Source organism: Bacillus cereus group sp. N12 (assembly GCF_016483575.1).
In the GTDB taxonomy this organism is placed as follows: domain Bacteria; phylum Bacillota; class Bacilli; order Bacillales; family Bacillaceae_G; genus Bacillus_A; species Bacillus_A toyonensis.
On the sequence record NZ_JAEHBO010000017.1, the window covers coordinates 1 to 57,671 of the forward strand.

Genomic DNA, 57,671 nt, shown 5'->3' on the forward strand with positions numbered 1-57,671 from the left:
TTTTTTATCAGTGTTGACACATAAAAAGAGGTTCAGACACATAAACAGGCTGTGGAGAAGACTTTCTCCACAGCCTGAGGACAATGCCTTCATGGCATTGTCCTTTTCTCTTATCTTAAAAAGTGTTTAAAACGATCTACTTCGTCATCATGACCAATTACAATTAATATATCCCCCGCTTGAATATTTTCCGTAGCTCGAGGAGAGACGATAACTTCTTTACCACGTTTAATTGCTACAATATTCAATCCAAACTTCGCACGAATATCTAATTCAATTAAAGAGTGCCCATCAATTTTTTTATTTGCAATAATCTCTACAATACTATGCTCATCTGAAAGCTCAAGATAGTCTAATACATTACTTGATGCAATATTATTAGCAATCCGTTTTCCCATATCACGCTCTGGATGTACAATGTGATCTGCACCTATCTTACTTAATACTTTTTCATGATAGTCATTTTGAGCTTTTACAGTAATATTTTTTACACCTAACTCTTTCAAAATTAACGTTGTTAAAATACTTGAATTTAAATTATCTCCAATAGCAACGACTACATGATCAAAATTACGAATGCCGAGACTTTTCAATACCATCTCATCTGTTGAATCTGCAATTACAGCATGTGAAGCTATATTTGCAAACTCATTAATTTTATCCTCATCTGAATCAATTGCCATTACTTCCATACCTAATTGAGCTAGTTCTCGGCAAATACTTCCACCGAAACGCCCAAGCCCGATGACAGCAAATTCTTTTTCTTTCTCACTCACAGGAATTCCTCCAATAACTTCAAGTACTATGTATTTTCATTGTAACATACTTTATATACGTCACAAAAACGTGTAAATCATACTTATTTTTGTTTCTGTATATAAAAATATTGTTGTAAATAAAAGGCGATACCAACAAGTAACATACCAAATACAAATATATTTCCAAACGAACTAAATGTTTCAAAAACGAACAATAACGTTTCTTGGCCGAAAAAAGCAAATAGAAGCTGCGTAAAAGCAAATACAAGCGCCCATATGTAATGATGTTGATGGAATAAATAATGCGTTGCGCCTAAAAAAGCAATAAATGAAACGATGAAAATCCACCAATTTTCTAACAACAGTTGCCAATTAGAAAATTGGTATCCATTCACTAATATCGCAATAATCCCGATAACCGCCATTGTTGGCACACTCCAGAATAGTGCTCGCCCTCTAAAGAAGCGGGTACCTTGAACATCTCCTTTTTCATATGCAATGTATGTTAGTACTACTGTACTTATATACAAAACAGAAAGAATCGTTAAAACGATAATAAGCCAAAAGTGTAATTGATAATATTCATGCTCTATATTTGTCACGATTGCAGCTAGCATACACGGGATTAACATTCCCGTCCAACCATCTACTTTTCTTTCATTCCAAAAGACCGTATTACCAATTCGTATACCTAGCAGCATAAAAATAATGATACCTAGTACAAATAATGTAGTTTTATTCCCTACTAAACTCGTTGAGAAAGCAATTAATCCAATAAATAAAAAGAGCACAAACCCATTCATAATTTCTAGTACAGGTGATAAATACCTCTTCACCCATTTGTATGTTTCGTCATATTCATTATTATCTACTAGACGATAGGCATAAAAACTTATTCCAAAATAAACCGCCGCAATAATAACATACGCATATAAGACAAAACATAAAATCGCACTGCTAATTTGCACGTAATTCCCCACCCTTTTTTCTATGTTTCACATTGATTTTACACACTTTTCATACTAAAAGTAAACATATATAAGTTAGTCAAATAATTAATAATGAGCAGTGGCTAAAACCCCCTGCTCATTATTAAAACAGTACAATTAACTTTAATTCTTTCATTTGTATGTAAATGTCTAAAATCAATCTATACGAGCGTTACTTACACCTCAGAACAAAAAGTTTTTTGGAACCTTCAAGAAAGCGGAAGTTTTATTTTCTATTTCCTTTCCACTTTACATATTGGCTTAAAAATGTAATTGCCTTTTCAATCACTTCTTCGTCTGGTTTTAATTTCGCATGATGTAAACCATATTCTGAATTTACTCCAAGCCAAAACATAAATCCAGGGATTTCTCGAAGCATATAACCAAAATCTTCACCTGTCATTGCCTCAGTACATGTAATAACATTCATATCAGTTTGTTTATGTACAAATTGCATAAACTCTCTCGTTAACTCTTCGTGGTTATATACTTGATGATACATTGCTCCGTAATCTATAATCGCCTCACACTGGAAAGAAGCTTCGATACCTGCAACAATTGCCTCAATTCTGCTTTTCACACGCTTCATTGATTCCACTGATAATGTTCGAATCGTTCCTTCTAAACGAGATTTTTCTGCGATAATATTTTGAACTGTACCACCTGTTATTTTTCCAATTGTAATTACCGCACTGTCAAGAGGATTCACATTACGACTAATAACGGATTGAAGTTGTGTAACAAGGTGGCTGGCTGCAACAATCATATCATTCGCAGTATGTGGATAAGCCGCATGTCCACCTTTTCCTTTTAAATCAACATATAATTCTGATGTATTCGCAAATAACAGACCTTCTTTTGTCGCAATTGTTCCTACAGCGTATTCTGGTGCAATATGAAGACCAAGAATTATATTAGGCTTCCATCCTTTTAGCTCTTCACTTTCTAACATAGGAAGAGCGCCACCTGGACCTTCTTCTGCCGGCTGGAATAGAAACACAAGGTCATCATCTATTCTTTCACTCACAGCTGCTGTTAGGAGGCCTAGACCAATTGTTGTATGCAAATCATGTCCACATGCATGCATCATTCCTTTATGTACAGAAGCAAATTCGTATCCGGTTTCCTCTGTTATTGGCAAACCATCTATATCTGCACGAAAACCTATTATTTTCTCTGGGCTTTTCCCATTTACTTTAACAATTACACCTGTTTTCCATGTTCTCACTTCCAAATATTCGTTAGGAAGTGTTTCTATATACTCTAAAATGTACTGTTGTGTTTTCCACTCTTTAAATCCAATTTCCGGGATTTTGTGTAAATCTCTACGAACTTGGACAAATTTGCTTACTGTCATTTTTGCACCTCTATCTATAAAAAGCGCAAGAGCCTATTTATGCTCTTACGCTTTTTGTTTTTTATTTCTCTGGGTTTAATTGACGAAGCTCTTGTTTGATTTCAGTTTTCGCTTTTGTCTTCTCATCAATTTCTTTAATTACACGTGCTGGAGTTCCCGCAACAACTGTATATGGAGGCACATCTTCTGTTACAACAGCTCCTGCTGCTACAACTGCACCTTTACCTACTGTAACGCCCTCTAAAACAACTACATTTGCACCAATTACAACATCGTCTTCAACGATAACTGGTTTTGCAGAAGGTGGCTCAATAACACCCGCAAGTACAGCACCTGCACCTACGTGACAGTTTTTCCCAACCGTTGCACGTCCACCAAGCACTGCGTTCATGTCGATCATAGTACCTTCGCCAATTACAGCACCGATGTTAATTGTTGCATTCATCATGATAACAGCGTTGTCACCAATTTCAACGTGGTCACGAATAATTGCGCCTGGCTCAATACGAGCTTTAATGCCTTTTAAATCAAGCATTGGGATTGCAGAATTACGACGATCGTTCTCAACTACATAGTCAACAATGTGCTTGCTATTTTCATCAAGAATTGTCTTAATTTCAGACCATTCTCCGAATACTACACCAGATTTTTTATTTACAAATGCTTGTACTGTTTCAGGGAACGTTACTTCTTTTAAATCCCCTTTTATGTATACCTTTACAGGAGTTTTCTTTTCACTTTTTTGAATAAACGAAATAATTTCGTTAGCGTCCATCATTTTCATTCTTGTTGCCTCCTAAATCCATTTATATTGTTACTCTACCAAACGATAGAGCGAGTAGCAAGACAATAATCTTATTTTTCCCTTTGAATTTCTTCTATAATTTCTAAAAACGCTTGTACTTGCTTCAATTGTCTTGCTGATTCACTCGTTAACAACCATGTTTCTCTCGTTAATTGAACAGGTGTTTTATACATATTTTCCTGCACTTCTTTTAATACTGTAGAAGGCAATAACGCATAACCTATACCATTTAGAACAAGTTGTTTGCACGTCTCAATTTGATCAACTACAATTGTTCGCTTAGGTGGGTTAGAAAATAACCCATACCACCAATTTTGTATTTGACCATAATAAGTCGAATCACTTTTAAATTGAATAAATGGTCTATTTGTTTCTTTTAACATCGAAATATCTTTTATTTCTTTATCGACTAAATATAATTCATCTTCAAATAATTGTTGCTTTTGTCCTTTATATTCCTGTGATCCCCTTAATATAGCTACATGAACATCGCCCTCATAAAATTGCTTTTGCACTTCACTACTCCAGCCAGTAAACAGCGATATCTTCACAGAAGGATACTTTTGTACAAACTTTTTCAACACAGGAGGGAGCCAATATTGACCAATAACCGATGCAACAGCTATTTTTAACGTTCCATATGTTTCCGTTCTAAAAACTGCCAGTTCGCTCTTAATATTCTCTTCTCTTTGTAACATTTCTTTTGCATAATTTGCGACTTTTTCCCCTTCAGGTGTAATTGTCAATCCTTTTTGTGAACGAATAAAAAATTTCATTCCCCATTGTTTCTCCATAGATTGTAATCGTTGACTAAGCGCAGGTTGGGAAACAAATAAACGTTCCGCCGCTTTTCTCATATTTGATTCCTGGGCTAACACAACCATCATTTGAAAATCATCAATTTGCAACTTTCTCCCTCTTTCCTTAGCTTCCATACACCTTATTTCAATAAGCTTTTCATCCTGAATTTAACTGAATACTTTTATACAAAAAATACAATTTTTCAGTTCGAACTTTCCTTATGTTTTATGTCTTTTTAAATATAATACATACACAACTGATATGCACGAAAAAAAGTGACTTCTCCGTTTCTATGAAGTCACTTTCCTCCTATTATCTATCGATTATGCTGCCGTACTTTTTTATTCAATAATTTTAAAATAGCTCTACGTGTTAAAATCCCCTCGAAATACCCTTCTTCATTTACAGCACAAATAAAAGGATGATCAATTGTCATTTCTAAAGCTTTTGCAAATGAATCTTCTAACTTAAGAACCGGAATATCTTCCTTCATCACTTGTTCTACTTTCATATCATCAAGTCTTTCAAACTCAATGCGCTCTAACCCTAACATACCATCTAAAATCATAGCAGTACTAATCAACCCATGTAATTTATACATTGGGTCTAAAACAGGTATTGCCGAATATCCAGATTTCACAAGAACGAGTAAAGCATGCTCTAATCCATTCCCAATTTGGACATGTGCTACTTTTTCTGATGAAATCATTAAATCTTTCACAAAAATTTGCTGAAACTCGTCTTTCGGAATACTAATCATGTTACATCCCCCATTTTCTCTTTTTCCTGCTTATATTCATCGACTCTATTCTTATTTTATGACAGCGTTTTCATATTATTATTTTGTCCTAACTTTATTTCAATAAAAATACAATTACACAGCTATTTTAGCATACAACATAAAAAAAAGACTACCATTACGGTAGCGCTTAATACCCTTTATTTTTTAATCTGTAAAATAACCTTGTGATTTTTTTATATTGCATCACATCTGTCTGTTTCAAACCATTCTCAATATCTGTAAGTTCTACAGCTAAAATTTCACTCGCATAATTTTGTTGAAATAGAATATCTAGTAACAAACTTTCTTCTTCTTTCGTTAAAACAAATTCCCTTTGCATATACCCCTCTCCTTATAATCCCATCGTTACTCTCATTATATAAAATTTCCAACTTATTTAGTAGATGTAATATTCAGTTTTTAATAAAAACATGTAACAATTGTAACCATATAAAAATTATTTCGTATATCGATTTGCATAACTAAATGCCGCATAAGCATCCGGCTTAATTTTTGCAGTTAATCCCATCGCTTGAATTTTCGCTGTCATATCTAAAATAAATTCTTTTGTTAAACCATCATTCCCTATGTCCAAATGAATTTCCATTATGAACCCAGCCCCATCTTGAGCATATGGATGCAATAAATCCCATATGGTTTGTATATGGTTAGGAGTAAATAGGCAAGCGATTTCTTGACTAAACTGTGTTTCTAAATATATTTTCTCCCGTAATGTTGCCGGCTTATCTTTTACTGACCTATGGTGTAAACATCCCCAAGCCCCTTTTCCAACACGGTGAATATGGATTGCCGTAATAAATCTCGTATCTTTTTGATGTGCCTGTGAGTCTGTCCCAATAGATAATCGATATAAATTTCGTGGATCCTTTTCAATGAAACTACAAATGCGGTTAAAGACCGTATCAAAATTCAAATGTCTCTCTGAAACATTATAGAATTTATGCCAACCGTCCACATAGTCACGTCCTTTCCATTAGACAGACTTTTCGTATTCTCATTGTATGGGACAAAAACAAAAATTATAACTTACTATCCTTTATTCGTCTCAATATTTCGCATTACAAAATGACAAACTTGGCAAGTATAAATTACATTTTGATTCGATTGAGCCGTTAATACATGAATAATCTCTGCAGAATTGTGGCAATTAGGACAGATCACAACTGGTAAACGTTCCACATAACACACCTCCTATTTATTTTTATCACGCTATTTTCGAGCAGTAAAACTCCTGATTGATGTAGGCCAATCATCAGTCGATAATAAGCACTTCCACTGATTAAAGTCTTACTTTATTACCATTGTAGGAAAAACGAAAAATTCCTATACATATATACTGGAAAGTAAAAGAACTAAAAAAGGTACTGCCATAGGCAGTACCTTTTTTATATGTATCAAGAAATGATATCGTAAATCTCAATTGCAACCATATCGATATTATCGAATTGATACACTTGAGGTTTTTCACCTTGTTGATACACTTCTAATTCATACATTTCACTTTTATCGAAAAATTTCACGCTACATTTGCGCTCACCGTTCACTTCAAAATAGCGTTGTGCTACTTCACCGCTTACAGCTTGTTCTTGTAGACTAACAAGTCGTGTTAAAATTCCTTGGAGTAGAGACATGAAATCTCTCCTTTCTCTAATCTTCCTACCAATAGGTTTTACAGCTATACTCATTCTATCCGTCATAACAGAAAAAATGTTCCACAGTCTAGGATAAAGGTTATTGGCCAGAAACTCAACTAAAAATTTGTCGAAATGCAAAGGAAAACACAGAAAGAACATCTTTTTCCTTCTTTATTGCGATTTCCATACTGGAATAATATAATAAAAAACAGAAAAAAGGAGGAATTACAATGAAAAAAATTGAGGTTTACACACAACCTGATTGTCCGCCATGTGTCATTGTGAAAGAATTTTTAAAGCATAATAACGTTGCATATGAAGAATTTGACGTAAAAAAAGACGCTGCTGCTCGCGATCGCCTTTTATACGACTATGATTCCTATTCAACTCCAACAGTTGTAATCGACGGTGAAGTGGTTGCAGGTTTTCAAATCGAAAAATTACAACAGCTACTCAATATAGAATAGGAATAGGTAAATACCTATTCCTATTTTTATCTCGTTATTTATGGGCAGTAAAACTCCCGATTGATGAAAGCTAATAATCAGTGGGATATAAAGCCCCCACTGATTAAAGTTGCACTTTATAATTGTTGTAACCTTTTTATTTCAGTTAAAAGTTCTTGGCTTTCATGATACCCTGCTAATTTCCATTTATCTTGATCCCTTTTCAATGTTACAATTTGATATTGTCCACTTTTCGCCCGCTCATATACATATAAATTTTTATGCTCTTCATCATACGCCATTTTCGTTTCCGAATTAAAAGAAAACGGTGCTTCTTTTGCTGGAAGTAAATATTCACCACTTTGTTTATCACTTCTACTATTTTCATCTGTAAATACTTGAAGGAAATTATCTGTAAAATACGGTGATAACGTCTCTATCATCTTATTCATCGGCAAATGCTTCCCGCGAATTGAAAATTGGGTTTCATAGCCTTTTTGTATCGTTGTAAACACGTCTTTCCGATCGACTTTCAATTCCTCTTTTCCTAACACAGTTGTAACACTATAACCAACTAGAAAGGCAACACATACAAATAGAACAAGCCATATTCCATATTTCCTCATTTTTTCACCTTCCTTTTAAAAGAACTTGTCTTTGTAGTATTCATTGTAACAATGATTATGCAAAGAAAGGGATGGTTTCGTTCGTAAAATCTTTACAACGATAGACAGCATTTTCATCACCATTTTCACTATTACCAATTTCTGATAAAAACAAACAAAAAAATGCACGAATCTCTTCGTGCATTAAAATAAAACATCTTCTTCATATAAATATTCATAAGATAAATCTATAAATAAAAAGTTTTCATCATCAATCGGGAAAGAAAATGTTCGTACCATTTCACCAGTTTCAATATCGGCATATAAATCTGAAAGTCTCGCCTTATTTTCAAAACGCATTTTCATAATATTCTCAAGAAAATACGGACGCCAACTCCAGTTCTTCATATAATACTCCGGCATCACAATCCATTCCCCATCTTTTTTCATAACATTACCTGATTGTTGAAAACCATCTTCATTGCAAATAAATATGCGAAAACTACATTGTGATATACTTTGGCTAAATTGTAATAACCAATCATTTATATCTTCATTCTTTTTTTGTTTTGACAGAACATCACCAATTCGATCACGTAACATCTCTGTTAAATGATAAATTTTTTGCAACTTCTTTTTCTCATGCTGAATAAATTGATGACATTCATTACCAAGTCTCTCTTTTAAAACATTCGTTTCAATAAAATCAGGTAAACATTCTTTTAAATAATTACCTTGATAGTATCTACCACCGTTTTTCCAAGCATATTGTAGTTGATAAAAAGCATCAATTTCTTCATATAACAACGTTGCACCAATTCTTCTTGCAAGTAAAGATAAGGAATATAAAATATCTTGATAAGATTGTATAAGTGCAGTTTGCCTTAAGTTTGTTAAATCTACTTTTAAAATATCAGGTGCTAACACGCTAATACGTTCTAAATTACTTGTACCCGTTCCAACTTTATTAATCGAAATCTGAATACCATATGTACGATAATACATAAGCAAATGATTAAATTGCTCAATATCTTCTTTACATTCATGCTCTGTTATCTCTAAAACAATGTGGTTCAAATTTAAACCTTGTTTTTCATACATCAATAAAAGTTGAAGTAAACTTTCATCTTCGTCATTCATTAATACGTTAGCATTTCGATGTATAAATAATAACAATTTTTGATTGCTTTCTAAATAACGGTTTAAAGCTTTTTCTACTATAATATTATCCGCTTCCAGTTGAAACTCACTTGGAATAGAATCATCATGAAAGAACGAAGCTAAACTTTGTATGCCCTCTTCTGTTTGAATACGTCCTACTACTTCATATCCAATTACTGTATGTTCATCAGCACTAAAAATAGCTTGATAATAAGGAAGGACTTTATCCAAGTTACTCATTACATCTAATGCATCTATCAACGTGCTTCCCTCCCTTTACTTTTCAAAAATTATAACACGATATTTACGGAAAAATAATAAAAAATCCCTTCAGTTTTCCTGAAGGGATTAGAGGGGTAAAATGCTAAGGGGAATTAGCAATTCTACTATGAAGAAAAAAGAGGTCTTAAATATACCGTATATATGACCTCTTGTAAATACCTTTCTTTCACATGTCACAATTCCGTCACATTTTACCACAAAAAAATGAATCAAACATTCATTTGGTCATCCCTCTTAAAATGGATATTGATGCAAGTGTTGTCCTCCATCCATTGTCATGCATGTTCCATTTATGTATGCAGCTTCATCTGAACATATATAATAAGCTAGACCCGCAATTTCTTCTGGCGTACCTAGTCTTCCAAGTGGCACACTTTGTAGTGTACGCTTAGCCATTTCTTCTGAAATCCATAATTTATCGGCACCGCCCGTACGTTCAATCGGCCCTGGTGCGATAGCGTTAACTCGTATTCCATATTTACGTCCCCACTCAACAGCAAGCGTTTTAGTCATTGCTAATACGCCAGCTTTTGCTGCAGCCGAATGAATAACTCCTGGACCTGCATCCCATGCATATGTCGCTACCATATTAATGATATTTCCTTTTATACCTTTCTCAATCCAATACTTCCCGACAGCTTGACTGCAATAAAATGTACCATTTAACACAATATTAATGACCGAATTCCAGCCATTCACAGATAAATCTTCTGCTGGACAAATAAAGTTGCCAGCTGCATTATTTATTAAAATATCAATTCGTCCGAACTTTTCATCAATATGTTCAATCATTTTCTGAATATCTTCAGTATTTCGTACATCCATTTGTACAGGCAATATTTGCCCTGGAAACTGTTCAATCTCTAACTTTGTTTCCTCCAGTTTTTCTTTTGTACGCCCTGTAATAACAACTCGTGCCCCTTCTTTTGCAAAACGAGTTGCCATTCCTTTTCCCATTCCACTCGATCCACCTGTTATAATTACTACCTTCTCTTTCATATATATCCCTCCCAAAAATGAATACACATTCATTTTATCATTTTATTTGATAGAAATCTTTATATTTTTAAACTTTTCTGATATTTTAACTTAAAGAGACTTCTTTTCATTCATTTTTCCGTAAGCTATACTACTTCTTTATTATTTTAAATATATTAAAAAAAACTGAAAGGAGATTTGAGTAGCCTGTATATGGAACGAAAACACATGATATAAATCAAATAGGTATACTCATACTTTTATGAAGCAAATTACACGAAGAAATTTTTTGAAAAATGGAATACGCACTTGTCTATATTCATTTATAACCACTAGTATCGGTTACTATTACGCTAAATACATAGAGCCGCATATGATCTCTTTTACAGAGCACACACTAAAATCACAGCTCATACCAAAAAGTTTTCATGGTATGAAGATTCTTCAATTTAGCGATTTACATCTCGGATACTATTTCTCGCTCCAACATTTATCTCAAATCATTTCTAAGATTAATGCTGCAAACCCAGATATTGTCCTTTTTACTGGTGATCTCATTGATAATTACCAAACATATACTGATACTCCTTTCGTTGCATCCATTTTAAAGAATATACAAGCACCCTTCGGTAAATTTGCTATTTATGGTAACCATGATCACGGCGGATATGGAACTGAATACTATGATCACATCATGCGTGAATCTGGATTTGAACTATTACTAAATAGCGAAAAACGAATTCGTCTACTGGATAATAGTGAAATTTCTATTTTCGGACTCGATGATATACTACTTGGCAAACCAAAAATAGCGGAAACACTACAACAAGCGCGGCAAAATACTTATAACATTGTTCTTGTTCACGAGCCAGATATTGCGCCACAAATTGCTACATATCCAATCAACTTGCAACTTTCTGGTCATAGCCACGGCGGACAAGTAAAAATCCCTTTTTTAGGTGCTATCGTTACCCCATCACTTGCCAAACACTACATTGAAGGCTTCTATTCCATTCAAGACTTATCTCTCTATGTCAATCGCGGACTTGGAAGAACACGTGTCCCATTCCGGTTTATGTCAAAACCTGAAATTACACTCTTCACCCTACAACATTCGTAATAATTCGCCTATTTTCTTACATATCCTTTCTTGTACGCGCTCATCCACGTTTCGTTTACCATATGATAAAAGTGAGTCCAATAAAGGAGGTTTGTTCATGTATCCATATTATCAACCAATCCCAATTCGTTCAGCACCTATTGGCCCAGTAGGCGACTCACGATTCTTTCCGTTTTTTGGCGTTCCATTTCTAGCTGGAATTGCTGGTGGATTGCTCGGCGGAGCATTAGCTTTCGGCCCTAGACCATTTTATCCACCTTATCCACCACCAGCACCTTATCCTTGTTATGGTGGACCTTGTCAACAACCATACTATTATTAATGTATGCCAACAATTCTACCAACGCTATTCTCTCTATTAGACAATCGATTAATATGCTTACAATAAAAACTATTCTCTCTACACATTCTTCTATTTTGAGAACGTATAATAAGTAGAGAACAAAGTAAAAAACCTCTTATTAATAAGAGGTTTTTTACTTTGTTCTTGCTATTCAGCATCTGTATTTTGATACGCCATCTTAAACAACTTCACTTGGCTATCAATCTCCTCTGCACCACTATTAATAACATAATAGTAGTCACCGTCTTTATTTTGTTCGCGTGTTTTCACATTATCTGCTAAAGTAAGCTGTAAAATCGCCTTTATTCTTGCTTTCATTTCAATATCTAGAATTGGGAAGGATATTTCTACTCGTTTCTCCATATTTCGCGTCATCCAATCAGCTGAAGATAAATATATTTTCTCCTCTCCATTATGATGGAAATAATAAATACGGCTATGTTCTAGATATCTTCCTACAACACTAACTACACGAATATTTTCACTTACATTTGGAATATCAGGTCTTAAACAACATGTTCCTCGAACGATGAGCTCTACCTTTACTCCCGCTTGTGATGCTTCATACATTTTTTTTATTAATGGTTTATCCGTTAGTGAATTCATCTTAGCGATAATATAGCCATTTCCATATTGCCTATGATAACGAATTTCTTCATCTATTAAATCCATAAATTGCTTTCTTATATCAAATGGTGCAACTGATAAATGGTGAAAATGCGGTTTCGTTGTATAACCACTTAAATAATTAAAGAAATTTGTTGCATCGACCCCAAAGTCTTTTCGTGATGTAATATAGCCAAAATCGGTATATAGCTTTGCTGTTGCATCATTATAATTTCCTGTTCCAAGATGTACGAATCTTTCGATTTTTCCGTTTTTTCTTCTTACAACTAGCGTAATTTTACTATGCGTTTTCAAGTGACTTACACCGTAAATAACGTGACACCCCGCCTGTTCTAATTCTTTAGCCCAATGAACATTATTCTCTTCATCAAACCTTGCTTTTAACTCCACCAACACTGTGACTTGTTTTCCTTTTTCAGCTGCTACTTTTAGTGCCTGAATAATCGGAGAATCACCACTTACTCGATATAATGTTTGTTTAATCGCAAGTACATTCGGATCGTCTGCCGCATCACGGACAAAATCAACTACTGGCTGAAACGATTCAAAAGGATGATGTAATAAAATATCATGCTCAATCGCCTTTTCAAATACATCTTCCTCATCACCTAAGTCTTGAGGTGGTTGCGGAATAAGGGCTGGATAAATGAGATGTTCATATAATGGTGCTAATTTTTTATATAAAGAGAATAAACATGTTAAATCTAACGGTCCATCCATTATATATACATCTTCATCTTTTACTTCCAACACCTCGTATAATAATGTTAATACTCTTTCATCAATGTGTTCTTTGCCAACTTCTAAACGTACAGCAGCTCCCCACTTACGCTTTTTCAACTCTTTTTCAATTACCTTTAATAAATCCCTCGCACCCTCTTCATGAATTGTTAAATCCGCATTACGTGTAATACGGAAACGAGTAACAGATGATACTTTATATCCTGTGAATAATTTATGAGTAAAACTACTAATTACGTCTTCTAACAAAATAAATTTATGCTTTTGCCCTTCACTCGGTAAAAATATGAAGCGTTCAAGTAATGAAGGAACTTGCACAATTCCTAACTTCGTACGGTTTTCTTCCTCCACTTGCTTCTCATCATATAAAAGAGTAGCTAAGTTCAAACTTTTATTTAATAACATCGGAAATGGACGGTATGCATCGATAGCTACAGGCGTTAAAACCGGAAAAATTTGCTCATCAAAATAATCTTCTATAAATTCTCTCTGTTCTTTCGTCAAATCATGGAATGTTAAACGCTCAATCCCCTCTAATTCAAGCGCTGGCAATACATAATTTTTAAACGTATCATATTGTACGGTCATTAATTCATGGGCTTTTATCGCAATTTTATTTAATTGTTTTTTTGGTGTTAAGCCAGCTTTATTTTCTGGTTGATTAAACCCAGCACTCACTTGATCTTTCAAACCCGCTACACGTACCATAAAGAATTCATCTAAATTCGAGCTAAAAATACTAATAAACTTTAATCTTTCCAAGAGTGGATTATTTTCATCTTGCGCTTCTTGTAGTACACGTTCATTAAATGCTAACCAACTTAGCTCTCGGTTATTATAATATGCTGTATCATTTAAATTTACGATGTTCCCCTTCAACAATTCCATTCTCTTCACACTTCCCCTTGAAACTTTTTTACTATAATTTAGTTACTTTTATTTTAGCAAATTACAATATTATAAAGTGTAAATTTTTTGTAAAGACATCCGTACAACCTAACATTTTCATTCAAATGACAAGTTAATATTCGTTTTTAACACTCTTTCTAGCTGCTTTTTTTGTTTTTCAGCTTGTACTTTTTCTGCTAATGCCGATTGCTCACATAAAATTCTAAACGTTAATCCTTCTTTATTTTCTGTTATGGATATCGTATCAACAAGCGATCTTTGTCTTACATTTAAAGCAGCTGAAAATTGTAAAACAGCCCCTAATAGGCGGATTTTTTTTTGTTCGCTTTTATCAAACCAACCTTCAAATGGAGATAAATGTTGTTTAAATAGCATTTTTGATTTATAAGATGCAATAAGCGCTAACCTCACTCGATCTTTATGCATCATGCCATCAATTGTTTTATTCGCCAATAAATAAAACGTGTGTAAACGACTCGCTTCTTCGTCTATATATTTTCCAATGTTAAATACTTTCGCTGCTTGATGGAATGCTTCCCAGTCTTTTATCGAAACAGAAATCAGTCCCATTTCTTCGAGTTGTTTACAAATCAATCTTCCATGTTTAATAAGTTGAATGACAAATTCCATATCCATTTCATATTCGTGTGATAACAAATGTAAGCTTTCTTCAACTACATTCGGATAATATGAAATCCCTAAATCTTTCGTCAACTCTTCATAGAAAACACCTTCTCTTAATCCTTTTTTGCTTAATACAAATGCCGTTGCTTCTATAATATTTACAAGTTTATGAAATACTTCAACCGCTGGAATAATTGTATCAGCTCGATCTTTTGCCAATCCTTCCATTTTCTGAAGTTCGATAAACGATTGTTTTTCTAATGTACCTTTTACATTTTCAATATCTTCTTCTTTCATTTTGTATAAATGTACTCCCGCTATAGGATAGTTTATTAAATTTTGGTGGATTTTTGCTAAGTTTCTCGCACTACCACCAATTGCAATAAGAGGCAATTTCTTATCAATTAACCATGGTAACGTTCGAAATTGACACTCTAAATACTCTCGAATTTCCTCTAATTCATCTTTAGTAGGAATATCACCTTTAATAAATAGATGTTTTAAAGAAAGCGCACCAAAAGGAAAACTATGGTACTCTAAAATCTCTCTATTTTTAATATATGTAACTTCCGTACTTCCGCCACCAATATCTACTGTTATTCCTTCCGAAAACGAAGTAGAATTCATAACTGCTAAATAGCCGTAACGTGCTTCCTCATATTCCGATAACACTCTAAGAGTAAAGTCTGTTTGTCCTTCAACAAGTTTTTTAATCTCCTCTTGATTCTCAGCCTGTCTAATTGTTGCCGTTGCAACACAAAGTACATGATGCAGCTGATGGAATTTTGTACTTTCTTGAAATTGAAATAATGTTTGTAACAATACTTCTTTACCTTCTTCATTCAAAACACCATCGATTAAATAATTTCTTAACCGAGCAACCACTTTCGTATTTTCAATTTCTTTATAAAAACCTCCATTTTGCTTTTCATAAATAACTAAACGCATTGTATTAGATCCAATATCTATAATGGCATATTGTTGTTTTAATAGTTCTTTCAAACTTCTCACTCTTTCATTATCAAATTTCAAAACACATTCTATTACTATTATACAAAATAGTTGTTTTTTGTAACAATATTGCTTTAATATTGAAAATGTATACAATCACTTTTTGCATATAATAAAAACCTCTTTTATTTATGTTATAATAATGAAAAATTGAAAGGAGATTCAATATGAAACCTTCACAACCACAATCTCAATTACAAAACCAACATCCTATTAATCGACTAGCTCAATCTATTTTCGTTGTGAATCGTCATGCCAAAGCTGCAACTAACCCTAAATATTTATACTGGTTAAAAAAGACAGCTTTAGAGCGTTTAATCGCCGAAAAAAAAGCAATTAAAGAAGGATTACATTTCTCTAGAAATCCACGTTTTAGCCAACAACAATCTGATGTTCTTATACGGTTAGGCGATTATTATTTCCACATCCCTCCTACGAAAGAAGATTTTCGAAACCTACCACATCTTGGTCATCTTGAATCCTCCTACCGAAACCCGAAAACAACCTTGTCTTTAACAGTTTCCAAAAAAACACTTCAAGATTATATTGGTCCTGAAGCACTGAAACAAGAAAAAAAATTAAGTGAACCTGTTCCATGGTATAGCCGCACTTATACAAAAAAATAAAACAGTTTGGCCTATGTTTGGCCAAACTGTTTTATTTTTTCTCTTCTTTAATTTTAATATTGGCTTGCTTGTAAAATGCAACTTTTTCTGTATTATAAGATTTCGTGAATTCATTAAACTTATCTTTTTCTGACTCAATATCCTTATACGATTGATTTACTACTTTAACTTTCTCACTAATATCTTTTAATTTTGTACCTTTATCTTGTAACATTGTATATAATTCTTTTTCTTGTTTTAACGATTTATTATAGCTGTCATACATTTTGTTAAATGAATCATGTCGTTTCTCATATGTGCTTTTCACTTTATCCGCTTGCTCTTTCAATTTCTTATCTTCAATTTTCTTCACATATTTATCTGCTGATTTCACTTCTTCTTGCGCCTTATTTAAAGATTCTTTTTCTTTTTTAAGCACTTTTTCTCGTTCATCTGTATTTTTCACTGCTTGGTTCAGTTTTTCCTTAACAGTTTGATTATTATCTTTTCCTTCTTGAACAATCTGGTTATATAATTCTTGTCCCTCTTTTTCTAAAGTTTCAAGTTTCTTTGCATCTTCAAACATTGTTTTTTCTTGCTTGGCAGCATTTTCAAATGCTACATATAATTCCTCTTCTGGTTTTGGCCCGAAACAACCCGCTAATAAAACCATTGATAATGTGGCTACAATTGCTAATTTACTATATTTCAACATCTTTTCCTCCTACTTATAAACGATCCTTGTGTAAAAAAGCTATAAAAATCATATAATCCTTCTATACACTTCACACTCGCATCTTTTTTACGAAGATCATCAGTATTGTTTATCATGCTTGTACACATTTATTACTTGAAATTATTTTTCACGTTATTCTCTTTGAATTATGTAGCAGTTTCATGTCCATCTACTAAGTATATTTCACTTTGCACTTTTCATTCTCTACTCACACTATGTATTACCTTAAAATACAATGGAATTCACCAGAGCCATAATAATTAGAAGAACAACTATAATAATTCACCTGATAAAAGATGATTGTCGATCTCTCACATCTATCATTCCCTTTCCGCTTTCTATCAAATAATCTCTTTGTTCATTTTACACAGTACAAATACTACCTCGCAACAACTTACAAATATTCTTTTCCTTTCCTAAAAAGGAAAAGTGTAGAGCATGTTTTCCTCTACACTTTTAAAATGAAACACATTGTGCAAATGCATTGACACATCCATCATAATTATATGCCTATTTCATATATTTTTAAAGACTTTTATTACAATAAAAGTTGTTTTTGTAATAAAAGTCAAAAAAATGTTACAATCCGAATTTCTTCATATCATATTTCTTCAACTCAAAGTTTTACTCATTGTCTTTCAAATTTCTATACTGGTACAATTGATTCTGTGCCTTTCTTAACAATTCTTCAAAAGTTTTCCCTTCTACTGGATAACTAGCAGCCCCAAGTAATAGCGTCACACTTAATAAACCACTTTCTATTTCACTTTCAATATTTTTCATTAATCGTCGTGTTATTGTTGATTTTTCATGACCATTATCAATCGCTACAATAACATATTTATTTTCATCCCATTTTGTAACGACATCACCTTTTCGAATCGTCTTTACAATAGTAGACTCCACTCTCTGTACTAACGCTTCCAACTTTTTTTCTTGCACTGTTTCCTTTAATCCCTCCCATTCTTTAACGGAAAGAATGTACACTGTAATATTGCGAGAATCTCGTTCAGATAAAGCAGCTACTTTTTCAAAAAAATCAACAACAAAATCATTACTTGCCATTCCCCCTACTTCCATATTCATACGTCCGTTTTCTCTTTTATCGTACCAATGGCCAAAGTAACAACTTAGCAACAGTTGCAAAATATAAATAATAAAGACAGTATAAAATGATCGCGAATCTAATTTTGCAATTACATCCTGAAGCGCAATCCATTCCGTAACAGCAACAGTATTCCCTAGTAATAATCCACTAATCTTCCCTTTATGTTTCATACTTCCTCTCCTTTCTATACCAATATATGTTTCTATAACAATAAAGTTTTTCTACCAAATAAAAAATGTACATATTCTATGTACATTTCCGCTAGAGCTTGTATTCCTTTTTTATTCTATTTCATATATATACTATATATCGTTTATAGAAAGGAGTGACCTATATGCTACAAAAAGAAAATCTATCAGATGCTATACGTTTACTAGCTGGTTTTTTGTTATCATTAAAGCTACTATTTACCTCTTTCGGAATAAACTTTATTACGAACGATCAAATCGACGCTATTGTAAATGTTATTTCATTTCTATTCATTCTATATTTTGGTTATAAAAATAACTATGTAGGAAAAAAAGGAATCGAACAAAAGAAAATACTCAAGAAGCACAACCTCCATTAAAAAAGGAACCTTTCGCACAGGTTCCTTTTTATCATTGCCGCACCACAACTTCATTTGTTTGCAAGGGGCCATATGAGACTGCTTTATGTTGAAATGTGTATGTAGCCTTAAACAATGCAGTTTTAACCGCTTTATCTTTATTTGCTTTTAATTTACAACTTAGTTCCACCTTCTCGTTCGGCAATAAATTATCGATTCTCCACCTTACAAGCTGGAATAAAAACTCGCTCATCCCCTTATTAACCTGCAGAGAATTCGGAATATACGAAAAGTAATCTCTAATCATATGACTTACAACGACTCGTGAAATCACTTCAATTCCTTTATTTTCAACTTCAATTCGCATAATAAGTATGTCGTTTACATCATAGATTAGTTCATATGAAAATTTTTCTTCATACATACTACGGATTTGTAATGTAACTGCTACATTAGGAAGTTCGCCTTCCTTTTTTGAGCCATCAATCCACAATACCGGCTGTAACGGTATTGTATCCCTTCCTTGATCCGAAATTCGCTTCCATATTTTCATAATATATATTCACCTCATTTCAGATGTACCATCCATACAATTCTATTCTTTCGCTTTACACAATAAACTACAAAAATGATGAACGCTTGTTACAAACGATATTTAATAGTTCCCTTCCTTTTATCCTATTCGACAATATAAAGAAAAAACCATTTTTCAACTGTTAACAGGAAGTATTCTTACTGAAATATTTTTTACAATTTACTTCATTGACTTTATAACAATATTCAGTATTGCTCACTCTTTTTCTTTCCATACAAAAGGATATTTTGGTGAAAGAAAAAGTTTGCCTTTTAGTCAAATTTGACTATAATATTCTTTATGGCATGTCAGTGCACTTATGTAAGAGAATTTAAGAGGAACTATGCTTTAGATTTTTATGCGTTGCATTTAAAACTTAATATAGTTTACTTATTATTAAAGGAGGGGCATATTTGGAAACTCAACTATCAAAAAAAGACTCCAACAATACAAAGTTTGTTGTTGCTGGTTTACTACTTGGTATTTTAATGGCAGCAATGGATAATACAATTGTTGCAACCGCAATGGCGACGATTGTCGGAGACTTAGGAGGATTTGACAAGTTTGTTTGGGTCACATCGGCATATATGGTAGCAACAATGGCAGGGATGCCTATTTTCGGAAAACTTTCTGATATGTACGGACGGAAACGTTTTTATATTGGTGGACTCATTCTTTTCTTATTCGGTTCTGCACTTTGCGGGACAGCATCTAGTATTGAACAATTAAGTATTTATAGAGCAATTCAAGGTATTGGTGGTGGCGCCCTTATGCCTATCGCCTTCACAATTATGTATGACATATTCCCGCCAGAAAAACGTGGGAAAATGACAGGGCTATTCGGTGCAGTTTTCGGGACATCAAGTGTATTTGGACCTTTATTAGGTGCCTATATTACGGACTATATAAGTTGGCATTGGGTCTTCTATATTAATATTCCATTAGGGCTTATCTCCTTCTTCTTCATTACTAAATACTACAGTGAATCTCTAGAATTTAGAAAACAAAAAATTGATTGGGCTGGTGCTATTACACTTGTCATTAGTATTATTTGCTTAATGTTCGCACTAGAACTTGGTGGTAAAACGTATGCATGGGACTCTAATGTAATTATCGGTTTATTTGCAACTGTTGTTATTATGCTTATTATTTTCTTCTTCGTAGAACGAAAAGCAACTGAGCCTATCATTTCTTTCCATCTATTTAAAAAACCTTTATTTGCAGCTAGCCAAGGCGTTGCCTTTTTCTATGGTGCTGCTTTTATCATCTGTACAGTTTATATCCCAATCTTCGTTCAAGGTGTTCTCGGAGGTTCAGCCTCAAATGCTGGATTAATTTTAACACCAATGATGGTCGGCTCTGTAATCGGAAGTCAAACAGGTGGACAGTTAGCTTCACGAACAAGCTATCGTAACATTATGATGGTATCTGGCGTTTTCTTCGTTCTTGGTATTTATTTACTAAGCACCTTAACAATGGACACACCTCGTATGCTCGTAACGCTATTTATGGTTCTCGCTGGACTTGGGGTTGGTTTCTCATTCTCAGTTTTAAGTATGTCTTCTATCCATAAATTAGAAATGAGAGACCGTGGTTCTGCTACATCAACAAACTCATTCTTCCGTTCACTCGGTATGACTCTTGGTGTAACGATTTTCGGTACAATTCAAAATCATATTTTTATTAATAAATTAAACACTGTGTTCCCTCCTGAACTTGCAAAATTAGCTCCAAAAGGTGGAGACACAAGTTTCTTATTATCACCAGGTGCTACCGAGAAGATTCCAGCAGAAATATTAACTGGTATTAAAGAAGCTCTCGCTACATCTATTGCCAACACATTCTTCTGGGCACTGATCCCAGCTGTACTAAGTATTATTTGTATTTTACTTATGGGAAATGAACGCCTATTTACAGGACCGAAAGCGAAACAAAAGCAAAAACAAGTAAGTTAGTATAAAAAAAGGAACGGCATATCCCTTTATGAAAAAGGATATGCCGTTTATAATATGTATAAAATCAAACTTTAATTAGTAGGGATACAGTTTTTATGTACAGGAGTTGAGACAGAATGAGCATGAAATTAGTCATTCTCGGCTTGCTACTCGAAGGAGATAAACATCCATATGAAGTGCAGCACATAATGAAAGACAGACAGATGGATTATTATATTAAATATGCAAAAGGATCACTTTATTACGCCTTCGAGCAATTAGAAAAGCAAGGTGCAATTCGCATTACAACTATTGTTCGTGATACGAATAGACCAGATAAAACAATCTTTCATATAACAGAGGAAGGTAAACAACTATTTCACACGTTACTCTTAAAACAGTTCGAAGCAAAAAACCAAATATATAAACCAATTTATTCAGCACTTTCTTTCACTCATTTTGGTGATGATCAAGAATTGGTTCCAATTTTAGAAAAAAAGAAACATGATACCGTTCAATATTTACATAAAATGCAAACTATATATGATTGCAGTAAAGGAAAAATTCCACGTGCACAACTATATATTTTACAAAGTGTTATTGAGCATATTACCGTTGAATTACAATGGTTAAGCACCCTCCTTAACGATGCCATAGCAGGACGACTTTCAAAATTTGATGTAGATGAAAATTGAGCGAGTAAAGAAGACGTTCCCTCTTCTTTACTCGCTCAATTTTTCTATATTTTCACATTCCATTATATATCATTAATCTGAAAAACACCTAAATTATTCAGAATATTAAGAAATAAAACCTTTGGAATTTTCTTATTTTAAAACAGTAGACAAAATTCCAAAAATTGTGTTAGAATTTGTTTCAATATCATATTGCTTGTTAAATTCCTTTCAAAAGGAAAATAGGTACACGAAAATTTCGTTTCGTGTTTAAAAGGGAAGCTTGGTGAAACTCCAACACGGTCCCGCCACTGTAAATGCTGAGATTTCTTTGTTAGTGCCACTGTGAGAACGGGAAGGTGAAAGAAATTATATGAAGCATAAGTCAGGAGACCTGCCTGTTTTAACAACACTGATAGATTCACGGATGATGATGAGGTGTTAAAACAAAAAGGAAGGCTTATTTTCTATGTCTTTGTACTTTTTGTTATAAGTATTTCCTAGTAAACGGAAATGCTTACTTTCAATTAGGGAGGAATTTAAAATGGCAATTCAAACAAGTAACTTAGGTTATCCACGTATCGGACTACAACGAGAATGGAAAAAAACATTGGAAGCTTTTTGGTCCAATAAAATTGATGAAGAACAATTTTTAACAACGATGAAAGAAATTCGCCTTCAACACGTAAAAGTACAGCAAGAAAAAGGAATTGAACTCATTCCAGTCGGCGATTTTACATATTATGATCACGTTCTGGATACTGCTTATATGTTAGGTTTTATCCCGTCACGTTTTTCTGAGTTTACATCTTACCTTGATGTATATTTTGCAATGGCGCGTGGCTCTAAAGATCACGTAGCTTCCGAAATGACTAAATGGTTTAACACAAACTATCATTATATTGTTCCTGAATATGAAGAGGGATTACAAATCTCTTTAAAAGATAATCGTCCACTTCGCTTATACGAAGAGGCAAAACAAGAATTAGGCGTAGATGGAAAGCCTGTTATTTTAGGACCATATACTTTCTTAAAATTAGCAAAAGGCTATAAACAAGATCAATTTGCTACTATTTTAAAACAGTTAATTACACCTTACGTACAACTACTTTCAGAACTACATGCGGCTGGTGCACAAATCATTCAAGTTGATGAACCGATTTTCGCTTCTTTAACTAAAGAAGAAATTCAGCATGCGAAAGAAATTTATGAAACTATTCGTAAAGAAGTTCCAAACGCGAATCTTCTTTTACAAACATATTTTGATAGTGTAGAAGAAAACTATGAAGAAATTATTACATTCCCTGTATCTAGTGTTGGTTTAGATTTCGTTCACGGTAAAGAAGGTAATTTAAATGCTATTGCGAAATACGGATTCCCAGCTGACAAAACTTTAGCAGTCGGTTGTATAGATGGCCGTAACATTTGGAGAGCGGACCTTGATGAAATTCTTACGTTATTTACAACGTTACAAAAACAAGTCCAAACAAAAGATTTCATCGTTCAGCCTTCTTGTAGTTTATTGCATTCACCAATTGATAAAACCGAAGAAACTCACTTATCGACTGAACTATTTGATGCGCTAGCATTTGCAAACCAAAAATTAGAAGAACTAGTTCTTATTCATTCTGCTTTGACTCAAGGTACAGAAAGCATTAGTAACGAACTTGAAACATATCGCAATGCGCACCATACAATACGTTCATCTGCTGCACGTAACCGAGAAGATGTCAAAGCAGCACGAACAGCACTAAAAGAAGAAGATTTTTCACGCCCTCTTCCATTTGAAAAACGATACGAATTACAACAAGTTGCTCTGCAGTTACCGTTGTTACCAACAACAACTATCGGTAGCTTCCCGCAAACAACTGAAGTTCGTCAAACGCGAAAAGAATGGCGTAACGGCGTTATCTCAAATGAACAATATGAGCAATTTATTGAAAAAGAAACAGAAAAATGGATTCGTTACCAAGAAGAAATCGGTCTTGATGTTCTTGTTCATGGTGAATTTGAAAGAACTGACATGGTCGAATACTTCGGTGAACGTCTTGCTGGTTTCTCCTTCACTAAAAACGGTTGGGTACAATCGTATGGTTCCCGTTGCGTGAAACCACCTGTTGTTTATGGTGATGTTGCCTTTATAAATGGAATGACTATTAAAGAAACTGTATACGCACAAAGCTTAACAGAAAAAGTAGTAAAAGGTATGCTAACTGGACCTGTCACTATTTTAAATTGGTCATTCGTTCGAAATGATATTTCAAGAAAAGAAGTTTCCTATCAAATTGCATTAGCACTTCGTCATGAAATTGAATTACTTGAATCGTCTGGAATTAGAGTAATCCAAGTCGATGAGCCAGCGCTTCGTGAAGGAATGCCACTAAAAGAAAAAGATTGGGATGCATATATTACATGGGCAGTTCAATCCTTCCTTTTAGCAACATCTTCTGTAGCCAATGAAACGCAAATTCATACGCACATGTGTTACAGTAACTTCGAAGATATTGTAGATGCTATTCGTGCATTAGATGCGGATGTCATTTCTATCGAAACATCACGTAGTCACGGAGAATTTATTGATACATTAAAACATACAACATATGAAAAAGGGATCGGTCTAGGGGTATACGATATTCATAGCCCACGTGTACCGAGTAAAGATGAAATGTTTGAAATCGTAGAACACTCTTTACAAGTATGTGATCCTAAATATTTCTGGATTAATCCTGACTGTGGTTTAAAAACAAGAAAAACGGAAGAAGTTATTCCAGCTTTAGAACACATGGTGCAAGCAGCAAAAGATGCTCGTTCCCTTTTAAAAACAAATGCATAACAAAAATGGGTTATCCTTCCTTAGGATAACCCATTTTTTATTCTTTACTTTCAAAAAAGAATTCGTATTGTAGTTTATATAACTCATCATCCGTTGGTTCTTCAAGAGGAATTACCTGCAATACAACTGTATACTCACCATTTGGAATAGGAATTTGAAATTTATTTGAAAGAATACTCGTTACAACGATACATTCATTTTTAACTGTAAAAGGAACCGTAACTGTTCTAATTACTTCTTCTTTCTCAATATGTTTTCCACAAGTCACTTTTATTTCACAAGTATAATCAGAAAGTGCTTCAAAAATAACAGTTCCATCCGCCTTAGCATAACCTCTATCAAAATCTTCATCCGTCCAGTCTACGTAAGGCTGTTCACCGTCATAGTTCATCAACATTAATTGTGAATAAGAAATTGTTAACTCCATCGTTCCCCTTCTCCTTCATTATGAAATATGTAACACTACTTCACTTCAAATTTCACACGCGTACCATCTGGATATTTATCTAACTTATTTCCTACCCAAGAACCTGCTCCGCGATTATCCGCTGGACTTATATATTCAATATGCGCCCCTTTTCCGCCTTCTTTACACATCGCCATTGGCCATTCATCACGATCATAGCCTTTTTTTGATGGATATGGAGCTAACGATAATTTCCTTCTATCTCCAGCACCACCACGATCAATTGTACAAACTTCTGAATGTCCTTCTTTTATAGCATCCGTAATATGTTTCCCTGTCTCTGGATATCGCTCTTTCGGAAATTCTAGAACTTGATCATACGCATTCGTTTTTTTGATACTTGTTTCCTCTGGAACAAGTACTTCATACACCGCTACTACAATAGAAAGAATTGCAATAATTGAAATGATAATACCTTTTATTTGCTTCATGTATACCTCCATGATTCTACCAGTTTCTTTTCCTCCGTTATTATAACAAACTTCTCCTGTATATGTTTTCAGACATTATTTTAGCTCTTCTTCGCCATTCCGCCAAAAATCTCTCATTTTTCTTCATCTTTTCACTAATGCTGTAGAAAACTAATAACCTTCCGACATTCTTTTTCAAAGGAAGTCCTCATAAAAAGATTGAAATGATATATACGATACTTTTTGGGGAGGAAATAACATGGAAGCTATCTATAAAACAAAAGATGTCACGAATAAAACAGGCATCCCAAAACATATAGTCCGTAAATATAGCCAACTGTTAGAGGAACATGGGTATATCATTTCAAAAACAGCTGATGCTCGTATTTATAAACTGGATGATTTAAAACTATTGAAATCTATACATGAAAGAGCTGCTAAACTGCAAGAAGATATTTCAGAAACGATACCTATTATTTTAAAAGAAAAAGAGGCCCCGCCTGTACCCGCTATACAAGATAAGCAAGAAATACAAACGAAAGAAAAAGAAGATGGGCGTAACTTTGAGGAGTTCATGTTAAAACTCGAAATGCTCGCTCAATTAAATGAAGCAATTATTCATCAAAATTCTACTCTAATTACACAAAATCGTTTGAAAGATGAAAAATTAGATGAATTGATGCAACAAGTTTATGTAAAAGAAGGCTCTCAAGAAAAAATGCTACAAGAGTTAGTTGATCACGCCGCTCAAACAGATGCCTTGCAAAAAGAAAAGATGGACTTATTAATGAATCATATGTATAAACGAGAATCCAAGCAAGAAGAAAAAATGAATAAACTCGTTAATCAAATTTATAATAAAGACAGTAACCGTGATACACAACTTATGCAAGTTATTCGCGAAATTCAAGAAACAAAAAGAATGGTCGCCGCCTCAAAAGAACAAGGTTTCTTCCATTCATTTAAAAGTTTATTTAGCCGAACAAAACAAGAAAGAACAAACGAATAAACAATATAAAATAAAAAGTTACCTTCCATCGGTAACTTTTATTCCTTATTTCTTACAGCTGGTAATATAATAATCGCTTCAGTACCTTTTCCGCTTTCGCTTTTATATTCCAGTGTACCATTATGCGCTTGTAAAATACTAAATGTCACCATAAGTCCTAATCCTGTCCCTTTTTCTTTTAAAGAATAATACGGTTGTCCAAGCCTTGCTAACTGTTCTTTTGTCATACCAACGCCACTATCTTTAACTCTTATTACGATTGTTTCGTCTTTTTGAACAGCCGTTACTTTTAAATATCCTTTATTTCCTTGAATTGCTTCAATACCATTTTTAACAACATTCATAATAGCTTGCTTCAATTTCGTCTTATCACCAATCGTATAAAGGCTCTCAGAAATCTCAACTTGCAAATATACACCTTGCATCGCTGCAAATGATGACATTAAAGTAGTCATTTCTATAAGTTGCGCGGATAAACAAATGTGTTCTTTTTTCTCAATTTGCGGTCTTGCTAAATTTAAATAATCTGAAATAATTTGTTCCGCCCGATCTAATTCAGCTAATACGAGACGCATATAGTCCTTATTCTTCATTTCTTCCGTACTTTCTAGCAATTGGATAAATCCACGAACAACAGTGAGCGGATTTCGAACCTCATGTGCAACACTTGCTGCTAATTCACTTACGATATTAAGTTTTTCTGATTTTTGCATCTCAGTACGTAGTAATGCGTTTTCATTTAAATATTCCGTTAAATACACCTGAAATACCATAGTCATAACCATAATAAGCGAGGCAAATATAAATCCGCTATATATTTGCGAAATATACGGTGTAAAACCTGTTTCTAACAGCACATTAATTATACCAAATACTAGAAAAACCAACACATAAAATGACGAAATCATAAATGCTAAAATTAGCTTCTTACCCCTTGAAAAAAGAGACCATTTCTTTGATAAGAACAATGGAACTATCAATAGAAATATTACTTCTACAACTGGAAGAATGCTCATTCCTTTTAGTGCCCATTCATATGTAACAAAAATAACTGCTGGGATTAAACCGACAATCCCACCATATAAAAAACCACTGACAATTGGGATTGGGTGAAAGTTATACCCGCAAACATTGTCAAAACAAATAGAATATGTCATGGAGAGAACGAGTGTAACGCTAGATAAAAACATAATAAAGTAACGATTCGGCTTCGGAGGCATTTCTTGATAGCGATTTAAACGAATCGCTTCATATAAAAATAATGGCAAAATAATGATGGCAATTTGGATCAATAAATCACGGATAAGCTCCATAGCCTCTCATCCCCTATATGTATTTTGATATGATTATATCATTTTATTAGTGTATTTGTTTTAAAATTTTGATTTTTCTTAACATATTTGTTAATTCTTTGTTAACAACACATATTAATTGTTACAGATTTTCGAAATGATTGTAAACCCTGTACCAAATTTCCTTCATGCAGTATACAATGAATACGGATTACAAAGAAAATATAAAAAATACTTCACTAGACGGACAACTATAGTAAAATACAGCATATAATCCATACTATCTATGTTTACAAATAAGTGATCATTACTTTAGTAGGAGGAAGATAAATATGGCAGGTACTACGCTTGTTTTAAAAGAAGAAAATTTGGTAGTTCTAGAAAATGTTGAAAAATCAGTGTATGAGGAATTACAGCATAAAACAGGAGAAGCAGATTGCACATGTGCTGTGAACGAATCAGTTGTTCACCTTGGCAAAGTATCCTCTGTACTTTGGAATGAAGATGAAATAGATTGGGAATACGGATACTAAAAAGTCGCTTATAGCGGCTTTTTTTCTGTTCTCTCTTTCTAAATTTCATATACAAAGCGCAATCATAGAAAGTATGATAAAATGAACTTAATTTTCAAACGGAAGAAAGGGAGATACAATGGAACAATTCATTAATCCTAGAGTAAAGGACATCCAAATTTCTGGAATCCGCCAATTCTCTAATATGATTCAAAACTATGATAATCTTATCTCTTTAACAATTGGGCAACCCGATTTCCCTACACCTTCTCTCGTAAAAGAAGCGGCAAAACGGGCCATTACAGAAAATTATACAAGCTACACACATAACGCTGGTTTACTAGAATTACGAAAGGCCGCTTGTAACTTTGTAAAAGATAACTACGATTTACATTATTCAGCTGAAAACGAAACCATCGTTACAATCGGTGCTAGTGAAGCAATTGACGTTGCATTCCGAACGATTTTAGAGCCCGGGACAGAAGTAATTTTGCCTGCTCCTATTTATCCAGGTTACGAGCCTATTATTCGACTATGCGGCGCAACGCCAATTTTTGTAGATGTTCGTGAAACTGGATTTCGTTTAACTGCTGCAGCACTAGAAAATGCTATTACAGAAAAAACGAGATGCGTCGTACTGCCATATCCTTCTAATCCAACTGGTGTAACTTTATCAAAAGAAGAATTAAAAGATATTGTATCAGTCTTAAAAGATAAAAATATTTTTGTTCTTTCAGATGAAATTTACAGCGAACTTGTATACGAAGAAAAACACACATCTATCGCCCATTTCCCAGAAATGCGTGAAAAGACGATCGTCATTAACGGTTTATCTAAATCACATTCTATGACTGGCTGGCGTGTTGGACTTTTATTCGCACCAAACTATTTAGCAGGACATATTTTAAAAGTTCATCAATACAATGTAACATGTGCTACTTCAATCGCCCAATATGCCGCAATCGAAGCATTAACTGCCGCTAAAGACGCACCGAAGATGATGCGCCAACAATACAAAAAACGCCGTGATTACGTATATAATAGACTCACTCAAATGGGGCTAACAGTTGAAAAACCAACAGGTGCATTTTACTTATTCCCATATGTTGGCCATTTAACATCTTCATCATTTGATTTTGCACTTGATCTAGTAAAAGAAGCTGGACTAGCCATCGTTCCTGGAACAGCATTTTCTGAGTATGGTGAAGGTTATCTTCGCCTTTCCTATGCATATAGTATCGAAACTTTAAAAGAAGGCTGTGATCGTTTAGAAGCCTTTCTACAAAAAAAAGCTAAGAGTTAAACTCCTAGCTTTTTTTTGCATAATGATCACATGTTTGACGCTTCAATAATTTATGCGGAATAATGATACACTTGGCAGTAGATTCAGCATTCTCCACTTTATCAACTAAAGCTTTTGCTGCTTCATATCCTAACTGATATATATTCACATCAACTGTTGAAAGCGGCGGACTCGCAATTTCTGATAATAAAGCATTATTAAAGCTTACAATTGAAACGTCTTTCGGTACAACGAATCCTTTTTTAGAAAGCGCACTTAACACACCAAGTCCAATTAAATCATCCGTAGCTATAATTGCTGTCGGTGGTTGTTTTAGTCCCATTAACTCTTCAACAGCTTGTTGACCACTTTCCCTTGAAAAATCAAAATGTAAAATATACTCTTTCGGTAATACAATGTCTGCTAATTTTAAAGCATCACTCATACCTGCTAAACGATCTCTTGTTACAAGTAAATCTGAGCCACCACCAATGAACGCGACCTGTTTATGTCCTAGTGAAATTAAATATTCTGCCACTTCTCTTGCAGCTGTATAATTGTCATTATCTACATATGTGATTTCATCTTTTCGATCATATGGTTTTCCAATTAAAACAAACGGGAAGTTTTGGTCATGCAAGTATTGAATAATCCGATCGTTCTCTCTTGAATATAAAAGAATAATACCACCAATTTGACGCCCTTGTACCATTTTTACAACACCATTAAAAATTTCATCTTCCGTTTCACCTGTCGACATATAAAGTGCATACCCTTCCACATGTGCAAATGAACTAATTCCTCTTATAACTTCCGGGAAAAACGGATTTTGAAAAGCTTTACTTGCAGAGCTTGGCATAACAAGACCAAGTGTCTTCGTCGTTTGGTTCGCAAGGTTTCTTGCATTTAAATTTGGATGATATCCTAATTCACTCATTACTTTTCGAACACGGCGCTTTGTCTTTTCACTTATACTTGGATTATCAGCAATTACACGAGAAACAGTTGATGGTGCTACGTTCGCCTTCTTCGCCACATCTTTAATTGTAACTGTCATAAAAAATCCCCTCCTCTCACTTCTCTGCCATTTTTCATATATTTTATCTTGCACTCGTTGCAAGTCATAGGAGAAGTCATAAACTTTCATTTATTTATTTTATCTTGCAAAACTTATCATATTCTCCCTCTCCATGTATTGTAAGGGATATAGCTCTTTTTTCCTATACTATAATATACTATTTATTTCACTTATTTTCACATGTGATGTCAAATCTCTTTTCATCTCCCTATAAAGCTTTTTATAGGGAGATGAAAAGAAAAATGGGACGTAATGTCCCATTTTTCATCCTTTCGTACCTCCAGCTGTTAAACCAGAGATAAAGTATTTTTGTAGTGATAGGAATAAAATTGAAATTGGGATTGCAATTAATACTGAACCCGCTGCAAACGTCGTAAATTCATTACCAAATTTCTTCGCTACCATTTCATATAATCCAACTGCTAAAGTATAATTTTCTGGTGTGCGCAAAATGATACTCGCTAAAATGAAATCTGTAAATGGACCGATGAAAGTGAATAACGCTACAACCGCTACGATTGGCTTTGCAAGCGGCATAATGATTTGCCAAAAAATACGAAAATGCCCTGCTCCATCCATACGAGCTGACTCATCCAATTCTTTCGGAATCGTATCAAAATACCCTTTCATAAGCCATGTATTCATAGGGATTGCCCCGCCTACATAAATTAAAATTAATGCAAGGTGTGTATCAATTAATCCTGTTAACTGCGCTAATACGTATAGAGCGATTAACGCTGCAAAGTTCGGAATCATTTGCAGAATTAAAAATGTTAGTAAGCCATTTTTTCTTCCAACAAAACGGTATCTCGAAAATGCATAAGCAGTAAAACTAATTGCTAACACTGAGAAAATCATCGTTAAAACACTTACTTTTAATGTGTTTTTATACCATAGTAAGTAATTACTATTCTCTAGATCTAATAACTTACGATAATGATCTAACGTTGCATTTTGCGGAATAATACTTGATCCAGATAAACTATCACCCGGATTAAACGATGAGCCAATAATCCATAATAATGGATAGAAAATGATGGCACACATTACAAAAATAACGAAATAGCTTAATGAGAGACGTAACATCTTCTGTCTTTTAATATTCATTTACATCATATCCTCTTCTTGGAATGATTTTGTTCTCTTAAATTGCCATAACGCAACTGTAATAACGATTAACGATAAAATCATTGTAAGAGCTGCTGCTTTCCCGTACTGTGCTGAAGTCATCGTCAACTTATAAATCCATGAAATTAAAATATCTGTTCCACCTGCATCTTGTCCAGCTACAGCAGGACCTCCGCCGTTAAATAGATAGATAATACTAAAGTTATTAAAGTTAAACGTATATTGCGTAATTAATATTGGTGCTGTTGCATATAAAACAAGTGGCAATGTAATTTTACGAAACTGTTGCCAAGCTGTCGCTCCATCTACTGTAGCCGCTTCATATAATTCTCCTGGAATCGATTGCAAAATACCTGTTGTCATTGCAAAGACGAATGGGAACCCAAGCCACGTTTGAATCATAATTAAAGCTATCTTCGCCCAAAATGGATCTGTCATCCAAGCTATCTTTTCAATTCCGAATAACGCCAATACTTGATTGTTAATTGCTCCAAATGTTTCATTAAACATACCAGAGAAAACAAGAATAGATACGAATGCTGGAACAGCCCACGGTAAAATGAAGATTGTTCGAATAATTGCCTTCCCTTTAATACCAGGCTGATTTACGATAATCGCTAAAAAAATACCGAGTGCAACTTGTAATGTCGTTGCAACGAATGTCCAAATGACCGTCCAAGAGAATACACTTAAAAATGTCTCTCTCCACATCGGTAGTGTGAAAATATCAATAAAGTTTTTAAAGCCCACCCAATCTACTAATTTAGCTGGAGGAGAATGATATAAATCATAGTTCGTAAATCCAATTAAAATTACGAAAATGATTGGAAATACAACAACAAAGATAAGTAGTAGAAAACCTGGCGAAACCATTAAATACGGAAAGCCTTGATCTAATAAATTACGGTATTGCTCTTTTACAGAGTTTAAAGGTGTTCCGATATCACGTTTCTTTCCATTTTGATACGCATCATATAAATTAAATGCATATATTCCGAGTCCAAACCCGATAACGATAAGTGCTAAGATCCCTTCCACTAATAGAAAGACAGAATGATCACGTGGAACTTCTGTACCAAGCGTTACAATCCCCCATAATCCCATATTTAATAAATCAGCAAAGGCTACAATAAATGAACCTGTTAATACTAGAAAAATAAGACCTTTTACAAATTGTTTATTATACATTTGGCCCACGCCCGGAATGATTGATAACATGGTTGCCATTTTCCTATGTTTTGAACCGTTCATATCTTTCATTGGTTCCATAGATGTTTGCATATTCCTTCCCCCTTTTTTCTTCCTACTTGGAAGGGAGAGAATTCGTGCCCCTCATATTAGAGGCACGAACTTCACCTTATTTTTTCTTGTTATGATTTGCCTCAATATTACCTTTAATTTGCTTCACTGCACTATCAAGAGCTGCTTTTGGCGCCTCTTTATCTGTAACAACTAATTGAAGGGCATCTCCAGCTGGTTTCCATACTTCTTGCATTTCTGGAATGTTTGGCATTGGAATTCCATTTTCTGATTGCGTTGCAACCGCTTTTGCAGCTTCGTTATCTTTAATAATCGGATCTTCCATTACTGATTTTACTGGCGGAATTTCTTTCGTTTTCTCAAATCTAATTTTCGCGTTTTCTTCATTCGTTACCCATTCAGTGAATTTAGTAGCTAAATCATTTTGTTTAGAGAAGCTTGTTACATGCCATCCTTTTACCCCAACGAACGTTTTCATCGGTTGACCATTTGGTAATTTTGGCATTGGAGCAACACCATAATCAATTCCGTTCTTTTCCATCGCTTGGAACGCCCATGGTCCGTTCATGATAGAAGCTGCTTTTCCTTCATTAAATAATCCATCAGCAGCAGGTCCACCAGATTCACCGATAATACCTTTCGGGAATAGTTTTTCTTTGTACCATTTCTGAAGATATTCAGCACCTTGTACAGCACCACTATTATTTAACCCAACATCACTTGCATTTGGTTTTCCATCTTTTTCACCAAACACATAACCACCCATACCTGCCATGAATGCATTAGCAAAGTAAAAATTATCTCCTAATGTTAAAAATCCGTACTTGCCATCCTTTGTAAAATCTTTTGAGAAGTTAAACAATTCGTCCATTGTTTCTGGTGCTTTTTGCATAAACTTTTTATTGTAAATAAAGACTGGTGTTTCAATCGCTTTTGGTAAGCCATATAGTTTCCCGTTATATGTCTGTGCTTCTATTGATAAATCAGTAAACTTACTCTTAACAGCATCATCTGCTTTCACTTCAGAAAGTAAGCCCTCTGTTACTGCATTTCCGATTTGATCGTGTGGCAATGTTACAACATCCGGTCCAGTCCCCGCTGGTCCATCAAGACGTAACTTCTTCACTTGATCTGTCATTTGCATTTCAACAACTTTTACTTTTACTTTATATTTTTCCTCAAAGCTTTTCACTGCTGGTTCTAAACCAACGCCTTTTTTATCATCTTCCCAAACGAGAAGGTCATAGTCTTTCTTCGCTTTACTTTCCTCTTTTTTCCCTGAATCTTTCGGCCCACATGCAGATAACATACCAATTGATAATGCCGAAACCGTTAATAATGATAATGCTTTCTTCATCCCAAAAAACCTCCCTAAATTGTCTATGTACCTTACTAATTGAAAACGTTTGCATTTGAAAGTTTAATAGAAGCGCAAACCTTATCTCAAATTTATGAAAACGTTTGCGCTATTTGTCTATCATTATACATTCTTTTATTCATTTTGCAAATATTAATTTTAAAAATAATGTCATTATGCTCTTTATACATTGACTTTATATGAAATGAATACTACTCTTATAAGCAATATTAAAGCTAATAGAAAGGCAATCGTTTGCAATACAGGCTTTATTATTACATTTAAGGGAATAATATGTATAGAGATATTAAAGGGGGATTTTCTATATGCTTAAAGAAGCCGTTTACCATAGGCCGAAAGATAATTATGCATACGCTTACGATGAAAAAACAATTCACATCCGAATACGTACTAAGAGAAACGATGTTCAAATCGCCACTCTTATTTATGGTGACCCTTACGAATGGACAGATGGAAAATGGATTACGTCAAATACGCCGATGAACAAAACTGGTTCTACTGCATTATTTGATTATTGGTCCATTTCAATCGAACCAAAATTTAAGCGCTTACGTTATGGATTCGAATTAAAAACTGAGACAGAAACTCTTATTTATGCAGAACGAGGCTTTTTCTCAAACATTCCAGATGACGATGTCGGTAACTTTTTCTGCTTTCCATTCATTCATACAAAAGACGTTTTCATGGCACCACCTTGGATTAAGGACACAGTATGGTATCAAATCTTCCCAGAACGATTCGCTAACGGGGACAGCACATTAAATCCAGCAAACACCCTCCCTTGGGGAAGTACCGAACCAACTCCAACTAATTTTTTCGGAGGAGATTTTGCTGGTATTATTCAAAACCTTGATTACCTTGTTAAACTTGGGATTTCCGGAATATACTTCACACCTATTTTTAAAGCTCATTCAAACCATAAATATGACACTATTGACTACATGGAAATCGATCCGCAATTCGGGACGAAAGAAACTTTCAAAGAACTTGTTGGGGCATGTCATAAACACGGTATAAAAGTAATGCTCGATGCTGTGTTTAATCATAGTGGCTACTTTTTCGATAAATTCCAAGACGTACTAGAACATGGTGAAAAGTCAGCATATAAAGAGTGGTTCCACATTCATGAATTCCCAATTATAACCGAGCCACTTCCTAATTATGATACTTTCGCATTTACACCGTATATGCCTAAATTAAATACTGCACACCCAGATGTAAAAGAATATTTACTTGAAGTAGGGCGTTATTGGGTAAGAGAATTCAATATAGACGGTTGGCGCCTTGATGTAGCAAATGAAGTTGACCACTGCTTTTGGAGAGAATTCCGAAGTGAGATAAAGGCGTTAAATCCTGAAGTATATATTTTAGGAGAAATTTGGCACGACGCCCTCCCATGGCTACACGGAGATCAATTTGATGCTGTCATGAGCTATCCTGTTACAAATGCTCTACTTTCTTACTTTGCTAACAATTCCATTAAAGCAAGTGAATTCATGAAACAAATTACAGAATCCCTACATTCCTACTCTATGAATATAAATGAAGCCGCATTTCATTTATTAGACAGCCATGATACACCAAGAATATTAACAACATGTAACGGAGATAAAAATAAGTTAAAGTTACTCTATGTATTCCATCTTTCTTACATCGGCTCTCCTTGTATTTATTATGGAGACGAAATCGGTATGGATGGTGGCATGGACCCGGATTGCCGCAAATGTATGATTTGGGATACAAAAGAACAAGACCATGTATTATTTACACATATACAAACATTACTTTCATTACGAAAACAATATAAAGCATTTGGAGGACATGGTACATTCCAATTCATCGAAGCAAATGATGAACATAATTACATTTCTTATACGAAAACATATGGAGATGAAACTATCTTTTTCGTTTTAAATCCTACTAACGATGAAATTACAGCTTCACTCCCTATCCATATTACAAGGAAGAAAATAGTCAATATATATACAAACGAAGAATTTTCAGCAGAAGCAAGTGTATTACAAGTTACACTTCCACCGCACGGATTCTCAATATTAAAATGGTAATAGAAAAAGCCTTATGCCGCTCGGACATAAGGCTTTTTCTTATTTCAATTTATACACCATTGCTTCATATGGACGCAATGTAACGTTTTCCATTAATCCATTTTCCGAGTCATAATTGTGTATTAACAGTTCTGATTCACTATAAACAATGTTCTCAGGCAATTCAAATACACATTGATCCGCAGTGAAGTTTGCAATCACAAGTAGCTTTTCTTCTCCATATGTTCTTACATAAGCAAAAATAGAAGGGCTATTATCTAGTATTAAATCATACGATCCATACACAACTATTTCATTATTTTTGCGTAACTCAATTAATTTCTTATAGTAATAAAAAATTGATCCTTCGTCTTGGATTGCTTGTTTCACATTAATCTCTTTGTAATTAGGGTTTACCGTAATCCAAGGTTCACCCGTTGTAAATCCAGCGTGATACTGATCATCCCACTGCATCGGAGTTCTAGCATTATCACGACCTTTTATATAAATAGATTCCATGACTTTTTCTTTATCTTCACCACGGTCTATCACTTTTTCTTTATACATATTTAGCGTTTCAATATCTCGATATTCATCAATTGATTCGAATCGAACGTTAGTCATTCCGATTTCTTCTCCTTGATAAATATATGGTGTTCCTTTCATCATATGAAGCACCGTCGCTAACATTTTCGCAGATTCAGTACGATACATCCCATCATTACCAAAACGAGATACAACGCGCGGCTGATCATGGTTATTCCAATACAGGCTATTCCATCCTGTATGCTCTAATGCTTTTTGCCACTTTGTTAAATTCTGTTTTATAGTAAGAAGTGGACATGGTTTTACATCCCATTTTCCGCCTTCTCCTGAATCTAAATCCATATGTTCAAATTGAAATACCATTTGTAGTTCTTTTCTAGCTTCTCCTGTATACAATTTAGCTTCTTCTGTCGTTACACCAGGCATTTCACCAACCGTCATAATATCATAATGAGACAATACTTCTTCATTCATTTCATGCAAATATTTATGAATGTTTGGACCGTTCATAAAATGCTTATGACCTGAAACATACCCCTCTTCTTCTGTTTCAACAGTCGGTAAACCTTCTTCTTTAGAAATAAAATTGATAACATCCATGCGGAATCCATCAATTCCTTTTTCTAACCAAAACTTCATCATTTCATAAACATCTTGTCTTACCTGTTCATTATCCCAATTTAAATCCGGCTGTTTTTTAGAAAACAGATGTAAATAATACTCATCTGTCATTTCATCATATTGCCATGCAGATCCACTAAAAGCTGCTCCCCAGTTATTCGGCTCTTTCCCTTCTTTTCCAGAACGCCATATATAGTAATCTCTATATTTATTATCTATTGATTTACGTGATTCAATAAACCAATTATGTTCATCAGAAGTATGATTAACAACTAAATCCATCATAAGTTTCATATTACGTTCATGCATTTCATGTAATAGCTCATCCCAATCTTCCATTGTTCCGAACTCGTTCATAATTTTACAATAATCACTTATATCATAACCATTATCATCATTTGGAGATTCATAGACTGGTGATAACCAAATTACATCAATCCCTAATTCTTTTAAGTAATCTAGCTTTGAAATAATACCACGAAGATCCCCTATACCATCACCATTACTATCCATAAAGCTACGAGGATAAATTTGATATACTACACTTTCTTTCCACCATTGTTTTTCCATTATGCTACCCCATTTCATTAGTAATTCATTCTTATCTTTCTCCCCAAGGCGCAAACGTTTTCATTAATGAATGATAACAGATTCTATCTTAATTTAAAATAGCGCTTACAATTTTTATTCTTCTTTTTCTAGGAAAACATATGAAAACTACTACATATCACTCGAATAAATGAAAACGTTTTATTTTTTTATTTATTTTTTGAATCTATTCGTTTATAATAAACTCAAAGAAAACGTTTGCATAATTTTTTCTAGGGGGAAATACCATGGCAGAACTGAAATTAGAAAACATTTATAAAATATATGATAATAACGTAACCGCTGTAACAGATTTTAATTTACACATTCAAGATAAAGAGTTTATCGTATTTGTTGGTCCTTCTGGATGCGGAAAATCTACAACATTACGAATGGTAGCTGGACTTGAAGATATTTCAAAAGGAGAATTTTCAATTGATGGTAAGCTAATGAATGATGTTCCTCCAAAAGATCGTGATATCGCAATGGTTTTCCAAAACTATGCTCTTTATCCACATATGAGTGTATATGATAATATGGCATTTGGATTAAAGCTTCGAAAAATACCAAAAGATGAAATCGATCGTCGTGTGAAAGATGCCGCACGAATTTTAGGGCTTGAACAATATTTAGATAGAAAACCAAAAGCGTTATCAGGTGGACAACGACAACGTGTTGCGTTAGGTAGAGCAATCGTTCGAGACGCGAAAGTTTTCTTAATGGATGAACCATTATCAAACTTAGATGCAAAACTCCGTGTTGCAATGCGCTCAGAAATTTCTAAGTTACACCATCGCCTTGGAACAACGACAATTTATGTAACACATGATCAAACAGAAGCAATGACAATGGCTTCCCGTCTTGTTGTTATGAAGGACGGAAAGATTCAACAAATTGGAACTCCAAAAGAAGTATATGAAACACCTGAAAACATTTTTGTTGGCGGATTTATCGGATCTCCAGCGATGAATTTCTTCCGTGGTACATTAACTGAAACTGATTTCGTTATAGATAATTCATTGAAAATCAAAGTATCTGAAGGAAAAATGAAATTATTACGTGAACAAGGTTATGTAAATAAGGAAATCGTTTTAGGAATTCGTCCTGAAGATATTCATGATGAACTACTATTTTTAGAGGCTTCACAATCTACTACTTTCACATCAAAAATTGAAGTTGCTGAGTTGTTAGGTGCTGAATCCATTTTATATATGAAACTTGGAAATCAAGATTTTGCAGCACGTGTTGATGCAAGACATATATTCTCACCTGGAGACCAAATTAAATTAGCATTTGATTTAAATAAAGCGCATTTCTTTGATAGCCAAACCGAACAACGTATTCGCTAAAAAATTTTTCTTGTATATAACATACAAAAAAACCGTCCACATACATTGAGGGCGGTTTTCATTATTATACTAGGGCTTCTACTGTATGAAATGATTGTCCTTTCGTGCTAATAATACCGAAAATCGGTAAGTCACTAAGCACCACTTCTTCTTGCTGTTTCATAAAAGATGACGTTAATTGTTTTATCTCTATCCAAACGTCATTAATACAAAGTACATTGGAATCGTTCTCTTGTTGGCGAGAAAAAATAGAATCTATTTTATATAAACCAGCATTTTGAAAAAGCATATCAATGCGACTGAATGCATTCAAAGTAATACTGATAACACGTTGCCAATCTCCTTTTTTTTCCATATCATAGGATACAAAAAGGGCTTCTCCGCCTAGATTCGTAATTTCCTCCACTGTTGCTTGTCCACTCTCTTGATCAATGTCCGTCACAATTACTTTTGCGCCTTGTTTAGCCAACAAAAGAGCTGTATTACGTCCAATACCGATGCCACCGCCAGTTACGATAGCAACTTTTCCTGCAAGCTTCATTTTCATTACCCCTTCTATAAGTCTTACCGTCATTCAGTATACTCCTTTATAAGATTAGTCTGCAAGCAAGAAAAGTTACTCTTTTATTTGTAAGCGATTACTTTTTTACTCCTTCTTTTTTCTTACTATTACACTGATCGAAAACGAGACCAATGAAAATTAAAATCCCCCAAAAGATTATGCTACCTCCCGTCATTACAGCTTCCCCCTTCATTATATAAAGATATTATTTTCATTTATTATACCATTTTCTTAATTTTCAATCTATTAAAAAGGACTTTCTACTTCGAAAAATATCCTTCCATAATAAAAAACCTTTTTATGTACAAGCATAAAAAGGTTTTTTATTATACTAGATTCATCACTTTTGTCTTTGTAATTAAATCATGAAAACCGCAATTATCTTTGCGGAACAACATCATATATACGTTGCATATTAACGGAATTCCAAGTAACAATATGTTCGGTAATAACAATACAAAAAATCGTAAAGTTAATGTTTGCAACGTTAATTTTTCACTCGTCAATGAAATCAATTTTGTTCTCGTTATTTTTTTCCCAAGTGTAACACCGTTCCAAATAAAAGGTAACAAAATAAAATATAGAACCATTAATATGAAAACTACTGCGAGATCATATCTATAGTCACCGAAACTTATATTAAACCGATTAAAAATAGCACTATAGTTTCCGGTCATAACAGCTACTACTGCACCATACATAACCGAGATTAAAAACATGTCAATTAGGGAAGCACCTATGCGATTCATTACAAGCGCTGGACGATGCATCTTCAACTTCATTTTATGTCGACTCCTTCGTATCCTTCTTTACCCGTTACATCGTACCACTTCTAAAAAACATTGTAAACTGGCGTTTCTCTTACTTTTCTTGTACAATGTGTTACAACAGCATTGTAAAGGAGGTTCCCATATTGAAAAAATGGATAATCCTATTCGTCGCCGTCCTATTAACTGCTTGTGCAGGAAATACAAACCATGTATCTTATACGATTAACGATGAATACGAACTCATACGTACTTCTGGAAATGCATTTGAACTGTTCCCTACGCAAGATGCTGTATATGCCACACAATACATCCCTGCCAAAATTACAGACATCGCTTGGGATGATAAATACATTATTGTAAAACAAACAGAGGAAAAGTCAGATCCAAATAACCCTGACGCAGCAATTGCAAATAAAAAAAGTGAACATTATTGGATTATTGACGTAAAGCACAATAAACGTTTCGGTCCCTATAACGAAAAACAATTTAATGAACAAAAAGATGCGTTTAAAATTAAAGTGCCTTTTCAAAATGTAGATTCATACATAAAAGAAATAAAAAAACAGTCAGCATAATATATAGAATGCTGACTGTTTTTCCTTATATCATTTTAAAAACATATTACTCAGAAAGTGAAATGTTAAAACTTTGTGATTCTTTAACAGTTTCTTGTGTTTCTGTGTCTCCTGCCATTAAATCATCCGTTGTAAATTTAATATCCTTTACCTTTTCTTTTCCATCATCAAGTATTAAACCGATAATTCCATCTCTTGTTTCACCAGGCTTATAATCTTCTCTTGATACATTTTTCGTACCAACGAGCGTATCTTCATCATATAAAAAGTTTTGAGTCGCTACTTTAAAATGTTGCTTATCATTAATCGTAACATCATTCATAGAGAAAAATTGCATATTTTTATTCCCGCTATTTTCCACCTTATATGTAATTTCAACGTAACGAATCGTATCACTAATCTCTGTTCCACTTAGCGATGCATATAATTCAGCATCTTCTTGACTTACCTTATCGCCCAATCTACGCTTTACTTCGTCAGGAGTTAATGCCGTATATGCTTTTAATGTATTTTTTGCGTCTTCACTCATTTGTGATAAAGAGATTACTTTCACATCTTGTACATGAATTTTCATTGGTGCTACTTCAAATGTTTGATTCACAGAATGTATCTGCTCTAACTTGAAAGTACCCCATCCTGTTTCTTTCACTTTTTGCCCAATTTTTTTTAGCTCACGCCCACCATATTCTTTTGTTTCAGGAATAGATTCTTTCTTCTTCGGTTCAGCTTTCTTTTCTTCTTGATGGAAGCAACCACTTAACATAAGAAGAAAACTACATAAAACAAAAATACTTTTCCATGCTTTCATCATTTAATTTCTCCTAACACTATCATTCATTAAAATAAATTAGTCCCTAGTCTTGTAAACTATAGAAACAATAAGAAGTCCACAAAACGAACTTGTCAGTCCAGATACTATTATACCCCCTATTTGGAAAATATGAAAATAGGGATTTACGAACGCGTGAACGATAAATATAATAGTTGCCACAATGATTGCCGAAATCCAATACTTCCTTTTTTCTGAAGCTATAATAATATCTTTCCCTGTTTCATCTTTATACTTCCATAGTACGTGTAATAGTAATAATAAACCAACACATGTACTCCCATGTTGCATATATTTATACACCGGAATACTATGTAATTCTCTTTGTAACAATGGTATTTCCTTAACGAAGTAGCCTGTATTATGAGTAAACGCATCCCAAACAACATGCGTGAGCATACCAAATAAAGCAGAATAGCAAAATACAAAGAAATCCTTCCATGTATGAAGTCCCCACCTCTCATCTACTGCATATGTATAGTAGCCTGCAAATGGTTTAGGTAAATGTGTTATAAACGGCTTTTTTAAAATGTAATGATATATGTATGCTAATAGAAAGACAAGAGGTAAATTTAAATATAAGAACCCAAGCCACGTATGTCCAATCACGCCATACGGTCTAAAGTGTAAAAAATATTCAAAGTCAGGTGCCATACTACCTAATATAAGAGCCGTTACTGAAATATAATTAACCTGCTTTTTAGAAAAAGGGAGAACAGCTGCTGGATGCGCAAATGTAAACGGCATATTTTAACTCCTTTTCATATTTCCAATAGAATATCATCTATCATAACGAGAGAATTGACCTTCATGCAATGTTTATTTTCACATTGGAATATGATAGTTTCCATGTTATAATCCTCATGAAATATTCAGAAAATAAAATGGGAGTTCTCATGTCATTAACACTTTTCTTTTTTCTATGGAAGAACTTAAAAATTATAAAATATACGCCTGCTCTCGTTGGCTTTATAAGCGTTCTTTCCATTTTTATATTGCAGAGAATGACGTTCGGCTGGGAAAATCTCGGTTTTGGCGCACTTTATTAGCAAGTCGTCTTACACTTGTATTTTTTGCTTTTTTTAAATCAAAATCCGTTATGAATTGAGGTTTATATATTGATTGACGTACCCTTTTTAAAAAGTGTCACATTAAAAAAAGAAGATATCCCTAGCTTTTCCGCATATCCTTACTGTTTACCCGCTATTCGAACATTACAATCGCTCCTTTTCCATCCAAATGTAACATTCATTATTGGAGAAAACGGAACAGGTAAATCAACACTACTTGAAGCAATTGCAATTGCTTTAGGTTTTAATGCTGAAGGTGGAACGAAGAATTTCCGTTTTAGCACAAATAATTCACATTCATCTTTACATGAATATCTTCGAATTTCCAAAAGTTTCAATACACCAAGCGATGGTTTCTTTCTTCGCGCTGAATCATTTTATAACGTCGCTTCTTATATCGATGAAATGGATGCTGATCCAGAAGCACGCGGAAATCCAGTTATTGACTCATATGGTGGTATCTCACTACACAAACAATCACATGGCGAATCATTTTTCTCCTTATTTATGAACCGTTTTTCAGGACAAGGTTTATACATTTTAGATGAGCCTGAGGCAGCTTTATCCCCGATGAGACAACTTTCCATGCTCATTCGAATGCACGAACTAGCTGAACAAGGTTCACAATTTGTTATTGCCACGCATTCCCCTATATTAATGGCTTATCCTGAATCTACTATGTATTCTTTAACACAAGAGGGGATTCACGAATCATCTTTAGAAGAAACAGAGCATTATCAAACGACGAAACTTTTCTTTGAAAATCGCGATCGATTATTCCATCATCTATTTGAGTCGTAAAAAAGAAGCAGCAAACGCTGCTTCTTTTTTATAATGCTTCTATAAATAAGGCAACCCCGATACCGCCACCGACGCATAAAGAGGCAATTCCTTTTTCTAATCCACGTCTTTTTAATTCATGAATTAAACTTACAGTGATACGAGCTCCTGTACAACCGATTGGGTGTCCAAGTCCTACACCACTACCGTTTACATTCACTTTTTCACGGTCTAAACCTAATTCTTTCTCTACAGCTAGGTATTGCGCAGCGAAAGCTTCATTAATTTCAAGTAAATCTGCATCTTCTAATGACCAATCTACTTTTTCTAATCCTTTACGAATTGCTGGTGCTGGTCCAATTCCCATAATTTTAGGATCTACTCCAGCTACTGAATAGCCAACAATTCTAGCTAACGGTTGTAAGCCTTTTTCTTTCGCTTTTTCTTCACTCATTAATACTAGAACTGCACTTCCGTCATTAAGACCAGATGCATTCCCTGCCGTTACAGATCCATCTTTACGGAAAGCTGGTTTTAATCCAGCTAATTTTTCCGCTGTAATATCTGCACGCGGATGTTCATCCTTAGAAAATACAATTTCTTTTCTACGCTCTTTTATTGTAATAGGAACAATTTGATCGTCAAAGTATCCAGACTCGATTGCTTGTAGTGCCAATGTATGACTGCGAAGCGCAACTTCATCTTGTTCCTCTCTTGTAATTTCATATTGTTCAACTAAATTTTCCGCTGTTTCACCCATCATAATATGATGAATCGGATCTTCTAGCACTTCCCACACCGTATCACGAATTTCTCCGTGCTGTAGACGTTGTCCCCAGCGGTGCTGTTTCAATGCATAAGGGCTCGAACTCATCGCTTCTACTCCACCTGCAATAACAACATCACTCACACCTAATTGAATTTGCATTGCAGCTGACATAATTGCTTGCATACCTGAAGAACATTGGCGTTGGATTGTATAGCCCGTAACTGTGTCAGGAAATCCTGCCGCTAATGCAGCCGTTCTCGCCGTATTTGCTTCATCAGTTCTTTGAATACAATGACCTAAAATTACTTCATCAACTTCATGTGGTTCTACCCCGCCTCGTTTTACAGCTTCCTGAAGTACAGGAACAGCTAATTCTACTGGTGTTATATTTTTTAGTGCTCCTCCGAAAGTTCCAATTGGTGAACGAACTGCAGCTGTAATGACAACATTATGCATTTTGTACTTGCCCCTCTCTTATGTACCCTAGTCAGTTTTTAGGTGAAATTCCATAAGATGTATATCTACAACTATCATACTATAAACATACTAAAAAATCAAAATATTTAATATAATAAAAATAGAAGGAATTAACCTTCTATTCTGTCAATGCGTATAGGAATTTTTGTAAAATCTTCTCTGTTGTTTTATTCAAATTCGGTAACTTATCTACCGGAAAATATTGAAGCTGTAATCCTTCATGATCAAGCTTAACTTCCCCACTCACATGATGCCCCTGATACAGATGAATGACATTAAAAATTTCATCTCCATTTGGATATTGGAAGTACACTTCTTTTCCCGAAAGAACCCCGATAAATTGCATAATTTTCGCGTTTAGTCCCGTCTCTTCAAATAGTTCTCTGCGAGCAGTTTCTTCTGTCGTTTCTCCTAGCTCCATCGCTCCGCCAGGTACACCCCAATCATATGTGTCTGAACGATATTGAAGCAATACTTCTTGCCTATCATTTAATATAATAATTGCTGATCCTACTAAAATAAGTGGCCTTGTACCAACGACTTTACGTAACTCTTCAATATACCCCAATATGTAAACTCTCCTTTCCTCACCCTCCCTTATCATAACAAAATTTTTCTCATTTTGTTGATGTAAATTTCAAGAAAAAAAGGAAGCTTTCGCTCCCTTTTTTCACTTTATTTCTTAAAACTTTCATATTTTACAGCTTCAAAAGCTTCTTCAATTTCATCATTACGATAATGAACGTATGTAAAACGCCCCAATTCTACTAATCTTGCTATTTCTTGTAACGCTTTATGTTGATCATATGTTTCCCCCAGCTTAATATGTACGTAAAACTTCATTAATGGATGTTCATATACAGGTTCTCCCACCTCTACATATACATCTACAACCCCTTGCACAACTTTTACATAACTCGCAAATTGATAAAGAGCTTCTCTGTCTGAAACGATTTTTAATGTATACATATATTCTCCCCCTTTCCTTTACTATATCAAAAAGATGACCATACTACGTTATAGAACTATGAAATTTTTTCGACTTGTAGTCTATATATTCATGTAATAAACAAGGCGTTTATCCATACATAGCACCTTTTTCTCACATATATTATAGGAAGAATTTTTTCATTTGAGGTGTTCCCTATGGATCCATACGTCAATATATGTATTTGCATTACGCCAGGCGCCAACATTTCTGAAGACCGTATCGCAAAAGATTTAGCAGTCGCAGAATCAATTTGGCACCCCATTACATTTCAAATTCAAGAAGTAATTGTATTAAATGAGCTTTTTCGTTTTTCAGACCGTGAAATTAGTTATAAAAATTCTATTCAAAGTCAGGAAAAATTAGCATCCTTTTTCCAAACGTGTGTAAATGAAGCTCCAGAATGTGATCTTTATATTTGTTATATTGGCAGTGATTATTTTAAAGAAACAGCAGTAATTGCCTGTGCTTACTCTTTAGCTAAACAACAACAACTTACTGGTTATATCGTTTTAACAAATTCAGCCGCTCCTATGAAAAATATATATACGCTCGCTCACGAAATTGGCCATATTTTATTCACAAGGCGGGTTCACGGAAAACTTACACATGCAGATCCTCATTCTCCAACTGGCTCGGAACACCACCCTTCTCCATCAAATCTGATGTACCCTATAGTCCCCCGCCCAGAAAACGTCCATATTCATTCCTTATTAACAAACGAACAAAAAGAACTCTCTTTACAAAGCTCTTTATTACAAAGAAAAAAACAGTAACAATCTTATTACTGTTTAAAACAACTTATTTAATCAACAAACCAAGTCCCGGCTGCTAGAAATAAAAATAGACAACTAAACGTAAATGTAATCCCTCTAAAAATCCCTATATAATATTTCTTTGGAAATAATTTTTTGCATATCCAGAGCAGCCTTTTTCCTATTAACCCGAAGAACAAAATATATCCTGATGTGTCATCTAATAAAGTATCAAAATAGTTATCATGTACCTTTTTCGAAAAGGTAGTATATAGCCCGAAAATTGTTAAACCTAGAAATATAATAGATAATATACCTAGAAATATACTTTGCATATTTGTTCCCCTCTCAATAAAATATTCCGTTCGCTCAATATCAGTAAAACACTAGTTTACAGTTTTTTGCTCTTCATTTTTTAAAGACCATCGCATTAATACATATAAACTCCCATACAGAAGTAAAGGCTCTAGTATTCCCCAATATGGGTTTTGCTTTCCTAATTCTTTAAATACAAACATAATTAATAGCGGTATAATAACAACTAGCATTCCAATCCATCCAAATATGTACGCTTCCCCAATTAACAATACTAATAAGACAATTCCAGCTAGTATGTAACTTTGTATAGTAGTTAATTGCAATACAGGTGTCCCATACCATTTATTCATAAACATTAATAATACTAGTAATAAAATTGGTAGCAAAGCTGCTACATAAATAATGCTAAATTCTTTTATTTTGCTTTTAAATGATGACATCTTAAAAGCAAAAATAATACCCACAATAGTAATCATTAAAACAATTGGGTATCCAATCAATTGTACATTCGTTAATGTAAATTCATGATTCGGACTTCCAAATAAAATATTTGTAAGTAACCAGTATCCACCAATACCAATAATCATTCCTAAAATACTTTTTATACTCCCGCTTTTATCCTTCTCCATCTCTTTCACCAATTCTTCTGCATACTCTTTTGGTGAATCACCAAATATATCACTTACCGTCTTCCCCTTTTTTTCACCTTCTATTAAATGAAGTTCTGCATCTTCTAGAAAAGCGTCCACATCTTCTTCTTTAATCCCTTTTGTTATTAAATATACTTTCATATCGATTAAAAACTCTTCTCCTTCTTTAGAAACCTTCATTATAGCCCCTCCCTTAATTAACCGTTTCTCTTCTATTCATCTTCATCATAATTTCAACGAAAATTAAAATAAATAAACTTCCGTATAAACATATAATCTGAAATAACATTGGCATGAGATCTTCTGATGTAAATGCTTGAAATACTAACATAATAGAAAGAGGAATAATTAAATATAAGTTTTTAAACCATCCTTCAAAATACATGTTTATAGCTACTGTCATGATAAAGATCCCACCAGCTAACATATAACTTTGCATTTGGGTGAATGTAACCATCTTTGTAGGATATATTACATCTAATATCGTAACAGCTCCTAATAAAAACATTGGAGCGATCATGACTAAAGACCACATAGAAAACCACGTTTTGGTAAAGCTTGTTACAAATGTCATTTTACGAAGCAAAAAATTAGGGCCTAACACAGCTAACATTAATGTGAAACTATAACCAATGCACTGAATAAGTGAAATTTGTAACTTTCCGTTATTCACTATTAAAATAGAAGCAATAATCCAAAATGCTACGATATTCATTACTGTAAAACCAATTTGCTTCCACGTTTCCTGTCTATCTCTTTCCATCACTTTTACAAGTTCATTAGCATATTCTTTCGGCGAACTTCCAAAAATTTCTTCTACACTTTTCCCGCCACTCTCACCTTCTATTAAATGCAACTCTGCATCTTCTAAAAAGCTTTCCATATCGCTTTCTTTCACACTCTTTGCGGTCAAAAACAATCTCATATCTAACAAAAACTTTTGCGCTTCACTTGATAGCATTATTTTCTTCCCTTCCCTTCAAGTAGACGTTCTACACTACTTTGCATCGCTTCCCAGCGACCCATAAATTCATCCAGTTCATCTTCTCCCTTTTCTGTTAACGTATAATACTTCCTTTTTGGACCAGATGGAGATTCCTTCATTACACTTGATATTAGCCCCTCTTTTTGCATCCGTATTAACAACGGATAAATACTTCCCTCACTCGCCATTGTAAAACCATACTTCGCTAGCTTTTCACTCATTTCATAACCGTATATTTCACCTTCAGAAATAATAGCAAGTAAGCATCCTTCTAAAATCCCTTTCAGCATTTGACTTGTCGACATAATTGAAATCCTCCCACTATCTTGTTTTACAAGATAGATAAGCGTAAGTATCTTGCTTTACAAAATAGTATAGCAGAGACTATTTTGTAAAACAAGATAGCTAACGGATTTTTTCCAAATGTTTGCAGGAATTTCGTAGTTCCCCCTCTAAATAGAGCAATGAGGGAACTTTTATTATGAAGGAGTGTTTTTCATCATGGTTACAAATCGAGTTGTCTTTTTAACAGGTGCTGCGAGTGGTATTGGTTATGAAATGGGGAATACCTTTGCAAAAGAAGGCGCAAAAGTTGTTATTACTGATCGCCTTGAAGATCGTGCGAAAGAAGCTGCTGAACAATTACAAAAAGAAGGCTTTCAAGCTATCGGTTTAAAATGTGACGTTACATCTGAAGAAGAAATTACAGCAGCGCTTTCTCAAACAGTTAGTCATTTCGGTTCATTAGACATATTAATTAACAATGCAGGAATGCAACATGTTTCACCGATTGAAGATTTTCCAACTGAGAAATTCGAGCTTCTTATTAAAATTATGCAAATCGCTCCATTTATCGCCATCAAACACGCTTTTCCTATTATGAAAAAACAAAAATACGGCCGGATTATTAACGTCGCTTCTATTAATGGCCTTGTCGGATTCGCCGGAAAAGCTGCCTACAATAGCGCAAAACATGGCGTAATTGGACTGACAAAAGTTGCCGCATTAGAAGGTGCTACCCATGGAATTACTGTTAATGCACTTTGCCCTGGTTATGTCGATACCCCTCTTGTACGTAATCAACTACAAGACTTAGCTACTACACGAAATGTACCGCTTGAAAATGTTTTAGAAGATGTCATTTATCCACTTGTACCACAAAAACGTTTATTACAAGTACAAGAAATTGCTGATTATGCTATGTTTTTAGCGAGTGAAAAAGCAAAAGGCATAACTGGTCAAGCTGTCGTTATCGATGGTGGTTATATTGCTCAATAAAGTGAAACTTTAATCAGTGGGGCTTCATCCCCCACTGATTCGTAGCCCTCACCAATCGGGCTTTTACGGGCAGTTAATGCGTGATAAAAAAATAAAGTTTGCTCACGAAGAGCAAACTTTATTTTTTATCACGAGGATCATCGTACTTTAGTAATTGCTGTGGCAGTTTCTCTATCGCAACAGTTATCCCATCTAATTTACTTTCAATCCGATGGAGTAAATATAATGTTACAACAATTGGAAAGCCTACATTACCTATCATCCCGATCCACTCTTCCATCCTTCTCTCCTCCTTTCATTATATAAATAAGGGGAAAAGGCACATTTAGGCATAAAAAAACAAGCTATTATGTATTAGCTTGTTTTTCAAATAATGATGCAATTTCTCGCTCATAATCTCCACGTATAATACCTTTCTCAGTAATAATACCTGTAATTAATTCATGCGGTGTTACGTCAAATGCAGGATTATAAACATCTGTACCAATCGGTGCCACTTGTTTGCCAAAAATTTTCGTAACTTCTGTTTCATCTCTTTCTTCAATAACAATTTCGGTACCTGTTTGTTTCGTAATATCAAACGTAGATAACGGAGCTGCAACGTAAAATGGAATTTCGAAATACTTTGCTAATATAGCTAAATTCATTGTTCCGATTTTATTTGCCGTATCTCCATTTGCGACAATTCGATCTGCCCCTACGATAATTGCATCAATTTCTTTCGTACGAATTGCATGAGCTGCCGTATTATCTGTAATAAGCGTCACATCAATACCCGCTTGCTTTAACTCCCATGTCGTTAAACGGCCACCTTGTAAAACCGGTCTCGTTTCACATGCATACGCATGTAAGTGTACACCTTTTTCTTTCCCGATATAAAACGGCGCTAATGCAGTACCATACCTTGCAGTTGCAATACTTCCAGCATTACAAATTGTTAAAATGTTATCACCGTCTGTAAAGCATGTTAACGCATGTTCCCCAATACTCCGGCATACCTCTTCATCTTCCTGCTGAATGCGAAGCGCTTCTTCTTCTAATGTTTTTTGCGCTTCTTTTATTGTAGTAATCTCTCGAATAGATTCTCTCATACGATCAATTGCCCAAAACAAATTCACTGCCGTCGGTCGTGATGTCCCTAAATAGTTACAATCTCTATTAAATATCTTCTGAAATTCTTCAATATGTATCGTGTTATATTTTTTTGATGCAAGCGCCAAACCAAATGCTGCTACAATTCCAATTGCGGGTGCTCCGCGTACTTCTAACATTACAATACTTTTCCATACCTCTTCAATAGTCGTCAACGTTTTATATTCTGTACTATGCGGCAACTTTGTTTGATTTAATACCGCAATTGCATCACCTTTCCAACTTACAGACCTCGGAACAGTTACAAATGTACTCATGCTTTTATGCCTCCTGAAACTGTCTGTTGAAATAATGTTCGAAACAGTTGAATATCAGCACACTTAGATTCATATTTTATTAGTTCTTTTCCTAAGTACAGCGCTTGCTTCTTAGCTTGAATTCTTCTTTCTTTATTTGCTATTTCATCTAAATCCGCTACATGAGCTAAACCAATTGTTCTACGAATCAGTTCACATCCGGCAAATCCGACGGCATCAGTAAAGATATTTTGCAAAATAATTGGTAACCATTGTTTTTCTTTCGTATATGCTTCTACACCTTCTCCAATCCATAACTTCGTAAAAGTTTCTACAAAATAACTCCATGTCTTTTCTATATGGAAAAATAGTACACTTCTCTTTTCTTCTTCTCTCGATAAAGCATTTAATAATAGATTTGCAATAAATTGACCGATATCAAAGCCTAATGGACCGTACGTTGCAAATTCTGGATCAATCACTTTCGTTTCAGAAGGTGATGAAAAAATACTACCAGTATGTAAATCACCATGAATAAGCGCTTCTTTTCTCGTTAAAAACTTATATTTATATTGTGCTACTTTTAGTTTTAAAATTTTGTCACTCCAAAGTTCATCAATCACTGACTGTAAATCTGACTCATAATCATTCGTATCGTAATGTCCAAACGGATCCGTAAAAACTAAATCTTCTGTAATTTTACTAAGGTCTGGATTTACAAATGTACCTTCTAGCACCCTTTTCTCTTCTGACTGTAAACCGAAATCTGAAGTATAAAATAAAACATGTGCTAGAAAACGACCGATATGCTGGGATAAAAGTGGATATCCTTCTCCATCTATTAATCCTTTTCTTGTAATTGTTAGTCTTGATAAGTCTTCTATTACTGTAACTGCTAACTCTTCATCATGACTGTACACTACCGGAACATAATCTGGTACATACTTAGCGAAAATTTGTAATGCCTTGCTTTCAATCGTCGCTCTTTTTATAGACAACGGCCAGCTCTCACCAACTACTTTCGCATATGGAAGTGCTTGTTTTATTATAATTGCTCTCTCTCCATCAACTAATTTGAACACGTAATTTAAATTTCCATCTCCTATTTCATGACAAACTACATTCGCCTTCTTGTCAAAATATCCATGTTCTTTCGCATATTGTACAGCTGTTACTTCTGTTAATGAATAATATCCCATCGTCTTTTCCTCCTTTTTAAATTCAGAGGTTTTTCTAACGCAGAAAAACCTCTTTCCACTAAGAAAGAGGTTTGAAGTTTATCTTCTCCCCTCTTATCTGCCAGAAATTTTACTTTCTGCTGGAATTAGCACCGTGCCTTTTGGCGTCATAAACGCCCCATTTCACAATGGTATTACGGTCGGTTGCTGGGCTTCATCGGGCCAAATCCCTCCACCTGCTCTTGATAAGAGTTATATAATTTTTTAGAATTTTTAACTTTATGTTGAAGACTATACCAAGAATAAAAATCACTTGTCAATATTTTATTTGTATAGTTCTGGACGGCGATCTGCAAAAACTGGAATTCCTTTACGTACCTCTTTAATCTTCTCGAATGTAAGTTCTCCAAATAAAATGGATTCCTCTTTATTTGCCTCTACCACGACTTCACCCCAAGGATCCACAATTAGAGAATGACCTGCAAACTCATTATTCGGATCCTTTCCTGACCTATTGCATGCAACAACATAACATTGATTTTCAACTGCTCTTGCTTGCAATAGCAAACGCCAATGTGCTAAACGAACTAATGGCCATTCTGCTACAACGAATATAACTTTTGCCCCTTTAGCAGTATGAACGCGCATCCATTCTGGAAAACGAATATCATAGCAAATTGTGCCAGCGCACTCGATATCATCTAGTTTAAACTCACCTGTTTCATTACCGGCTATTAAATATTTGTGTTCATCCATAAGCTGAAATAAATGTACTTTACTATATTCATTGACTAGATCTCCTTCGTTGTTTACGACATACATTGTATTGGTAACCCCTTGCTCTGTTTGCTTTGCTATAGAACCACCAACAATATGTACACCATATTGCTTCGACCATTCTTTCAACTTTTCTTTCGTTTCTAATCCATCCCTATCTGCAATTTCAGAAAGCCTCGTTAAATCATATCCTGTTGTCCATAGTTCTGGTAAGACGATAACATCTGGTCTTTCCTTCATCGCTTCGCTTATTTTGTTTTTAGCGTTCTCCATATTTTTTTCTACATCTCCAAATACAATATCCATTTGAATACATGCGACTTTCATTTTTTCAGCCCCATTCTTAATTTTCTCTTTACAAAATACTGGAAAGATTATATCATTTGTCACTAGAATTGTAACAACTTTCAAAAGAGGTGGAAAGTATGAAATTATTTCAACCTTCTGAGATAGTAACATCATTGCCAACACAATTTTTCGCTTCACTTGTTGCAAAAGTTAACAAAGTCGTTGCGGCTGGTCACGATGTTATTAATCTAGGTCAAGGTAATCCAGATCAACCAACACCGCAGCATATCGTAAAAGCTTTACAACATGCTGCAGAAAAGACCATTCATCATAAATATCCGCCATTTCGCGGACACGAAAGCTTAAAAGAAGCCGTGGCAACATTCTATCAACGTGAATATGATGTAGTAGTAAATCCAAAAACTGAAGTTGCTATTTTGTTTGGTGGAAAAGCTGGATTAGTAGAATTACCAATGTGTTTTACCAATCCTGGTGATACGATTCTCGTTCCCGATCCAGGTTATCCAGATTATTTATCCGGAGTTGCTTTAGCAAAAGCGCAATTTGAAACAATGCCGCTTATTGCCGAAAATAAATTTTTACCAGATTATACAAAAATTGATGACGCTATTGCGAAACAAGCAAAGTTAATGTTTTTAAACTATCCAAACAATCCTACTGGTGCTACTGCATCAAAAGATTTCTTTGATGAAACCATTCATTTTGCTAATAAACATAATATATTAGTCGTTCACGATTTTGCTTACGGTGCAATCGGATTTGATGGTCAAAAACCGGTTAGTTTCTTGCAAGCAGACGGTGCAAAAGATATAGGAATTGAAATTTACACATTATCCAAAACTTTCAATATGGCTGGATGGCGTATTGCTTTTGCCATAGGGAATGAAAGTGTCATCGAAACAATTAACCTATTGCAAGATCATATGTATGTTAGTATTTTTGGTGCAGTTCAAGACGCTGCCCGCGAAGCGCTATTAAGTTCACAATCTTGCGTCGTAGATCTTGTAAATAGTTACGAATCTCGAAGAAATGCTCTTATTTCAGCTTGTCACTCTATCGGTTGGAATGTAGACATCCCAACCGGCTCCTTCTTTGCATGGCTTCCTGTACCAGAAGGCTATACATCTGAGCAATTTTCTGATATTTTGCTAGAAAAAGCACACGTTGCAGTTGCTCCTGGTGTTGGATTTGGTGAACACGGTGAAGGATACGTCCGCGTTGGTCTCTTGCATACAGAAGAACGATTACGAGAAGCAATTAATCGAATTGATAAATTAAATTTTTTCAAAAAGTCGTTGACAACATGAAAAATATCTGACAAAATTCAGTTATCTTAAAAATTTAAACATTTCTAAATACTTCTTATCAAGAGCAGGTGGAGGGACGAGCCCGACGAAACCCGGCAACCGATTTACAATTGTAGACACGGTGCTAATTCTCGCAGCATTACGCTGACAGATAAGGAGCTGGTTGTAAAAAAACCTCTCCTTAGCTGAGAGGTTTTTTTATTTAACTAGGAGGTTATAACAATGAGCGGAATTATAGCGACGTATTTAATCCATGACGATTCACTTAACTTAGACAAAAAGGCTGAACAAATTGCACTCGGTTTAACAATTGGCTCTTGGACTCATTTGCCACATTTATTACAAGAACAATTAAAACAACATAAAGGCAACGTCATTCATATTGAGGAATTAGATGAACAAGAACATATCAATTCGTATCTACGCAAAAAAGTAAAACGTGGGATTATTAAAATCGAATACCCATTATTAAATTTCAGTCCAGATTTACCAGCGATTTTAACAACTACATTCGGAAAGTTATCACTTGATGGCGAAGTGAAATTAATTGACTTAACGTTTTCAGACGAATTAAAAAAGCACTTCCCTGGTCCAAAATTCGGTATAGACGGTATTCGAAATCGTGTACAAGTGTATAACCGTCCCCTTTTAATGAGCATTTTCAAAGGAATGATTGGACGAAATATTGGATACTTAAAAACTCAATTACGCGATCAAGCAATTGGTGGTGTGGATATCGTAAAAGATGATGAAATTTTATTCGAGAACTCCTTAACACCACTTGCGAAGCGAATTGTATCTGGAAAAGAAGTTTTACAATCCGTATATGAAACATACGGCCATAAAACATTATATGCCGTAAATTTAACAGGGCGAACTTTCGACTTAAAAGAAAATGCGAAACGCGCAGTGCAGGCTGGTGCTGATATTCTATTATTTAATGTATTTGCTTACGGACTAGATGTACTACAATCACTGGCAGAAGATGATGAAATCCCAGTTCCTATTATGGCACACCCTGCTGTAAGTGGTGCTTATTCAGCATCCAAGCTATATGGGGTCTCATCTCCATTATTACTTGGAAAGCTACTACGTTATGCTGGTGCTGATTTTTCTTTATTCCCGTCTCCATACGGAAGTGTTGCGTTAGAAAAGGAAGATGCTTTCAACATTTCAAACTATCTAACTGAAGACGATGCATTTTTCAAGAAAAGTTTCTCTGTCCCATCTGCTGGCATTCATCCTGGTTTCGTTCCCTTTATTCTACGAGACTTCGGTAAAGATGTTGTTATTAATGCGGGCGGCGGCATACATGGGCATCCGTATGGGGCGCAAGGTGGTGGAAAGGCTTTCCGTACTGCAATTGATGCTACTTTGCAAGGTAATCTACTCCATGAAGTAGATGACATAAATTTGCATAGCGCACTACAAATATGGGGAAATCCCTCTTATGAGGTGAAATTATGAGTATTCAAGTATTTTGTGATTTCGATGGTACGATTACAAATAACGATAACATTATGTCGATTATGGAAAAATTCGCACCACCAGAAGCAGAAGAAATAAAGCAAAGAATTTTATCACAAGAGCTTTCTATTCAAGAAGGTGTTTCTCAATTATTTCAATTGCTACCTACTAATTTGCATGATGATATAATTCAATTTTTAAAAGAAACTGCCGAAATTCGTAGTGGCTTTCGTGAATTTATACAATTTGTAAATGAAAATAATATTTCTTTTTACGTTGTATCAGGTGGAATGGATTTCTTCGTCTATCCACTCTTACAAGGAATCATTCCAAAAGAGCAAATTTACTGTAATGAAACAGACTTTTCAAATGAATACATTACAGTTAAGTGGCCTAACCCTTGTGATCATTACTGTCAAAATCATTGTGGATTATGTAAATCATCTTTAATCCGCAAATTAAGTGATACAA

63 protein-coding genes, 1 pseudogene and 3 riboswitches (1 of these 67 running past the window's edge) are annotated in these 57,671 nt (G+C 34.5%); of the genes and pseudogenes, 21 read left to right on the forward strand and 43 right to left on the reverse strand.

The window, feature by feature from the left end; translation table 11 throughout:
* Positions 1 to 110 precede the first annotated feature (110 nt).
* The 10 genes from JDS92_RS11290 to JDS92_RS11335 all read right to left on the reverse strand — a co-directional run bounded on the left by JDS92_RS11290 (position 111) and on the right by JDS92_RS11335 (position 7,143).
* The gene (locus JDS92_RS11290; protein ID WP_001290442.1) at positions 111 to 776 is read right to left on the reverse strand and encodes a potassium channel family protein; all 666 of its coding nucleotides are present in this window, start codon (positions 774 to 776) and stop codon (positions 111 to 113) included.
* An 83-nt stretch (positions 777 to 859) separates the two neighbouring features.
* The gene (locus JDS92_RS11295; protein WP_001167326.1) at positions 860 to 1,726 is read right to left on the reverse strand and encodes a hypothetical protein; all 867 of its coding nucleotides are present in this window, start codon (positions 1,724 to 1,726) and stop codon (positions 860 to 862) included.
* Positions 1,727 to 1,973: 247 nt separating this feature from the next.
* On the reverse strand, positions 1,974 to 3,104 hold the full coding sequence (locus JDS92_RS11300) for an N-acetyldiaminopimelate deacetylase (RefSeq protein WP_199631943.1): 1,131 nt from the start codon (positions 3,102 to 3,104) through the stop codon (positions 1,974 to 1,976).
* Between the two features lie 61 nt (positions 3,105 to 3,165).
* Entirely contained in the window at positions 3,166 to 3,888 is a 723-nt protein-coding gene (gene dapD, locus JDS92_RS11305; protein ID WP_000783253.1) for a 2,3,4,5-tetrahydropyridine-2,6-dicarboxylate N-acetyltransferase, read from the reverse strand.
* 71 nt (positions 3,889 to 3,959) lie between these two features.
* Positions 3,960 to 4,844, reverse strand: coding sequence for a LysR family transcriptional regulator (locus JDS92_RS11310; protein WP_002039481.1), 885 nt, complete (start codon positions 4,842 to 4,844; stop codon positions 3,960 to 3,962).
* 182 nt (positions 4,845 to 5,026) lie between these two features.
* Complete coding sequence (gene cbpB / locus JDS92_RS11315) at positions 5,027 to 5,470, reverse strand: cyclic-di-AMP-binding protein CbpB (RefSeq protein ID WP_097956934.1); 444 nt, start codon at positions 5,468 to 5,470, stop codon at positions 5,027 to 5,029.
* 169 nt (positions 5,471 to 5,639) lie between these two features.
* The gene (abbA, locus tag JDS92_RS11320) at positions 5,640 to 5,831 is read right to left on the reverse strand and encodes an antirepressor AbbA (protein WP_199631944.1); all 192 of its coding nucleotides are present in this window, start codon (positions 5,829 to 5,831) and stop codon (positions 5,640 to 5,642) included.
* Positions 5,832 to 5,948: 117 nt separating this feature from the next.
* On the reverse strand, positions 5,949 to 6,467 hold the full coding sequence (locus tag JDS92_RS11325; RefSeq protein ID WP_199631945.1) for a ribonuclease H-like YkuK family protein: 519 nt from the start codon (positions 6,465 to 6,467) through the stop codon (positions 5,949 to 5,951).
* A gap of 74 nt (positions 6,468 to 6,541) precedes the next feature.
* The gene (locus JDS92_RS11330; RefSeq protein ID WP_000440536.1) at positions 6,542 to 6,691 is read right to left on the reverse strand and encodes a hypothetical protein; all 150 of its coding nucleotides are present in this window, start codon (positions 6,689 to 6,691) and stop codon (positions 6,542 to 6,544) included.
* Between the two features lie 215 nt (positions 6,692 to 6,906).
* On the reverse strand, positions 6,907 to 7,143 hold the full coding sequence (locus tag JDS92_RS11335; protein WP_000055152.1) for a YkuJ family protein: 237 nt from the start codon (positions 7,141 to 7,143) through the stop codon (positions 6,907 to 6,909).
* 233 nt (positions 7,144 to 7,376) lie between these two features.
* Here JDS92_RS11335 and JDS92_RS11340 point away from each other — a divergent pair, with 233 nt between their 5' ends.
* Complete coding sequence (locus JDS92_RS11340) at positions 7,377 to 7,613, forward strand: glutaredoxin family protein (protein WP_000717871.1); 237 nt, start codon at positions 7,377 to 7,379, stop codon at positions 7,611 to 7,613.
* A gap of 116 nt (positions 7,614 to 7,729) precedes the next feature.
* On the opposite strand, the gene JDS92_RS11345 is transcribed toward JDS92_RS11340, so the two are convergent.
* The 4 genes from JDS92_RS11345 to fadH all read right to left on the reverse strand — a co-directional run bounded on the left by JDS92_RS11345 (position 7,730) and on the right by fadH (position 10,639).
* Positions 7,730 to 8,218 carry a DUF3993 domain-containing protein gene (locus JDS92_RS11345; protein ID WP_001233803.1) on the reverse strand — a complete coding sequence of 163 codons (489 nt, stop codon included), beginning with the start codon at positions 8,216 to 8,218 and terminating at the stop codon, positions 7,730 to 7,732.
* Between the two features lie 55 nt (positions 8,219 to 8,273).
* The gene (locus JDS92_RS11350; protein ID WP_000544074.1) at positions 8,274 to 8,402 is read right to left on the reverse strand and encodes a hypothetical protein; all 129 of its coding nucleotides are present in this window, start codon (positions 8,400 to 8,402) and stop codon (positions 8,274 to 8,276) included.
* Entirely contained in the window at positions 8,402 to 9,619 is a 1,218-nt protein-coding gene (locus tag JDS92_RS11355) for an EAL domain-containing protein (RefSeq protein ID WP_000564311.1), read from the reverse strand. The genes JDS92_RS11350 and JDS92_RS11355 overlap by 1 nt, the downstream gene beginning before the upstream one ends.
* A 255-nt stretch (positions 9,620 to 9,874) precedes the next feature.
* Positions 9,875 to 10,639, reverse strand: coding sequence for a 2,4-dienoyl-CoA reductase (gene fadH / locus JDS92_RS11360; RefSeq protein WP_000660910.1), 765 nt, complete (start codon positions 10,637 to 10,639; stop codon positions 9,875 to 9,877).
* Between the two features lie 241 nt (positions 10,640 to 10,880).
* Here fadH and JDS92_RS11365 point away from each other — a divergent pair, with 241 nt between their 5' ends.
* Together JDS92_RS11365 and JDS92_RS11370 are read left to right on the forward strand one after the other, a co-directional pair.
* Positions 10,881 to 11,738 carry a metallophosphoesterase gene (locus tag JDS92_RS11365; RefSeq protein ID WP_033668555.1) on the forward strand — a complete coding sequence of 286 codons (858 nt, stop codon included), beginning with the start codon at positions 10,881 to 10,883 and terminating at the stop codon, positions 11,736 to 11,738.
* A 97-nt stretch (positions 11,739 to 11,835) separates the two neighbouring features.
* Positions 11,836 to 12,060 (forward strand): hypothetical protein, encoded by a 225-nt coding sequence (locus tag JDS92_RS11370; protein WP_199631946.1) that lies wholly within the window; start codon positions 11,836 to 11,838, stop codon positions 12,058 to 12,060.
* Positions 12,061 to 12,228: 168 nt separating this feature from the next.
* Here JDS92_RS11370 and JDS92_RS11375 read toward each other — a convergent pair whose 3' ends face one another.
* A complete protein-coding gene (locus JDS92_RS11375) occupies positions 12,229 to 14,337 on the reverse strand; it encodes a polyphosphate kinase (RefSeq protein WP_199631947.1) in 2,109 nt (702 codons plus the stop codon).
* Between the two features lie 117 nt (positions 14,338 to 14,454).
* Positions 14,455 to 15,984 (reverse strand): Ppx/GppA family phosphatase, encoded by a 1,530-nt coding sequence (locus tag JDS92_RS11380; protein WP_000661381.1) that lies wholly within the window; start codon positions 15,982 to 15,984, stop codon positions 14,455 to 14,457.
* Between the two features lie 176 nt (positions 15,985 to 16,160).
* On the opposite strand from JDS92_RS11380, the gene JDS92_RS11385 reads away from it, so the two are divergent.
* Entirely contained in the window at positions 16,161 to 16,619 is a 459-nt protein-coding gene (locus JDS92_RS11385) for a YkyB family protein (RefSeq protein WP_000804859.1), read from the forward strand.
* A gap of 31 nt (positions 16,620 to 16,650) precedes the next feature.
* On the opposite strand, the gene JDS92_RS11390 is transcribed toward JDS92_RS11385, so the two are convergent.
* Together JDS92_RS11390 and JDS92_RS11395 are read right to left on the reverse strand one after the other, a co-directional pair.
* The gene (locus tag JDS92_RS11390; RefSeq protein ID WP_000922477.1) at positions 16,651 to 17,313 is read right to left on the reverse strand and encodes a YkyA family protein; all 663 of its coding nucleotides are present in this window, start codon (positions 17,311 to 17,313) and stop codon (positions 16,651 to 16,653) included.
* Positions 17,314 to 17,958: 645 nt separating this feature from the next.
* A complete protein-coding gene (locus JDS92_RS11395) occupies positions 17,959 to 18,612 on the reverse strand; it encodes a diguanylate cyclase domain-containing protein (RefSeq protein ID WP_097956928.1) in 654 nt (217 codons plus the stop codon).
* Positions 18,613 to 18,776: 164 nt separating this feature from the next.
* Between JDS92_RS11395 and JDS92_RS11400 the strand changes: the two genes are divergently transcribed.
* Positions 18,777 to 19,010 (forward strand): SPP1 phage holin family protein, encoded by a 234-nt coding sequence (locus tag JDS92_RS11400; protein ID WP_000939445.1) that lies wholly within the window; start codon positions 18,777 to 18,779, stop codon positions 19,008 to 19,010.
* Positions 19,011 to 19,041: 31 nt separating this feature from the next.
* Here the strand turns inward: JDS92_RS11400 and JDS92_RS11405 are convergent, their stop codons facing one another.
* On the reverse strand, positions 19,042 to 19,542 hold the full coding sequence (locus tag JDS92_RS11405) for a hypothetical protein (RefSeq protein ID WP_000708174.1): 501 nt from the start codon (positions 19,540 to 19,542) through the stop codon (positions 19,042 to 19,044).
* Positions 19,543 to 19,976: 434 nt separating this feature from the next.
* Here JDS92_RS11405 and JDS92_RS11410 point away from each other — a divergent pair, with 434 nt between their 5' ends.
* The 3 genes from JDS92_RS11410 to metE all read left to right on the forward strand — a co-directional run bounded on the left by JDS92_RS11410 (position 19,977) and on the right by metE (position 25,004).
* The gene (locus JDS92_RS11410) at positions 19,977 to 21,518 is read left to right on the forward strand and encodes an MDR family MFS transporter (RefSeq protein WP_000449889.1); all 1,542 of its coding nucleotides are present in this window, start codon (positions 19,977 to 19,979) and stop codon (positions 21,516 to 21,518) included.
* A gap of 116 nt (positions 21,519 to 21,634) precedes the next feature.
* A complete protein-coding gene (locus JDS92_RS11415) occupies positions 21,635 to 22,192 on the forward strand; it encodes a PadR family transcriptional regulator (protein ID WP_000062055.1) in 558 nt (185 codons plus the stop codon).
* Positions 22,193 to 22,398: 206 nt separating this feature from the next.
* Positions 22,399 to 22,587: riboswitch (cobalamin riboswitch) on the forward strand.
* 128 nt (positions 22,588 to 22,715) lie between these two features.
* Positions 22,716 to 25,004, forward strand: a complete 2,289-nt coding sequence (metE, locus tag JDS92_RS11420; RefSeq protein ID WP_199631948.1) for a 5-methyltetrahydropteroyltriglutamate--homocysteine S-methyltransferase — start codon at positions 22,716 to 22,718, stop codon at positions 25,002 to 25,004.
* 37 nt (positions 25,005 to 25,041) lie between these two features.
* Here metE and JDS92_RS11425 read toward each other — a convergent pair whose 3' ends face one another.
* Together JDS92_RS11425 and nucA are read right to left on the reverse strand one after the other, a co-directional pair.
* Positions 25,042 to 25,431: a competence protein ComJ gene (locus tag JDS92_RS11425; RefSeq protein ID WP_098137302.1), complete on the reverse strand. Its 390-nt coding sequence runs from the start codon at positions 25,429 to 25,431 to the stop codon at positions 25,042 to 25,044.
* Between the two features lie 35 nt (positions 25,432 to 25,466).
* Positions 25,467 to 25,901, reverse strand: coding sequence for a DNA-entry nuclease (nucA, locus tag JDS92_RS11430; RefSeq protein ID WP_199631949.1), 435 nt, complete (start codon positions 25,899 to 25,901; stop codon positions 25,467 to 25,469).
* Positions 25,902 to 26,139: 238 nt separating this feature from the next.
* Here nucA and JDS92_RS11435 point away from each other — a divergent pair, with 238 nt between their 5' ends.
* Positions 26,140 to 26,889: a DUF3967 domain-containing protein gene (locus JDS92_RS11435; protein WP_000387496.1), complete on the forward strand. Its 750-nt coding sequence runs from the start codon at positions 26,140 to 26,142 to the stop codon at positions 26,887 to 26,889.
* 38 nt (positions 26,890 to 26,927) lie between these two features.
* Here the strand turns inward: JDS92_RS11435 and JDS92_RS11440 are convergent, their stop codons facing one another.
* On the reverse strand, positions 26,928 to 28,202 hold the full coding sequence (locus JDS92_RS11440) for a sensor histidine kinase (protein WP_000420365.1): 1,275 nt from the start codon (positions 28,200 to 28,202) through the stop codon (positions 26,928 to 26,930).
* Positions 28,203 to 28,513: 311 nt separating this feature from the next.
* Here JDS92_RS11440 and JDS92_RS11445 point away from each other — a divergent pair, with 311 nt between their 5' ends.
* On the forward strand, positions 28,514 to 28,714 hold the full coding sequence (locus tag JDS92_RS11445; RefSeq protein ID WP_000929282.1) for a hypothetical protein: 201 nt from the start codon (positions 28,514 to 28,516) through the stop codon (positions 28,712 to 28,714).
* 118 nt (positions 28,715 to 28,832) lie between these two features.
* A complete protein-coding gene (locus tag JDS92_RS11450) occupies positions 28,833 to 29,996 on the forward strand; it encodes an aminotransferase A (RefSeq protein WP_199631950.1) in 1,164 nt (387 codons plus the stop codon).
* A gap of 4 nt (positions 29,997 to 30,000) precedes the next feature.
* Here JDS92_RS11450 and malR read toward each other — a convergent pair whose 3' ends face one another.
* From malR to JDS92_RS11470, 4 genes are all read right to left on the reverse strand, one after another.
* Complete coding sequence (malR, locus tag JDS92_RS11455) at positions 30,001 to 31,032, reverse strand: maltose operon transcriptional repressor MalR (protein ID WP_061529584.1); 1,032 nt, start codon at positions 31,030 to 31,032, stop codon at positions 30,001 to 30,003.
* Between the two features lie 285 nt (positions 31,033 to 31,317).
* Positions 31,318 to 32,160, reverse strand: a complete 843-nt coding sequence (gene malD, locus JDS92_RS11460; RefSeq protein ID WP_001022595.1) for a maltosaccharide ABC transporter permease MalD — start codon at positions 32,158 to 32,160, stop codon at positions 31,318 to 31,320.
* Positions 32,161 to 33,462, reverse strand: coding sequence for a maltosaccharide ABC transporter permease MalC (gene malC / locus JDS92_RS11465; RefSeq protein WP_001195001.1), 1,302 nt, complete (start codon positions 33,460 to 33,462; stop codon positions 32,161 to 32,163). It abuts the gene before it with no gap.
* A gap of 76 nt (positions 33,463 to 33,538) precedes the next feature.
* Positions 33,539 to 34,798 carry an extracellular solute-binding protein gene (locus tag JDS92_RS11470; RefSeq protein ID WP_000709915.1) on the reverse strand — a complete coding sequence of 420 codons (1,260 nt, stop codon included), beginning with the start codon at positions 34,796 to 34,798 and terminating at the stop codon, positions 33,539 to 33,541.
* Positions 34,799 to 35,124: 326 nt separating this feature from the next.
* On the opposite strand from JDS92_RS11470, the gene JDS92_RS11475 reads away from it, so the two are divergent.
* Positions 35,125 to 36,885 (forward strand): alpha-glycosidase, encoded by a 1,761-nt coding sequence (locus JDS92_RS11475; protein ID WP_000910469.1) that lies wholly within the window; start codon positions 35,125 to 35,127, stop codon positions 36,883 to 36,885.
* A 39-nt stretch (positions 36,886 to 36,924) separates the two neighbouring features.
* Here JDS92_RS11475 and malL read toward each other — a convergent pair whose 3' ends face one another.
* Positions 36,925 to 38,601 carry an oligo-1,6-glucosidase gene (gene malL / locus JDS92_RS11480; RefSeq protein WP_199631951.1) on the reverse strand — a complete coding sequence of 559 codons (1,677 nt, stop codon included), beginning with the start codon at positions 38,599 to 38,601 and terminating at the stop codon, positions 36,925 to 36,927.
* 266 nt (positions 38,602 to 38,867) lie between these two features.
* On the opposite strand from malL, the gene JDS92_RS11485 reads away from it, so the two are divergent.
* A complete protein-coding gene (locus JDS92_RS11485) occupies positions 38,868 to 39,968 on the forward strand; it encodes an ABC transporter ATP-binding protein (RefSeq protein ID WP_000818938.1) in 1,101 nt (366 codons plus the stop codon).
* A 64-nt stretch (positions 39,969 to 40,032) separates the two neighbouring features.
* On the opposite strand, the gene JDS92_RS11490 is transcribed toward JDS92_RS11485, so the two are convergent.
* The 3 genes from JDS92_RS11490 to JDS92_RS11500 all read right to left on the reverse strand — a co-directional run bounded on the left by JDS92_RS11490 (position 40,033) and on the right by JDS92_RS11500 (position 41,312).
* Positions 40,033 to 40,542 (reverse strand): SDR family NAD(P)-dependent oxidoreductase, encoded by a 510-nt coding sequence (locus JDS92_RS11490; RefSeq protein ID WP_199631952.1) that lies wholly within the window; start codon positions 40,540 to 40,542, stop codon positions 40,033 to 40,035.
* A 64-nt stretch (positions 40,543 to 40,606) separates the two neighbouring features.
* Positions 40,607 to 40,705: a hypothetical protein gene (locus tag JDS92_RS11495; RefSeq protein ID WP_000145635.1), complete on the reverse strand. Its 99-nt coding sequence runs from the start codon at positions 40,703 to 40,705 to the stop codon at positions 40,607 to 40,609.
* A gap of 151 nt (positions 40,706 to 40,856) precedes the next feature.
* The gene (locus JDS92_RS11500; protein ID WP_000769092.1) at positions 40,857 to 41,312 is read right to left on the reverse strand and encodes an RDD family protein; all 456 of its coding nucleotides are present in this window, start codon (positions 41,310 to 41,312) and stop codon (positions 40,857 to 40,859) included.
* A 131-nt stretch (positions 41,313 to 41,443) separates the two neighbouring features.
* On the opposite strand from JDS92_RS11500, the gene JDS92_RS11505 reads away from it, so the two are divergent.
* Positions 41,444 to 41,875, forward strand: a complete 432-nt coding sequence (locus JDS92_RS11505; protein ID WP_199631953.1) for a DUF3997 domain-containing protein — start codon at positions 41,444 to 41,446, stop codon at positions 41,873 to 41,875.
* Positions 41,876 to 41,921: 46 nt separating this feature from the next.
* Here JDS92_RS11505 and JDS92_RS11510 read toward each other — a convergent pair whose 3' ends face one another.
* Positions 41,922 to 42,686, reverse strand: coding sequence for a hypothetical protein (locus tag JDS92_RS11510; protein ID WP_000973887.1), 765 nt, complete (start codon positions 42,684 to 42,686; stop codon positions 41,922 to 41,924).
* Positions 42,687 to 42,722: 36 nt separating this feature from the next.
* Entirely contained in the window at positions 42,723 to 43,451 is a 729-nt protein-coding gene (locus JDS92_RS11515; RefSeq protein ID WP_199631954.1) for a DUF4184 family protein, read from the reverse strand.
* 116 nt (positions 43,452 to 43,567) lie between these two features.
* Here JDS92_RS11515 and JDS92_RS31390 point away from each other — a divergent pair.
* Together JDS92_RS31390 and JDS92_RS11520 are read left to right on the forward strand one after the other, a co-directional pair.
* A pseudogene (locus JDS92_RS31390) lies at positions 43,568 to 43,812 on the forward strand (hypothetical protein).
* A gap of 10 nt (positions 43,813 to 43,822) precedes the next feature.
* Complete coding sequence (locus JDS92_RS11520) at positions 43,823 to 44,575, forward strand: AAA family ATPase (protein WP_199631955.1); 753 nt, start codon at positions 43,823 to 43,825, stop codon at positions 44,573 to 44,575.
* Positions 44,576 to 44,603: 28 nt separating this feature from the next.
* On the opposite strand, the gene JDS92_RS11525 is transcribed toward JDS92_RS11520, so the two are convergent.
* The 3 genes from JDS92_RS11525 to JDS92_RS11535 form a co-directional block, all read right to left on the reverse strand.
* Complete coding sequence (locus JDS92_RS11525; RefSeq protein ID WP_000552062.1) at positions 44,604 to 45,779, reverse strand: acetyl-CoA C-acetyltransferase; 1,176 nt, start codon at positions 45,777 to 45,779, stop codon at positions 44,604 to 44,606.
* 139 nt (positions 45,780 to 45,918) lie between these two features.
* Positions 45,919 to 46,368: an NUDIX hydrolase gene (locus tag JDS92_RS11530; RefSeq protein ID WP_000540531.1), complete on the reverse strand. Its 450-nt coding sequence runs from the start codon at positions 46,366 to 46,368 to the stop codon at positions 45,919 to 45,921.
* Between the two features lie 107 nt (positions 46,369 to 46,475).
* Positions 46,476 to 46,769 carry a DUF3928 family protein gene (locus JDS92_RS11535; RefSeq protein WP_199631956.1) on the reverse strand — a complete coding sequence of 98 codons (294 nt, stop codon included), beginning with the start codon at positions 46,767 to 46,769 and terminating at the stop codon, positions 46,476 to 46,478.
* Between the two features lie 177 nt (positions 46,770 to 46,946).
* Here JDS92_RS11535 and JDS92_RS11540 point away from each other — a divergent pair, with 177 nt between their 5' ends.
* Entirely contained in the window at positions 46,947 to 47,564 is a 618-nt protein-coding gene (locus JDS92_RS11540) for an ImmA/IrrE family metallo-endopeptidase (RefSeq protein WP_000371630.1), read from the forward strand.
* A gap of 29 nt (positions 47,565 to 47,593) precedes the next feature.
* On the opposite strand, the gene JDS92_RS11545 is transcribed toward JDS92_RS11540, so the two are convergent.
* From JDS92_RS11545 to JDS92_RS11560, 4 genes are read right to left on the reverse strand one after another with little or no spacing between them, the layout of a single operon-like run.
* On the reverse strand, positions 47,594 to 47,878 hold the full coding sequence (locus JDS92_RS11545; protein ID WP_001190630.1) for a hypothetical protein: 285 nt from the start codon (positions 47,876 to 47,878) through the stop codon (positions 47,594 to 47,596).
* 51 nt (positions 47,879 to 47,929) lie between these two features.
* Positions 47,930 to 48,691, reverse strand: a complete 762-nt coding sequence (locus JDS92_RS11550) for a DUF1129 domain-containing protein (RefSeq protein ID WP_199631957.1) — start codon at positions 48,689 to 48,691, stop codon at positions 47,930 to 47,932.
* A gap of 13 nt (positions 48,692 to 48,704) precedes the next feature.
* Positions 48,705 to 49,472: a DUF1129 domain-containing protein gene (locus tag JDS92_RS11555; RefSeq protein WP_199631958.1), complete on the reverse strand. Its 768-nt coding sequence runs from the start codon at positions 49,470 to 49,472 to the stop codon at positions 48,705 to 48,707.
* Positions 49,472 to 49,801 carry a PadR family transcriptional regulator gene (locus tag JDS92_RS11560; protein ID WP_000107973.1) on the reverse strand — a complete coding sequence of 110 codons (330 nt, stop codon included), beginning with the start codon at positions 49,799 to 49,801 and terminating at the stop codon, positions 49,472 to 49,474. Before JDS92_RS11560 ends, JDS92_RS11555 begins: the two co-directional genes overlap by 1 nt.
* Positions 49,802 to 49,997: 196 nt before the next feature.
* On the opposite strand from JDS92_RS11560, the gene JDS92_RS11565 reads away from it, so the two are divergent.
* The gene (locus JDS92_RS11565; protein ID WP_199631959.1) at positions 49,998 to 50,774 is read left to right on the forward strand and encodes a 3-hydroxybutyrate dehydrogenase; all 777 of its coding nucleotides are present in this window, start codon (positions 49,998 to 50,000) and stop codon (positions 50,772 to 50,774) included.
* Between the two features lie 118 nt (positions 50,775 to 50,892).
* Here the strand turns inward: JDS92_RS11565 and JDS92_RS11570 are convergent, their stop codons facing one another.
* From JDS92_RS11570 to JDS92_RS11585, 4 genes are all read right to left on the reverse strand, one after another.
* A complete protein-coding gene (locus JDS92_RS11570) occupies positions 50,893 to 51,054 on the reverse strand; it encodes a YvrJ family protein (RefSeq protein WP_000393323.1) in 162 nt (53 codons plus the stop codon).
* Positions 51,055 to 51,121: 67 nt separating this feature from the next.
* A complete protein-coding gene (mtnA, locus tag JDS92_RS11575) occupies positions 51,122 to 52,183 on the reverse strand; it encodes an S-methyl-5-thioribose-1-phosphate isomerase (RefSeq protein ID WP_087969743.1) in 1,062 nt (353 codons plus the stop codon).
* Entirely contained in the window at positions 52,180 to 53,361 is a 1,182-nt protein-coding gene (mtnK, locus tag JDS92_RS11580; protein WP_199631960.1) for an S-methyl-5-thioribose kinase, read from the reverse strand. The genes mtnA and mtnK overlap by 4 nt, the downstream gene beginning before the upstream one ends.
* A 90-nt stretch (positions 53,362 to 53,451) precedes the next feature.
* A riboswitch (SAM riboswitch) is annotated at positions 53,452 to 53,592 on the reverse strand.
* A 72-nt stretch (positions 53,593 to 53,664) separates the two neighbouring features.
* Complete coding sequence (locus JDS92_RS11585; protein ID WP_140158503.1) at positions 53,665 to 54,528, reverse strand: carbon-nitrogen family hydrolase; 864 nt, start codon at positions 54,526 to 54,528, stop codon at positions 53,665 to 53,667.
* A gap of 14 nt (positions 54,529 to 54,542) precedes the next feature.
* On the opposite strand from JDS92_RS11585, the gene JDS92_RS11590 reads away from it, so the two are divergent.
* The 3 genes from JDS92_RS11590 to JDS92_RS11600 form a co-directional block, all read left to right on the forward strand.
* A complete protein-coding gene (locus tag JDS92_RS11590; protein ID WP_000765539.1) occupies positions 54,543 to 55,733 on the forward strand; it encodes a pyridoxal phosphate-dependent aminotransferase in 1,191 nt (396 codons plus the stop codon).
* Positions 55,734 to 55,785: 52 nt separating this feature from the next.
* Positions 55,786 to 55,891: riboswitch (SAM riboswitch) on the forward strand.
* Positions 55,892 to 55,955: 64 nt separating this feature from the next.
* On the forward strand, positions 55,956 to 57,200 hold the full coding sequence (gene mtnW / locus JDS92_RS11595) for a 2,3-diketo-5-methylthiopentyl-1-phosphate enolase (RefSeq protein WP_000014210.1): 1,245 nt from the start codon (positions 55,956 to 55,958) through the stop codon (positions 57,198 to 57,200).
* On the forward strand, positions 57,197 to 57,671 hold the 5' portion of the coding sequence (locus JDS92_RS11600) for a 2-hydroxy-3-keto-5-methylthiopentenyl-1-phosphate phosphatase (RefSeq protein WP_000027454.1). The gene runs 185 nt beyond the window's last position; 475 of the gene's 660 nt are visible here — the first part of the coding sequence; its start codon is at positions 57,197 to 57,199; its stop codon lies beyond the right edge, outside the window. The genes mtnW and JDS92_RS11600 overlap by 4 nt, the downstream gene beginning before the upstream one ends.

Bases quoted from the DNA above. Each gene is read 5' to 3' on its own strand.
- JDS92_RS11300 (WP_199631943.1), bottom strand. From the start codon at position 3,104: ATGACAGTAAGCAAATTTGTCCAAGTTCGTAGAGATTTACACAAAATC.
- dapD (WP_000783253.1), bottom strand. From the start codon at position 3,888: ATGAAAATGATGGACGCTAACGAAATTATTTCGTTTATTCAAAAAAGT.
- JDS92_RS11310 (WP_002039481.1), bottom strand. From the start codon at position 4,844: ATGGAAGCTAAGGAAAGAGGGAGAAAGTTGCAAATTGATGATTTTCAA.
- cbpB (WP_097956934.1), bottom strand. From the start codon at position 5,470: ATGATTAGTATTCCGAAAGACGAGTTTCAGCAAATTTTTGTGAAAGAT.
- abbA (WP_199631944.1), bottom strand. From the start codon at position 5,831: ATGCAAAGGGAATTTGTTTTAACGAAAGAAGAAGAAAGTTTGTTACTA.
- JDS92_RS11335 (WP_000055152.1), bottom strand. From the start codon at position 7,143: ATGTCTCTACTCCAAGGAATTTTAACACGACTTGTTAGTCTACAAGAA.
- JDS92_RS11340 (WP_000717871.1), top strand. From the start codon at position 7,377: ATGAAAAAAATTGAGGTTTACACACAACCTGATTGTCCGCCATGTGTC.
- JDS92_RS11345 (WP_001233803.1), bottom strand. From the start codon at position 8,218: ATGAGGAAATATGGAATATGGCTTGTTCTATTTGTATGTGTTGCCTTT.
- JDS92_RS11350 (WP_000544074.1), bottom strand. From the start codon at position 8,402: ATGCACGAAGAGATTCGTGCATTTTTTTGTTTGTTTTTATCAGAAATT.
- fadH (WP_000660910.1), bottom strand. From the start codon at position 10,639: ATGAAAGAGAAGGTAGTAATTATAACAGGTGGATCGAGTGGAATGGGA.
- JDS92_RS11365 (WP_033668555.1), top strand. From the start codon at position 10,881: ATGAAGCAAATTACACGAAGAAATTTTTTGAAAAATGGAATACGCACT.
- JDS92_RS11370 (WP_199631946.1), top strand. From the start codon at position 11,836: ATGTATCCATATTATCAACCAATCCCAATTCGTTCAGCACCTATTGGC.
- JDS92_RS11375 (WP_199631947.1), bottom strand. From the start codon at position 14,337: ATGGAATTGTTGAAGGGGAACATCGTAAATTTAAATGATACAGCATAT.
- JDS92_RS11385 (WP_000804859.1), top strand. From the start codon at position 16,161: ATGAAACCTTCACAACCACAATCTCAATTACAAAACCAACATCCTATT.
- JDS92_RS11390 (WP_000922477.1), bottom strand. From the start codon at position 17,313: ATGTTGAAATATAGTAAATTAGCAATTGTAGCCACATTATCAATGGTT.
- JDS92_RS11395 (WP_097956928.1), bottom strand. From the start codon at position 18,612: ATGAAACATAAAGGGAAGATTAGTGGATTATTACTAGGGAATACTGTT.
- JDS92_RS11400 (WP_000939445.1), top strand. From the start codon at position 18,777: ATGCTACAAAAAGAAAATCTATCAGATGCTATACGTTTACTAGCTGGT.
- JDS92_RS11405 (WP_000708174.1), bottom strand. From the start codon at position 19,542: ATGAAAATATGGAAGCGAATTTCGGATCAAGGAAGGGATACAATACCG.
- JDS92_RS11415 (WP_000062055.1), top strand. From the start codon at position 21,635: ATGAGCATGAAATTAGTCATTCTCGGCTTGCTACTCGAAGGAGATAAA.
- metE (WP_199631948.1), top strand. From the start codon at position 22,716: ATGGCAATTCAAACAAGTAACTTAGGTTATCCACGTATCGGACTACAA.
- JDS92_RS11425 (WP_098137302.1), bottom strand. From the start codon at position 25,431: ATGGAGTTAACAATTTCTTATTCACAATTAATGTTGATGAACTATGAC.
- nucA (WP_199631949.1), bottom strand. From the start codon at position 25,901: ATGAAGCAAATAAAAGGTATTATCATTTCAATTATTGCAATTCTTTCT.
- JDS92_RS11435 (WP_000387496.1), top strand. From the start codon at position 26,140: ATGGAAGCTATCTATAAAACAAAAGATGTCACGAATAAAACAGGCATC.
- JDS92_RS11440 (WP_000420365.1), bottom strand. From the start codon at position 28,202: ATGGAGCTTATCCGTGATTTATTGATCCAAATTGCCATCATTATTTTG.
- JDS92_RS11445 (WP_000929282.1), top strand. From the start codon at position 28,514: ATGGCAGGTACTACGCTTGTTTTAAAAGAAGAAAATTTGGTAGTTCTA.
- JDS92_RS11450 (WP_199631950.1), top strand. From the start codon at position 28,833: ATGGAACAATTCATTAATCCTAGAGTAAAGGACATCCAAATTTCTGGA.
- malR (WP_061529584.1), bottom strand. From the start codon at position 31,032: ATGACAGTTACAATTAAAGATGTGGCGAAGAAGGCGAACGTAGCACCA.
- malD (WP_001022595.1), bottom strand. From the start codon at position 32,160: ATGAATATTAAAAGACAGAAGATGTTACGTCTCTCATTAAGCTATTTC.
- malC (WP_001195001.1), bottom strand. From the start codon at position 33,462: ATGCAAACATCTATGGAACCAATGAAAGATATGAACGGTTCAAAACAT.
- JDS92_RS11470 (WP_000709915.1), bottom strand. From the start codon at position 34,798: ATGAAGAAAGCATTATCATTATTAACGGTTTCGGCATTATCAATTGGT.
- JDS92_RS11475 (WP_000910469.1), top strand. From the start codon at position 35,125: ATGCTTAAAGAAGCCGTTTACCATAGGCCGAAAGATAATTATGCATAC.
- malL (WP_199631951.1), bottom strand. From the start codon at position 38,601: ATGGAAAAACAATGGTGGAAAGAAAGTGTAGTATATCAAATTTATCCT.
- JDS92_RS11485 (WP_000818938.1), top strand. From the start codon at position 38,868: ATGGCAGAACTGAAATTAGAAAACATTTATAAAATATATGATAATAAC.
- JDS92_RS11490 (WP_199631952.1), bottom strand. From the start codon at position 40,542: ATGACGGTAAGACTTATAGAAGGGGTAATGAAAATGAAGCTTGCAGGA.
- JDS92_RS11495 (WP_000145635.1), bottom strand. From the start codon at position 40,705: ATGACGGGAGGTAGCATAATCTTTTGGGGGATTTTAATTTTCATTGGT.
- JDS92_RS11500 (WP_000769092.1), bottom strand. From the start codon at position 41,312: ATGAAGTTGAAGATGCATCGTCCAGCGCTTGTAATGAATCGCATAGGT.
- JDS92_RS11510 (WP_000973887.1), bottom strand. From the start codon at position 42,686: ATGATGAAAGCATGGAAAAGTATTTTTGTTTTATGTAGTTTTCTTCTT.
- JDS92_RS11515 (WP_199631954.1), bottom strand. From the start codon at position 43,451: ATGCCGTTTACATTTGCGCATCCAGCAGCTGTTCTCCCTTTTTCTAAA.
- JDS92_RS11525 (WP_000552062.1), bottom strand. From the start codon at position 45,779: ATGCATAATGTTGTCATTACAGCTGCAGTTCGTTCACCAATTGGAACT.
- JDS92_RS11535 (WP_199631956.1), bottom strand. From the start codon at position 46,769: ATGTATACATTAAAAATCGTTTCAGACAGAGAAGCTCTTTATCAATTT.
- JDS92_RS11540 (WP_000371630.1), top strand. From the start codon at position 46,947: ATGGATCCATACGTCAATATATGTATTTGCATTACGCCAGGCGCCAAC.
- JDS92_RS11545 (WP_001190630.1), bottom strand. From the start codon at position 47,878: ATGCAAAGTATATTTCTAGGTATATTATCTATTATATTTCTAGGTTTA.
- JDS92_RS11550 (WP_199631957.1), bottom strand. From the start codon at position 48,691: ATGAAGGTTTCTAAAGAAGGAGAAGAGTTTTTAATCGATATGAAAGTA.
- JDS92_RS11555 (WP_199631958.1), bottom strand. From the start codon at position 49,472: ATGCTATCAAGTGAAGCGCAAAAGTTTTTGTTAGATATGAGATTGTTT.
- JDS92_RS11560 (WP_000107973.1), bottom strand. From the start codon at position 49,801: ATGTCGACAAGTCAAATGCTGAAAGGGATTTTAGAAGGATGCTTACTT.
- JDS92_RS11565 (WP_199631959.1), top strand. From the start codon at position 49,998: ATGGTTACAAATCGAGTTGTCTTTTTAACAGGTGCTGCGAGTGGTATT.
- JDS92_RS11570 (WP_000393323.1), bottom strand. From the start codon at position 51,054: ATGGAAGAGTGGATCGGGATGATAGGTAATGTAGGCTTTCCAATTGTT.
- mtnA (WP_087969743.1), bottom strand. From the start codon at position 52,183: ATGAGTACATTTGTAACTGTTCCGAGGTCTGTAAGTTGGAAAGGTGAT.
- mtnK (WP_199631960.1), bottom strand. From the start codon at position 53,361: ATGGGATATTATTCATTAACAGAAGTAACAGCTGTACAATATGCGAAA.
- JDS92_RS11590 (WP_000765539.1), top strand. From the start codon at position 54,543: ATGAAATTATTTCAACCTTCTGAGATAGTAACATCATTGCCAACACAA.
- mtnW (WP_000014210.1), top strand. From the start codon at position 55,956: ATGAGCGGAATTATAGCGACGTATTTAATCCATGACGATTCACTTAAC.